General features: G+C 64.1%; 54 protein-coding genes (2 of these 54 cut by a window edge). 29 read left to right on the top strand and 25 right to left on the bottom strand.

Translation table 11 applies throughout. The features are described from left to right. The 9 genes from hpxZ to ugpB all read right to left on the bottom strand — a co-directional run. Window positions 1–315, bottom strand: partial view of an oxalurate catabolism protein HpxZ gene (gene hpxZ, locus AAFG13_RS23035; RefSeq protein WP_342708301.1) — the 5' portion only. Its footprint begins 78 nt before the window's first position; only the first 315 of its 393 coding nucleotides appear in the window; its start codon is at window positions 313–315; its stop codon lies beyond the left edge, outside the window. Between the two features lies 1 nt (window position 316). Then, window positions 317–1,714: an AtzE family amidohydrolase gene (locus AAFG13_RS23040; RefSeq protein ID WP_342708302.1), complete on the bottom strand. Its 1,398-nt coding sequence runs from the start codon at window positions 1,712–1,714 to the stop codon at window positions 317–319. Between the two features lie 7 nt (window positions 1,715–1,721). Next, a complete protein-coding gene (locus tag AAFG13_RS23045) occupies window positions 1,722–1,901 on the bottom strand; it encodes a DUF4089 domain-containing protein (RefSeq protein ID WP_342708303.1) in 180 nt (59 codons plus the stop codon). A 20-nt stretch (window positions 1,902–1,921) separates the two neighbouring features. After that, a complete protein-coding gene (locus AAFG13_RS23050) occupies window positions 1,922–3,706 on the bottom strand; it encodes an ABC transporter ATP-binding protein (RefSeq protein ID WP_342708304.1) in 1,785 nt (594 codons plus the stop codon). A gap of 97 nt (window positions 3,707–3,803) precedes the next feature. Continuing rightward, the gene (locus tag AAFG13_RS23055) at window positions 3,804–4,703 is read right to left on the bottom strand and encodes an ABC transporter permease (protein WP_342708305.1); all 900 of its coding nucleotides are present in this window, start codon (window positions 4,701–4,703) and stop codon (window positions 3,804–3,806) included. A gap of 136 nt (window positions 4,704–4,839) precedes the next feature. Then, on the bottom strand, window positions 4,840–5,853 hold the full coding sequence (locus tag AAFG13_RS23060) for an ABC transporter permease (protein WP_342708306.1): 1,014 nt from the start codon (window positions 5,851–5,853) through the stop codon (window positions 4,840–4,842). A gap of 7 nt (window positions 5,854–5,860) precedes the next feature. Then, window positions 5,861–7,483, bottom strand: a complete 1,623-nt coding sequence (locus AAFG13_RS23065; RefSeq protein WP_342708307.1) for an ABC transporter substrate-binding protein — start codon at window positions 7,481–7,483, stop codon at window positions 5,861–5,863. A 245-nt stretch (window positions 7,484–7,728) separates the two neighbouring features. Beyond that, window positions 7,729–8,676, bottom strand: coding sequence for an aminoglycoside 3'-phosphotransferase/choline kinase family protein (locus tag AAFG13_RS23070; RefSeq protein ID WP_342708308.1), 948 nt, complete (start codon window positions 8,674–8,676; stop codon window positions 7,729–7,731). Between the two features lie 227 nt (window positions 8,677–8,903). Beyond that, window positions 8,904–10,211 carry a sn-glycerol-3-phosphate ABC transporter substrate-binding protein UgpB gene (gene ugpB / locus AAFG13_RS23075; RefSeq protein WP_342713379.1) on the bottom strand — a complete coding sequence of 436 codons (1,308 nt, stop codon included), beginning with the start codon at window positions 10,209–10,211 and terminating at the stop codon, window positions 8,904–8,906. 206 nt (window positions 10,212–10,417) lie between these two features. Here ugpB and AAFG13_RS23080 point away from each other — a divergent pair, with 206 nt between their 5' ends. The 6 genes from AAFG13_RS23080 to AAFG13_RS23105 all read left to right on the top strand — a co-directional run bounded on the left by AAFG13_RS23080 (window position 10,418) and on the right by AAFG13_RS23105 (window position 20,097). Next, complete coding sequence (locus AAFG13_RS23080; RefSeq protein ID WP_342708309.1) at window positions 10,418–11,407, top strand: TRAP transporter substrate-binding protein; 990 nt, start codon at window positions 10,418–10,420, stop codon at window positions 11,405–11,407. A 34-nt stretch (window positions 11,408–11,441) separates the two neighbouring features. Then, window positions 11,442–13,496 (top strand): HAMP domain-containing sensor histidine kinase, encoded by a 2,055-nt coding sequence (locus AAFG13_RS23085; RefSeq protein ID WP_212317281.1) that lies wholly within the window; start codon window positions 11,442–11,444, stop codon window positions 13,494–13,496. After that, on the top strand, window positions 13,466–15,214 hold the full coding sequence (locus tag AAFG13_RS23090; RefSeq protein ID WP_212317076.1) for a DUF3369 domain-containing protein: 1,749 nt from the start codon (window positions 13,466–13,468) through the stop codon (window positions 15,212–15,214). The genes AAFG13_RS23085 and AAFG13_RS23090 overlap by 31 nt, the downstream gene beginning before the upstream one ends. Beyond that, window positions 15,211–15,948 carry a response regulator gene (locus AAFG13_RS23095; protein ID WP_212317075.1) on the top strand — a complete coding sequence of 246 codons (738 nt, stop codon included), beginning with the start codon at window positions 15,211–15,213 and terminating at the stop codon, window positions 15,946–15,948. Before AAFG13_RS23090 ends, AAFG13_RS23095 begins: the two co-directional genes overlap by 4 nt. Before the next feature lie 205 nt (window positions 15,949–16,153). After that, the gene (gene polA / locus AAFG13_RS23100; protein ID WP_342708311.1) at window positions 16,154–19,204 is read left to right on the top strand and encodes a DNA polymerase I; all 3,051 of its coding nucleotides are present in this window, start codon (window positions 16,154–16,156) and stop codon (window positions 19,202–19,204) included. A gap of 257 nt (window positions 19,205–19,461) precedes the next feature. Further along, window positions 19,462–20,097 carry a LysE family translocator gene (locus AAFG13_RS23105; protein ID WP_342708312.1) on the top strand — a complete coding sequence of 212 codons (636 nt, stop codon included), beginning with the start codon at window positions 19,462–19,464 and terminating at the stop codon, window positions 20,095–20,097. Window positions 20,098–20,255: 158 nt separating this feature from the next. On the opposite strand, the gene AAFG13_RS23110 is transcribed toward AAFG13_RS23105, so the two are convergent. Further along, complete coding sequence (locus AAFG13_RS23110) at window positions 20,256–20,882, bottom strand: glutathione binding-like protein (protein WP_342708313.1); 627 nt, start codon at window positions 20,880–20,882, stop codon at window positions 20,256–20,258. A 202-nt stretch (window positions 20,883–21,084) separates the two neighbouring features. Here AAFG13_RS23110 and pyrE point away from each other — a divergent pair, with 202 nt between their 5' ends. Both pyrE and AAFG13_RS23120 read left to right on the top strand, forming a co-directional pair. After that, on the top strand, window positions 21,085–21,648 hold the full coding sequence (gene pyrE / locus AAFG13_RS23115; RefSeq protein ID WP_092122894.1) for an orotate phosphoribosyltransferase: 564 nt from the start codon (window positions 21,085–21,087) through the stop codon (window positions 21,646–21,648). A gap of 197 nt (window positions 21,649–21,845) precedes the next feature. Then, window positions 21,846–22,643 carry a DUF2865 domain-containing protein gene (locus AAFG13_RS23120; protein WP_212317067.1) on the top strand — a complete coding sequence of 266 codons (798 nt, stop codon included), beginning with the start codon at window positions 21,846–21,848 and terminating at the stop codon, window positions 22,641–22,643. 18 nt (window positions 22,644–22,661) lie between these two features. Here AAFG13_RS23120 and AAFG13_RS23125 read toward each other — a convergent pair whose 3' ends face one another. Beyond that, entirely contained in the window at window positions 22,662–23,093 is a 432-nt protein-coding gene (locus AAFG13_RS23125; protein WP_212317066.1) for a hypothetical protein, read from the bottom strand. 196 nt (window positions 23,094–23,289) lie between these two features. On the opposite strand from AAFG13_RS23125, the gene AAFG13_RS23130 reads away from it, so the two are divergent. Continuing rightward, complete coding sequence (locus tag AAFG13_RS23130; RefSeq protein ID WP_212317064.1) at window positions 23,290–23,583, top strand: GIY-YIG nuclease family protein; 294 nt, start codon at window positions 23,290–23,292, stop codon at window positions 23,581–23,583. Window positions 23,584–23,861: 278 nt separating this feature from the next. Here AAFG13_RS23130 and AAFG13_RS23135 read toward each other — a convergent pair whose 3' ends face one another. After that, the gene (locus AAFG13_RS23135) at window positions 23,862–24,095 is read right to left on the bottom strand and encodes a hypothetical protein (RefSeq protein WP_342708314.1); all 234 of its coding nucleotides are present in this window, start codon (window positions 24,093–24,095) and stop codon (window positions 23,862–23,864) included. Window positions 24,096–24,340: 245 nt separating this feature from the next. On the opposite strand from AAFG13_RS23135, the gene AAFG13_RS23140 reads away from it, so the two are divergent. From AAFG13_RS23140 to rocF, 3 genes are all read left to right on the top strand, one after another. Next, the gene (locus AAFG13_RS23140; protein WP_212317060.1) at window positions 24,341–26,851 is read left to right on the top strand and encodes a glycogen/starch/alpha-glucan phosphorylase; all 2,511 of its coding nucleotides are present in this window, start codon (window positions 24,341–24,343) and stop codon (window positions 26,849–26,851) included. Window positions 26,852–27,038: 187 nt separating this feature from the next. Beyond that, window positions 27,039–27,857 carry a thioesterase family protein gene (locus AAFG13_RS23145; RefSeq protein WP_342708315.1) on the top strand — a complete coding sequence of 273 codons (819 nt, stop codon included), beginning with the start codon at window positions 27,039–27,041 and terminating at the stop codon, window positions 27,855–27,857. A gap of 108 nt (window positions 27,858–27,965) precedes the next feature. Continuing rightward, complete coding sequence (gene rocF / locus AAFG13_RS23150) at window positions 27,966–28,943, top strand: arginase (protein WP_342708316.1); 978 nt, start codon at window positions 27,966–27,968, stop codon at window positions 28,941–28,943. Window positions 28,944–29,170: 227 nt separating this feature from the next. Here the strand turns inward: rocF and AAFG13_RS23155 are convergent, their stop codons facing one another. The 3 genes from AAFG13_RS23155 to AAFG13_RS23165 form a co-directional block, all read right to left on the bottom strand. After that, complete coding sequence (locus AAFG13_RS23155) at window positions 29,171–30,787, bottom strand: phosphoenolpyruvate carboxykinase (RefSeq protein ID WP_212317056.1); 1,617 nt, start codon at window positions 30,785–30,787, stop codon at window positions 29,171–29,173. 180 nt (window positions 30,788–30,967) lie between these two features. Continuing rightward, window positions 30,968–31,387 carry a hypothetical protein gene (locus AAFG13_RS23160; protein ID WP_342708317.1) on the bottom strand — a complete coding sequence of 140 codons (420 nt, stop codon included), beginning with the start codon at window positions 31,385–31,387 and terminating at the stop codon, window positions 30,968–30,970. Window positions 31,388–31,667: 280 nt separating this feature from the next. After that, window positions 31,668–32,402, bottom strand: coding sequence for a DUF2470 domain-containing protein (locus tag AAFG13_RS23165; protein ID WP_342708318.1), 735 nt, complete (start codon window positions 32,400–32,402; stop codon window positions 31,668–31,670). Window positions 32,403–32,640: 238 nt separating this feature from the next. Between AAFG13_RS23165 and AAFG13_RS23170 the strand changes: the two genes are divergently transcribed. The 5 genes from AAFG13_RS23170 to AAFG13_RS23190 all read left to right on the top strand — a co-directional run bounded on the left by AAFG13_RS23170 (window position 32,641) and on the right by AAFG13_RS23190 (window position 36,637). Next, window positions 32,641–33,342 (top strand): response regulator transcription factor, encoded by a 702-nt coding sequence (locus AAFG13_RS23170; RefSeq protein ID WP_016843287.1) that lies wholly within the window; start codon window positions 32,641–32,643, stop codon window positions 33,340–33,342. A 110-nt stretch (window positions 33,343–33,452) separates the two neighbouring features. Continuing rightward, window positions 33,453–35,261 carry a sensor histidine kinase gene (locus AAFG13_RS23175; protein ID WP_342708319.1) on the top strand — a complete coding sequence of 603 codons (1,809 nt, stop codon included), beginning with the start codon at window positions 33,453–33,455 and terminating at the stop codon, window positions 35,259–35,261. Continuing rightward, window positions 35,258–35,698, top strand: a complete 441-nt coding sequence (locus AAFG13_RS23180; protein ID WP_176534018.1) for an HPr kinase/phosphatase C-terminal domain-containing protein — start codon at window positions 35,258–35,260, stop codon at window positions 35,696–35,698. The genes AAFG13_RS23175 and AAFG13_RS23180 overlap by 4 nt, the downstream gene beginning before the upstream one ends. A gap of 214 nt (window positions 35,699–35,912) precedes the next feature. Then, window positions 35,913–36,314, top strand: coding sequence for a PTS sugar transporter subunit IIA (locus AAFG13_RS23185; protein ID WP_021076632.1), 402 nt, complete (start codon window positions 35,913–35,915; stop codon window positions 36,312–36,314). Then, window positions 36,311–36,637: an HPr family phosphocarrier protein gene (locus tag AAFG13_RS23190; protein WP_342708320.1), complete on the top strand. Its 327-nt coding sequence runs from the start codon at window positions 36,311–36,313 to the stop codon at window positions 36,635–36,637. Before AAFG13_RS23185 ends, AAFG13_RS23190 begins: the two co-directional genes overlap by 4 nt. A 217-nt stretch (window positions 36,638–36,854) precedes the next feature. Here AAFG13_RS23190 and AAFG13_RS23195 read toward each other — a convergent pair whose 3' ends face one another. The 3 genes from AAFG13_RS23195 to AAFG13_RS23205 all read right to left on the bottom strand — a co-directional run bounded on the left by AAFG13_RS23195 (window position 36,855) and on the right by AAFG13_RS23205 (window position 40,769). After that, complete coding sequence (locus tag AAFG13_RS23195) at window positions 36,855–38,468, bottom strand: glycosyltransferase family 39 protein (protein ID WP_342708321.1); 1,614 nt, start codon at window positions 38,466–38,468, stop codon at window positions 36,855–36,857. A gap of 174 nt (window positions 38,469–38,642) precedes the next feature. Then, window positions 38,643–39,410: a M15 family metallopeptidase gene (locus tag AAFG13_RS23200; RefSeq protein ID WP_342708322.1), complete on the bottom strand. Its 768-nt coding sequence runs from the start codon at window positions 39,408–39,410 to the stop codon at window positions 38,643–38,645. Then, the gene (locus tag AAFG13_RS23205) at window positions 39,411–40,769 is read right to left on the bottom strand and encodes a YARHG domain-containing protein (protein ID WP_342708323.1); all 1,359 of its coding nucleotides are present in this window, start codon (window positions 40,767–40,769) and stop codon (window positions 39,411–39,413) included. It abuts the gene before it with no gap. A gap of 161 nt (window positions 40,770–40,930) precedes the next feature. Between AAFG13_RS23205 and lepA the strand changes: the two genes are divergently transcribed. The 4 genes from lepA (at window position 40,931) to AAFG13_RS23225 (ending at window position 45,976) form a co-directional block, all read left to right on the top strand. Then, on the top strand, window positions 40,931–42,742 hold the full coding sequence (gene lepA, locus AAFG13_RS23210; protein ID WP_176534022.1) for a translation elongation factor 4: 1,812 nt from the start codon (window positions 40,931–40,933) through the stop codon (window positions 42,740–42,742). Window positions 42,743–42,949: 207 nt separating this feature from the next. Further along, window positions 42,950–43,282: a hypothetical protein gene (locus AAFG13_RS23215; RefSeq protein ID WP_212317040.1), complete on the top strand. Its 333-nt coding sequence runs from the start codon at window positions 42,950–42,952 to the stop codon at window positions 43,280–43,282. A gap of 151 nt (window positions 43,283–43,433) precedes the next feature. Beyond that, window positions 43,434–44,660 carry an MFS transporter gene (locus tag AAFG13_RS23220; protein ID WP_212317038.1) on the top strand — a complete coding sequence of 409 codons (1,227 nt, stop codon included), beginning with the start codon at window positions 43,434–43,436 and terminating at the stop codon, window positions 44,658–44,660. A gap of 143 nt (window positions 44,661–44,803) precedes the next feature. Next, window positions 44,804–45,976, top strand: coding sequence for an acyl-CoA dehydrogenase family protein (locus AAFG13_RS23225; protein WP_342708324.1), 1,173 nt, complete (start codon window positions 44,804–44,806; stop codon window positions 45,974–45,976). Window positions 45,977–46,313: 337 nt separating this feature from the next. On the opposite strand, the gene AAFG13_RS23230 is transcribed toward AAFG13_RS23225, so the two are convergent. After that, entirely contained in the window at window positions 46,314–46,676 is a 363-nt protein-coding gene (locus AAFG13_RS23230) for a cytochrome c (protein ID WP_212317034.1), read from the bottom strand. Between the two features lie 585 nt (window positions 46,677–47,261). Here AAFG13_RS23230 and AAFG13_RS23235 point away from each other — a divergent pair. Continuing rightward, the gene (locus AAFG13_RS23235; RefSeq protein WP_342708325.1) at window positions 47,262–47,495 is read left to right on the top strand and encodes a hypothetical protein; all 234 of its coding nucleotides are present in this window, start codon (window positions 47,262–47,264) and stop codon (window positions 47,493–47,495) included. An 8-nt stretch (window positions 47,496–47,503) separates the two neighbouring features. On the opposite strand, the gene AAFG13_RS23240 is transcribed toward AAFG13_RS23235, so the two are convergent. Continuing rightward, window positions 47,504–47,668, bottom strand: a complete 165-nt coding sequence (locus AAFG13_RS23240) for a hypothetical protein (RefSeq protein ID WP_342708326.1) — start codon at window positions 47,666–47,668, stop codon at window positions 47,504–47,506. 751 nt (window positions 47,669–48,419) lie between these two features. Between AAFG13_RS23240 and AAFG13_RS23245 the strand changes: the two genes are divergently transcribed. Then, complete coding sequence (locus AAFG13_RS23245; protein ID WP_212317022.1) at window positions 48,420–48,722, top strand: hypothetical protein; 303 nt, start codon at window positions 48,420–48,422, stop codon at window positions 48,720–48,722. Here the strand turns inward: AAFG13_RS23245 and AAFG13_RS23250 are convergent. After that, entirely contained in the window at window positions 48,669–48,914 is a 246-nt protein-coding gene (locus tag AAFG13_RS23250) for a hypothetical protein (RefSeq protein ID WP_342708327.1), read from the bottom strand. The genes AAFG13_RS23245 and AAFG13_RS23250 overlap by 54 nt on opposite strands. A 67-nt stretch (window positions 48,915–48,981) precedes the next feature. Between AAFG13_RS23250 and AAFG13_RS23255 the strand changes: the two genes are divergently transcribed. From AAFG13_RS23255 to AAFG13_RS23265, 3 genes are all read left to right on the top strand, one after another. Then, the gene (locus AAFG13_RS23255; protein WP_342708328.1) at window positions 48,982–49,296 is read left to right on the top strand and encodes a cytochrome c; all 315 of its coding nucleotides are present in this window, start codon (window positions 48,982–48,984) and stop codon (window positions 49,294–49,296) included. Window positions 49,297–49,364: 68 nt separating this feature from the next. Continuing rightward, window positions 49,365–49,523, top strand: a complete 159-nt coding sequence (locus AAFG13_RS23260) for a hypothetical protein (RefSeq protein WP_212317021.1) — start codon at window positions 49,365–49,367, stop codon at window positions 49,521–49,523. Window positions 49,524–49,739: 216 nt separating this feature from the next. Further along, window positions 49,740–49,949 carry a hypothetical protein gene (locus AAFG13_RS23265; protein ID WP_342708329.1) on the top strand — a complete coding sequence of 70 codons (210 nt, stop codon included), beginning with the start codon at window positions 49,740–49,742 and terminating at the stop codon, window positions 49,947–49,949. A gap of 832 nt (window positions 49,950–50,781) precedes the next feature. On the opposite strand, the gene AAFG13_RS23270 is transcribed toward AAFG13_RS23265, so the two are convergent. The 3 genes from AAFG13_RS23270 to AAFG13_RS23280 all read right to left on the bottom strand — a co-directional run bounded on the left by AAFG13_RS23270 (window position 50,782) and on the right by AAFG13_RS23280 (window position 52,434). After that, a complete protein-coding gene (locus tag AAFG13_RS23270; protein ID WP_342708330.1) occupies window positions 50,782–51,285 on the bottom strand; it encodes an isoprenylcysteine carboxylmethyltransferase family protein in 504 nt (167 codons plus the stop codon). A 229-nt stretch (window positions 51,286–51,514) separates the two neighbouring features. Then, window positions 51,515–51,835: a hypothetical protein gene (locus tag AAFG13_RS23275; protein WP_342708331.1), complete on the bottom strand. Its 321-nt coding sequence runs from the start codon at window positions 51,833–51,835 to the stop codon at window positions 51,515–51,517. A gap of 257 nt (window positions 51,836–52,092) precedes the next feature. Further along, the gene (locus tag AAFG13_RS23280; protein ID WP_342708332.1) at window positions 52,093–52,434 is read right to left on the bottom strand and encodes a hypothetical protein; all 342 of its coding nucleotides are present in this window, start codon (window positions 52,432–52,434) and stop codon (window positions 52,093–52,095) included. Window positions 52,435–52,682: 248 nt separating this feature from the next. Here AAFG13_RS23280 and AAFG13_RS23285 point away from each other — a divergent pair, with 248 nt between their 5' ends. After that, complete coding sequence (locus AAFG13_RS23285) at window positions 52,683–52,976, top strand: hypothetical protein (RefSeq protein WP_342708333.1); 294 nt, start codon at window positions 52,683–52,685, stop codon at window positions 52,974–52,976. A 120-nt stretch (window positions 52,977–53,096) separates the two neighbouring features. Here AAFG13_RS23285 and AAFG13_RS23290 read toward each other — a convergent pair whose 3' ends face one another. Then, entirely contained in the window at window positions 53,097–53,621 is a 525-nt protein-coding gene (locus tag AAFG13_RS23290) for a DUF2867 domain-containing protein (protein WP_212317013.1), read from the bottom strand. 479 nt (window positions 53,622–54,100) lie between these two features. On the opposite strand from AAFG13_RS23290, the gene AAFG13_RS23295 reads away from it, so the two are divergent. Further along, window positions 54,101–56,068, top strand: coding sequence for a methyl-accepting chemotaxis protein (locus tag AAFG13_RS23295; RefSeq protein WP_342708334.1), 1,968 nt, complete (start codon window positions 54,101–54,103; stop codon window positions 56,066–56,068). A 70-nt stretch (window positions 56,069–56,138) separates the two neighbouring features. Continuing rightward, window positions 56,139–56,239, top strand: partial view of a DUF1801 domain-containing protein gene (locus tag AAFG13_RS23300; protein WP_342708335.1) — the 5' portion only. Its footprint extends 346 nt past the window's final position; only the first 101 of its 447 coding nucleotides appear in the window; its start codon is at window positions 56,139–56,141; its stop codon lies off the right edge, out of view.

The raw sequence follows: 56,239 nt of genomic DNA on the forward strand, positions 1-56,239 counted from the left end.
CTGCATCTGCCGCCCCACCCGGCCCGGCGCGCTGTCCCGATAGAACAGCGTCGAGGCGATCGCGGTGTCGCGGCCATAGGTCGTGATCACGGTGCGGCTGGTCTTGCGCATCAGCCCGGCCGCCGGCCGCCCGGCACGAAACGCCGCGATCTCGGCGTAGCCATAGAGGTTCTCGCCGATGCCATAGCGCAGCGTCCGGCTGTCGTTGCGGAACAGCTCGTCGAGCACGGCGACATCGTTCGAGACCAACGCCTTCTCGTAGCGCCCGAACTGCGCGGTCACCTCGGCGAGCACGTCGGGAAGATCGATTTCCATCTTAGATTCCTCTTGGCGCGGGAGCCATGACGACACCCAACTGTTCCAGCGCGTAGGCGACCCGCAGCGCGATGTCCTCGCGCCAGGGCGCTGCAATGATCTGCACGCCGATCGGCATCGGTTCAAGCGGCACCGGCACTGCAGCCACCGGCAGGCCGATGAAGGAGATCGGCTGGGTGTGGATACCGATATTGGGGCGGACCGGAAGCTCGATCCCGTCGAGCGTAAAGGTGGCTTGACCGATCTTCGGCGCCACACATGGCGTTGCCGGCGCCAGGATCACATCGACCGACTGGAACAGCTCCAGCACCCTGGCGCGGTACCAGCGGCGGAATTTCTGCGCCTTGTCGACATAGACCGCCGGGATCATCGCGCCCGCGATCAGGCGGTCGCGCACCGGCGGATCAAAGTCGTTAGGCCGCTTGCGCAGCCGATCGAGATGCAGCGCGGCGCCCTCGGTCGTGGTCATGATGAAGGCGGCAGCGCGGGCGCGCGCCGCTTCCGGCAGCTCCACCGTCCGCGTGGCGCCGAGCGCCTTTGCCACGCGCGCGACCGCTTCGACGGCCTCCGGCAGCAGATTCTGCTGGAAATAGCCGCCGGCAATCGCAACCCGCAGCCGGCTGACATCATTGGCAAGCAGCGGCACGGTCGGCTCGACCGACTGCACACTGCAGGCGGGATCGTCGGCATCAGGCCCCTGCATGGCGTCATAGGCAAGCGCGAGATCCTTCACGCTGCGCGCAAACGGACCGAGATGATCGAGGCTTGCGACGAACGGAAACGATCGCGCGCGCGACAGCCGGCCATAGGTCGGCTTCAGGCCGAACGTACCGCAGAATGACGACGGCACCCGGATCGAGCCGTTGGTATCAGAGCCGAGCGCGATCGGCACCAATGCGCCGCCGACGGCGCTGCCGGAGCCGCCCGACGAGCCGCCGGCCATCCGCGTCGGATCATGCGGATTGCGCGACGGACCGTCATGCGCGTTCTCGCCGGTGAAGTCGTAGGCGTATTCGCCCATGTTGAGTGCGCCGACCAGCACGGCGCCGGCCGCTTCCATCCGCTCGATCAACGTGGCATCGCGCGGCGACGGCGGCAGGTCGCGATTGATCTTCGAGCCGGCGCGGGTCGAGAGGCCCTGCACGTCGAACAGGTTCTTCACCGCGAACGGCACGCCGGCAAGCGGGCCGGCCGGTTGGCCCGCATCGATCGCGGCATCGACCGCCTTGGCGCGGGCCCGCGCGCGATCGGCGGTAACGTCGGTGAAGGCGTTGAGGACCTTGTCGTGCACAGCGATGCGCGCGAGCGCCGCCTCGGTCACGGCGAGCGCCGTGATCTTGCGGGTCGATACGGCCTGCGCGATTTCGGCGGCGGACATAGCAGCGGGAGTTTCGGACATCGCGATCTCAGGTCGAATAGACGGCGGCCGACGCGACGTCGTCAGGCAGCGGGAAGTCGTCGACCAGCCGCGCCAGCCGCAGCGCGACCTCGAGATTTGCGCGCACCGCCGGACGCCAGGCGTCTTCCAGCGGCAACGCCATCGTCCGGGTGACGGCGCTCATGTAATCGTCGAGATGATCGTCCATTTCGCTCCCGATAGGTTTTTTCAGGACACCGGCAACGGCGGATGCGGGATCGCCGTGAGCAGCTCCCTTGTATAGGCATCCTGCGGATTGCCCAAGACGTGTTCGGATGTGCCCTGCTCGACGATGCGACCGCTGCGCATCACGATGACGCGATCACACAGCAGGCGCACCACGTTGAGATCGTGCGACACGAACAGATAGCTCATGCCCATCGACTGCTTGAGGTCCTGCAGCAGATTGAGCACCACCGCCTGCACCGAGACGTCAAGTGCCGCGGTCGGCTCGTCGAGGATGACGAGCTTCGGATGCAGCGCGATCGCGCGCGCGATACCGACACGGGCCTTCTGGCCGCCGGAAAGCTGATGCGGAAAGCGGTCCAGGAGATTGACCGGCAGGCCGACCAGCCGCGCCAGCTCCTCGCAGCGGTCGCGGAGCGCATCGCGCCCCCTGATGTCGCCGAGCTGCATGATCGGGTCCGCGATCGCGCGCGCCGCGGTGAAGCGCGGGTTGAGGCTGTCGGTCGGATCCTGGAACACCATCTGGATCTGGCTGCGCCGCGGCAGCCGCGCGAAGGATTGCGGCATGATGCCGCCGATGTCCTCGCCATCGAACATGATGCGGCCGGAGGTCTGGTCCAAGAGCCGCATCACCATCATCGACGTCGTCGACTTGCCGCAGCCGGATTCGCCGACCAGCCCGACGCTCTCGCCATGGTCGATCGAGAAGCTGATGCCGTCGACGGCGCGGAAGATCTCCTCCTCGACCGGCGGCTTGCGGCCGAACAGTTTTGTGAGCATCGAGCCCGCGCCCTGGCGGGGGTATTCCTTGACGAGTTTCTCGACCAGCAGGAGGGGTTCTCTTCTCTCGTCACCCCCGGGCTTGACCCGGGGGTCCACCGAGGAAGACATCTCTTGCGAAGATTGATGGATGGCCGGGTCAAGCCCGGCCATGACGGAGACTGGCTGCGGAAGCTTCGCCTCCTCTTCCGGCAGCAGATCCCGCAATGACACCCCGATCCGCGGCGTCGCGCGCATCAGCTTCTTCGTATAGTCGTGCCGAGGCGCGGCGAAGATGTCGGCGGACTTTGCCGTCTCGACCACGCGGCCCTTCTCCATCACCACGACGCGGTCGCAATAGGCGGCGGCGAGGCCGAGATCATGCGTGATCAGGATCGTCGACATCGCCCGGCGCCGGGTCAGCTCGACGATCAGGTCCATCACCGCCTTCTGGGTGGTGACGTCGAGGCCGGTGGTCGGCTCGTCCGCGATCAGAAGCTGCGGATTGCAGGCCAGCGCCAGCGCGATGACGACGCGCTGGCACATGCCGCCGGACAGCTCGAACGGATAGGCATGATAGCGCTCGCGCGGCCGCGCGATCTTGACCTGCTCCAGCGCCTCGATCGCCTTCTCGCCGCGATCGGTGACCTGCGCCTGCTGGACATGCTGGCGCAGCACGTCCTCGATCTGGTGCCCGACCTTGCGGATCGGATTGAGCGCCGCGCGCGGGTTCTGGAAGATCATCGAGACTTCGCGGCCGCGCAGATCGCGCATCTGGCTCTCGGTCGCCGCCTTGACGTCGATGCCGGAGAACATCACCGATCCGTCGGCGATCCGGCCGGCGCGGTCGAGAATCCGCATCACAGCATAAGACGTCACCGACTTGCCGGAGCCGGACTCGCCGACGATGCCGACGGTCTCGCCCTTGCCGACGGAGATGTTGACGTGCTGCACCGCCTTGACGATGCCGCGACGCGTCGTGAACTCGACGGTGAGGTCGCTGACGTCGAGCAGGGGCTGGGCGGTCATGCGCGGCTCCCCTCATGCGAGGCGTCATCCAAAAATCTGCAAAACAACCCCATGCAAAGTAGCGCAGCGGTAGCGTGGCACCGTACAGAGACAGCCATCACGTCCTCCGCTGCGGGTCGACGATGTCGCGCAGGCCGTCGCCGAGCAGGTTGAAGCAGAACACCGCGATCATCAGCGCGAGGCCCGGGAATAGCGCGATCCACCATTCGCCCGACACCATGAAGCCGGCGCCCTCGGCAACCATGATGCCCCACTCCGCGGTCGGCGGCCGGACGCCGAGGCCGATGAAAGAGAGGCCCGCGGCGTTGAGGATCGCATAGCCCATGGTCAACGACATCTGCACGATCATGATCGGCATGATGTTGGGCAGGATGTGCCCGAGCAGGATACGGTACTCGCCATTGCCGGAGAGCCGCGCCGCCTGCACGAAGCCGGCATTGCGGCGGACGTTCGCTTCGGCGCGCGCGACGCGCGCATAGAGCGGAAAGTTCACGATTGCGGTCGCGATGATGATGTTCTGCACGGTGTTGCCAAGCGCCGCGACGATGCCCATCGCCAGCACGAACAGCGGGAACGCCATGATGGTGTCGGCGACACGGCCGACGATGCGATCGGTCCAGCCGCCGAAATAGCCGGCGGCGATGCCGGCCAGCCCGCCCATCAGGAACACCAGCACGACGGAGGCGACCGCGATGAAGGTATCGAGCCTGGTTGCAACGATGACGCGGCTGAAGATGTCGCGGCCGAGCTGATCGGTGCCGAACCAGTGCGCGGCCGACGGCGGCTTCAATGCAGCCGCGGTGTTCGAGGCAAGCGGGTCGTAAGGCACCACGTAAGGCCCGAACAGCGCGGCAAACATGATCAGGATCAAGAGTGCGAAGGCAAAGCCGGTGACCTTGTTTTCGCTCAGCACATATCGGGTCTGCTCGAAGACTGCGGCGAGCCCGGAGGTGCGGGCGGGACCTGCGGGTTCGACGGTCGGTGCAACGCTGCTCATATGCCCCTCCCTAAAGCGCGATGAGATTGGGTTGAATCGTCATCGCGCTTTAGCTCCTTGTTTGAGCATGATCTCCGCACAAACGCCTTGCGTTTGTCGCGAGGGAAAACCGCTTCGCACTTTTCCGGATCATGCTTTAGCCCTCCAGCCTGACGCGCGGATCGATCACACCGTAGAGGATGTCGATCAGAAGATTCAGCAGCACGTACATGACCGCCATGGTGAGGACAAAACCCTGCACCGGCGCGAAGTCGGATGCGATCAGCGCCTCGACCGCGTAGGAGCCGATTCCGGGCCAGGCGAACACTTTCTCCACCAGCACATTGGCCCCTAACAGGAACGAGAACACCATGCTGAGCGTGGTGATGACCGGCAGCATCGCGTTGCGGAAGGCGTAGGTCACGATCACCTTGCCGGGCGACAGGCCGCTGGCGCGCGCGGTGCGGACGAAATCGGACGCCAGCACCGCCAGCATCGAGGCGCGCGTCATGCGCGCGATCGGCGCCAGCGAGAAGATCGCGAGCGTCGCCGCCGGCAGGATCAATTGGCTGAACGCCGAGCGGAACGCCTCGAAGTCCCGCGCGATCAAGGCATCGATGAGGTAGAAGCCGGTGACGGGCGGCGGTGCGCTATAGAACACGTCGAGCCGGCCCAGCGGCGCCGGCGACCAGCCGAGCCGGAAATAGAACACGTAGACCAGCACGAGGCCGGTGAAGAACACCGGCAGCGACACGCCGGCCGTCGTGGTGACGCGGCAGAGATGATCGATCCAGGAGCCCGGCCGCGTCGCCGCCAGCACGCCGAGCGGGATCGCGATCACGATCGAGACGACAAGGCCAAGCAGCGTGAGTTCGGCCGATGCCGGCAGGCGGTTGCGCAGCTCGGCGGCCACCGGCTGGCCGGTGGTGAGCGAGGTGCCGAGATCGCCATGGGCAAGATCGTTGGTGTAGCGGACGAACTGCTCGATCAGCGGCTTGTCGAAGCCGAGTTTCTTCCGGATCTGGTCGACCGCTTCTTTCGTCGCCGCGGGCCCTGCAAAATACGCCGCGGGATCGCCCGGCAGCGCGCGCGTCAGCAGGAACGTCACGATTACGACCCCGATCAACGACGGGATCGCAAACAGCAGCCGCTTGCCGATGAGGGTCAGCATCAGCGTCTCACCCCTTCGCCATCGCGCGGTAGTCGAGGCGGCGGTGGAACCAGTATTGGTAGCCCGAGATGTTCTTCTGCATCGCGACGTTGACGAACGGCTGATACAGCGGGATGCGCGGGATGTCGGTGTAGGCCAGATCGACGAAACCCTTGACGTCGGCGTCGTAGGCCGCGGTGTCGCCGTTGGCGGCAGCGATGCGCGCGCCGTCGATGAGCTTGTCCATCTCGGGCGACTTGTAGCTCATCGTGTTGAAGATCGAATTGTTGCCGTGATAGCACCAGTAGAAGAAGTACTCGGGGTAATCGAGCCAGCCCGAGAACACGTTGGTGAACAGCGGCATTTCCTTCTTGGTGAGCTCGGTACGCCAGTTGGCGCCGGGCACCTTGTTGATGGTGGTCTTGATGCCGAGCTGCGCGAGGCTCTCCTGCACCAGCACGCAGAGCGGCTCGTTGACGCCGGCGAAATTCAGGTCGAACGAGATCGTGGTCTCGAAGCCGTTGGCGTAGCCGGCTTCAGTGAGCAGCGCCTTGGCCTTCTCCATGTCGGTGTTGTATTTGGTCGGCTGCGGCCAGGCGACCTCGGTCGGCTTGTCCTTTGGCGCGCCGAACATCGGGTTGGCGAGGCCGAACAACACCGCATCCATGATCTTCTGATACGGCATCGCATAGGCCATCGCCTGCCGCACCTTGGGATTGTCGAACGGCGGCTTGGTGACGTTCATGCCGATGTACTGGATGCCGTTGGAGAACGGCAACGAGACCACGTTGAGCTTGCCGTTCGTCTTCATCTCCTGGAAGTCCTTGAACGGCAGTTCGTAGGAGATATCGGCATCGCCGCGTTCGAGCAGCGCCCGGCGGTTGCCGGCCTGCGGCACCATGCGCCAGATCACGCGCTTGATCTTCGGCATCGGACCGCAGACCCAGTCGTCGTTGCGCTCCATGACCACTTCGGTGCCCGCGGTCCATTTGGTCACCTTGTAGGCGCCGGAGCCCGCGGTCTGCTGCTTGGTGAATTCGAGGCCCCAGGGATCCTTCTCGCTGGCGTTCTTCTTCACCAGCTCGGAGTTGACGACGCAGGGCACGATGACAGCGAGATCGGGGATCGTGAGCTTGTCTTTCTTGAGGAAGTCGACGCGCACCGTGTGGTCGTCGACGACGACGAACTGTTCGGGCTTGGTCAGCGAGCCCGCGCTCATCTGGAAGGTCGGGAAGCCGCCGACGCTGACGGCACGGTCGAGCGACCATTTGACGTCCTTCGCCGTCACCGGCGTGCCGTCGTGGAATTTGGCGTTCTTGCGCAGCTTGAAGGTGACCGACATGTCGCCGATGTTGAAGTCCTCGGCGAGCTCGGGCTTGAACTTGTCGCGGTCGTAATAGGGCACGCCGCCCGGACCGCTCTTCATCTCGTGGCTGATCAGCCGGTCGTAGCAATTCCACGACACTTCATAGCCGGGCACGTTGGTGCCGACGCCGTGGATATCGAGATTGTTGGGACCGCCTTCGGAGACGATCAGCAGCGTCTCGGAGCGCGCGTCGGCCTTGGCCGGCGACCAGATCGCAGGCGCGGTGGGCGCCAGCGCCCCCGCTGCCAGTCCAGACACCGATTTGAGGAAATCGCGACGCTTCATATGATGCTCCAACGCCCTTGAGAACGGCCTTGGAACTCAGATCGCAAGGATTGTGCCAACCCTTAACGAAACCTTATGAGGCGCTAACACGCTCGAGATATGGAAGAAATCGTCGAAGGTACCTTGTTCTGACGTCGATTAGCACGGCATGCATTGCATACAAAGGAGAGCTACCTGCTCAATGAATGAGCATTTCGCAGACACTGCTCGCTTTCTGGCCGGCGATCGATATCGCATCCAACCAGCTAGTCGGGCCAAACCAACTCCTGCAACTGCACGAGATCATCGACCCGGTCCGGCCACTTCTCGATGCAAATGTGCCGAAGCGGATCGCTGGCCGAGTGCAGCATCATGAGCGCCATCAGCCGCCGCTTCAGCGTGAACGTCACCTCGCTGCGCGGGATGCCGTAACCGTCGAACAGGCTGCGCACCCAGCGCGGATGACCGGCGGCCATGAAGGCGCTGGGACCGAGCAGGTCGTACTCGCCCCACCCCGTCCGGACGTCGCCGAAGTCGAACAGGCCGGCGACGTGCCAGCCGTCGGCGCGGCGGCCGAGCAGGAAATTCTCCGGAATGTATTCGCCGGTCAGGATCACCGGCGGCGCGTGCATCGGGATCAACTCAGTGGCGTCACGCAGGAGATCATCGAGCGAGGTGAGGAATTTCGCCGGCAGGCCGAGCCGCTCATGCCGCGCCCGGCACTGCGCGATCTGGCCGCGCATGAAGGCCTCCCAGCGCGGCTCGATCGCAAGCAGGCTGCCGGGCGGCACGCGCTGCACTTCGGCAATGACGGCGCCGATCTCGGCGAGCACGCGCTCGCGCTCGGCTTCCGGCAGCGACGGCCACACCTCCGAGCCGACGGTGCCGACGAGGCGCGTGATGACGAGATAGGGCCAGCCGTCGCGCTCGCCCTCGGCGATGAGATCGGGGATCGGAATGCCGAGCCGTCCGCGCAGCTCGGCGAGCGCGCCGCGCTCGGACACGAATTGCGGCCGCAGAAACGGCGGAAACAGTTTCAGGATCAGCTCACCGTCGAGCCCGACGACGAGGTTGGTGCCGGTCGAGAACACATGCGGCGTGCCAAAGGACAGCCCGTGGCTGTCGGCGATATCGTGCGCGACCGGCAGCCAGCGCGACGCGTCGCTGCGCCAGACGCGGTAGGTGTCGTAGTCGGTAATGGGTGGAAGATGCATTCGCGCGCGGCCTCTCAACGCTGTCGTCCTGGCGAAAGCCAGGACCCATAACCACCGAATTTGATTGTAAGCGGGATCGCGGCCCTAGCCTCGCGCAACGATGAGCGGCCGGGGTAATGGGTCCTGGCTTTCGCCAGGACGACCCTGAGTGTGTGGTGCCGCTTGTGAGCGTTACATTCACATTCTCTCAGAATGACGGGAAGCGCTTGCGCAACATGGCGCGCCCCTCACCGATCCGGATTGGCGCGCTCGAACTGGCGCAGCAGGCGGTTGCCGCGCTCGACGGCGTTGTCCATCGCGGCCTGCGCCGAGCGCTTGCCGGCGAACACCTGCTCGAGCTCCTCCTCGATCACGTCGCGGATGAGGACGAACGAGCCGAGCCGAATGCCCTTGGAATTGTCGGTCGGCGGCTTCAGCGTGACCTCCTCGATCGAGATCGAGGCGCCGGGATTGCGCGCGTAGAATCCCTGCGTGCGACTGAGATCGAACGCGGCGCGGGTGATCGGCAGGTAGCCGGTGTTCTGGTGCCAGGCGGCCTGCACCTCGGGCCGCGACAGATAGGCGAAGAATTTCGCCACCCCGGCATATTCGGCGCGCGGCCGGTCGCGCAGCACCCACAGCGTCGCGCCGCCGATGATCGAGTTCTGCGGCGCGCCCTGCACGTCAGGCTCATACGGCATCATGCCGTAGCCGACCTCGAATTTCGAATTGGCCTTGATGTCGGCGCGGGTGCCCGACGAACCGATGAAGATGCCGCACTCCCCCTTCTGAAAGCGCGGCTCGGCGGTCTGGCCGCGGCCGCTATAGTCGAAGGTCTTGTCGGCTTGCCACTGCGCAAGCTGCGCGATGTGGCGCACCACCAGCGGGTTGTTGAAGATCAGCTGCGCGTCGAGCCCGGAAAAGCCGTTGGCCTTGGTCGCAATCGGCAGATTGTGAAAGGCGGAGAAATTCTCGACATTGATCCAGGACGGCCATGACGTGGTCACGCCGCACATCGCACCGGCGGCACGCAGCCGCTTGGCCACGACGCCGAGCTCCGGCCAGGTCTTCGGAGGCTCGCTCGGATCGAGCCCGGCCGAGCGGAACATATCCTTGTTGTAGTAAAGGATCGGCGTCGAGGCGTTGAACGGGAACGACAGCATGTTGCCGTCGACATCGGCATAGTAGCCCGCCACCGCGGGCAGATAGGCCGACGGCGCGAACGCCTCCGATTGATCGCGCATCAGCTCGAACACCGGATAGATCGCGCCCCGCGCCGCCATCATGGTTGCGGTGGCAATCTCGTTGACCTGAACGATCGCCGGCTGGCTGCGCGAACGGAAGGCGAAGATCGCCGCGGTGACAGTCTCGGTGTAGTTGCCCTTGTAGGCGGGCACGATGCGGTAGTCGGATTGCGAGGCGTTGAAGTCAGCGGCGAGCTTCTCGAGCTGCTTGCCGAGCTCGCCCGACATCGCGTGCCACCACATGATCTCGGTCGCCGCTCGTGCCGGTGCCACAAGCAGAAGGGCCGCGACGACGAGGTGCGGGAGCTTCAAGGCGAGCTTAAAAGCGAACTTCACGACCAGCCGTTCCCGGATGCCAACACGCGGTCATACGGTGCTACAACCGCAAATTCAATCGACACCGCAGGTTGCAGCGCGGTTTTAACGTTTGGCAGATGGGCGAACCACCGCCATTCTGCTAAAAGCGTTGAACCTTTTCCTCCCGCCCCGGACTCAAATCACAAGGGGAATTGTAGCCAGTGTATCGCCGCGCCGGCCTTTCGCGGACAATAACGCTTGCCGTCGCGCTGCTATGGACAGCGGTCTCGGTGAGTGCTTTTGCGCGCGAATTCCGCACCGCCGATACCCAGAATGAAGACTATCCGACGGTCCAGGCGCTGAATTACATGGACCGCCTGATTGCCGAACGCACCGGCGGCCGGCACCGCATCGTGGTCTTCCACTCCCGCCAGCTCGGCGAGGAAAAGGAGACGCTGGAGCAGACCCGGGCCGGCGCCATCGATCTGAACCGGACCAACGTCGCGCTGATCGGAACCATGGTGCCTTCCGTGAACGTGCTGGCGATGCCGTTCCTGTTTCGATCCCTTGAGCACCTGCAGCATGTGCTGGATGGACCGATCGGCAACGAGATCCTGAACAGTCTCGAGGCCCACGGCTTCGTCGGGCTGACCTTCTACGATTCCGGCGCCCGCTCGATCTATAACAGCGTCCACCCGGTACGTTCGCTCGACGACCTCAAGGGGCTGCGGCTGCGCGTGCAGCAATCCGAACAGATGTCGGACATGATCCGCGCGCTGGGCGCCCAGCCGGTCCAGATGGCCTACGGCCAGGTGCTGACCGGGCTCGCCAACCGGCTGATCGATGGCGCAGAGAACAACTGGCCGTCCTTCGTCACCACCGGCCACTACAAATACGCCGGCTACTACACCTTGACCCAGCACACCGTGAGCCCGGAAGTGCTGGTGATGTCGCGCAAGGCCTGGGCCAGCCTGACGCCGGATGAGCAGGCCATCTTCCGCGAAGCCGCGCAGCGCTCCAGCCTGTACATGCGCGAGAAGTGGCGGGAGCTCGAGGAGCGCTCGCGCAAGCAGGCGGAGCAGGCCGGCGTCAAGGTCGTGACCGATTTCGACCGCAAGCCGTTCGAGGCGGCGATGGCCGGCATCTATGCCAAGGCGGAGCGCGATCCGGCGATAGCTGCGCTGATCGAACGCATCCGCAACATGGAGTGACCGGATCTTGGACGCGCCCAAACAGGACGGGACGATGCGACGGCGGGCGGCGTTTGGGCCGCAGGGCCGTTTCCGCATCGTCCAGTTGCTGCGTGCGGTGCCGATCCGCTGGCGCATTCTTTCGATCGCGCTGCTCAACTCCGCCGTCGTGATCGTGCTCGCGGTGCTGATCTGGAACGGCTCGAAGGTGCTCGGCTCGGCCTGGGACGATGTCCGCCAGGTCCGGGAATCCGACAAGATCTTGGCCAAGCTCGAGAGCGAGACCAGCCGTCTGCAGAACCTGATCCATCGCTACATCAACCAGCCGAGCCCGGACCTGTTCGCGGAAATCCTGCTGCTGCGCGAGGCCGTGCTCGGCACGCTGACCAACCGGGCCTCGACCGATCCGATGCTGTCGGGCTCGGTCGAGCAGCTGGAGCGCGTCACCAGCCGCTTCCTCGACGGCTTCGGTGAATTGCGCACCGTGCAGACCACGATCTCCAAGACCTATGACGAAGAGGTGCTGACGCCGACCAGGGACATGGCCGGGCTCTATTCGATCATCGAGGGCGCCACCGGCCATCGCGACGCACTGATCTGGCCCGCGCTCGGCAAGTCACGCGAAGCCTTCACCTCGCTCTTGGTCGCCGCCAACGCCTACTACCTCTCGCTGGCCTCCTCGTCGGCCGAGGAAGCCCGCCGCAACATCGATACGATCGAGAAGACGATCCCCGTCATGACCGATCTGGCCGAGAACGATCTGCAGCGCATGGCGCTGGCGCGGCTCAAGGTCAAGACCGCCGAGCTGCGCGACGGGCTCGGCAAGCTCAGCGAACAGCTCACCAACCGCACCGATCTGTTGCGCAACTCGATCGACGCCAGCCAGGCCGACGCGATCGGCGCGATCGACGATCTCTCGGTGAAGATGCGCCAGCGCGAGCAGAAGGCGCAGGAGACGTTCGACAAGACGCTGACGTCGATCTCGCGCCGGGTGCTGTCGATCGCCGTGATCTTCCTCGGCGTCATCATGTCGGCCGGCGTCATGATCGCATTGTCGATCCGGCTGCCGCTGGCGCAGATCATGGCCGCGATGCGCACCATCACCTCGGGCGACCTCGACCGGCCGGTGCAGGGTACCTCGGCCAAGGACGAGGTCGGCGCGATGGCGCGTGCGGTCGAGGTATTCCGCGAAAACGCGATCGCCAAGCGCAAGACCGAGGACGAGCTGCGCACCGCCAAGGAGAAGGCCGAGAGCGCGCTGCTCGAGCTCAACGCCGCCCAGCAGAACCTGATCGATGCCGAGCGCCTCGCCGCACTCGGCGGCCTCGTCGCGGGCGTCGCCCACGAAGTGAACAACCCGATCGGCATCAGCCTGACGGTCGCCTCGAGCTTTGCCCGCCGCAGCGAGATGTTCGAGAACGACCTGAAGACCGAGCCACTGCGCCGCTCCAAGCTCGACGAATTCGTGCGCGCCTCGCGTGACGCATCGCAGCAACTGGTCTCGAATCTGCAGCGCGCCGGCGAACTGATCCAGTCGTTCAAGCAGGTCGCCGTCGATCGTTCGCATGCCGAACGCCGCCAGTTCGCCTTGAGCGAAGCGACCGACCAGATCGTGGCGAGCCTGCGGCCGGTGCTGAAGAAGGCGGCGATCGCGCTGTCCGTCGACGTGCCCGATGGGCTCCTGATCGACGGCTATCCCGGCGCCTATGGCCAGATCTTAACCAATCTTTTCCTCAATGCCGTCAATCATGCCTTCGCCAACGGCCGCTCCGGCAACATCACGATCTCGGCGCGCGGTCGCGGCACTGATGATGTCGAGATCATCTTCGCGGACGACGGGGCCGGCATGACGCCGGATGTGCAGCGACAGGCGTTCGACCCGTTCTTTACGACGCGACGCAACGAAGGTGGTACGGGCCTCGGCCTTCATATCGTCTATAACCTCGTCACCCAGCAGCTCGGCGGACGCATGATGCTGGAGTCAAGGGTAGGACAAGGCACCACTTTTCGCATTATCATGCCCAGGATCGCCAAGGGCGAGCCCACGATCACTGACGCAGCAGCCGACGGAACCAGTCAATGGCCGAACAGGACGATGTCCTCCAACTGATCGACGACACCGAGAGCCCCCCGGAGGACTCGCCGGTACGGAAATGGAAGATCGCCGTGATCGACGACGATCACGCCGTCCACGAAGGCACCCGCTTTGCGCTCAGCGACTACAACCTGAACGGCGCGACGCTGGAGATCCTGTCGGCCTACTCTGCGGCCGAAGGCCGCACGGTGATGCGGGACAATCCTGACATCGCAGCCGTGCTGCTCGACGTCATCATGGAGACCGACGTCGCCGGGCTCGAGCTCGTCGAATACATCCGCAACGAGATCAAGAACGAGACCGTCCGCATCATCCTGCGTACCGGCCAGCCCGGCCAGGCGCCGGAGCGGCGCGTCATCGTGCAATACGACATCAACGACTACAAGGCGAAGACCGAGCTCACCGCCGACAAGCTGTTCACCTCGCTGACCGCCGCGCTGCGCAGCTACCAGCAGCTCGAGCGCATGGTGCAGACAAGGCGCGGGCTCGAGATCATCATCGACGCGGCCTCGACGCTGTACGACTTCAAGTCGATGCAGCGGCTGGCCGAGGGCGTGCTAACGCAGCTCGCCTCGCTGCTCAATGTCGATTGCGCCGGCATTCTGGTGCTGCGCGACGACGGTAACGCGGCCGCCGCCGATTTCTCGGTGCTGGCCTGCTCGGGCTGCTACAGCCGCTTCATCGGCACGACGTCCTCGAAGGCGCTCGATCCCGACCTGCGGCATATGGTGGAGGAAGCATTCCAGCGCCGCAAGAACGAGTTCGCCGACCACCGCAGCGTGCTCTATTCGCGCACCGGCAGCGGCCGCGAGGTCGTGGTGCTGCTGCAGGCCGAGCGCCAGCTCTCCGACACCGACCGTGCGCTGGTCGAGATCTTCTCGAGCCGGCTGTCGATCGCGTTCGACAACGTGATCCTCTACCAGCAGCTTCAAGAGGCCAACACCCAGCTCGAGGACCGCGTCGCGCAGCGCACCCGCGCGCTGATGCAGGCCAACCGGCGGCTGTCGGCGCAATGGCTGCGGCTGCAGCGCGCCAACGGCTTCAAGAACGAGATCCTCGGCACCGTCGCCCACGATCTGAAGAATCCGCTCGGCGTGATCCTCGGCCGCACCGAGATGCTGACCGAATTGATCGGCGCCAGCTCGCCGAAGGAAAACGTCACCGCCCAGGTCGAGCACATCAGGGACGCCACCAAGCGGCTGACCTCGATGGTCGACCATTTGATCTCGGATGCGATGGCCGACGCCTTCGACATCACCATCCGCCGCGAGCCGGTCGACGTCGCGGCCCTCGTCAACGAAGTCACCGAGGCCAATTTGCCCTCGGCCGTCAACAAGCAGCAGCGCATCTCGGTCTCGGGGCCGCAGCACTTCGTCACGATGTGCGATGGCGACCGGATCCGCGAGGCGATCGACAACCTCGTCAGCAACGCCATCAAGTACTCGCCGATCGGCGGCAAGATCACGGTCACGGTCAGCCATGAAGGCGACGACACGGTGATCCGGATCGCCGACCAGGGCCCCGGCCTCAGCCCCGAGGATCTCGGCCGGCTGTTCGGCCGGTTCCAGCGGCTGTCGGCCAAGCCGACCGCGGGCGAAAGCTCGACCGGCCTCGGCCTTTCCATCGTCAAGCGCATTATCGACATGCATGGCGGCCATGTGACCGCACAGAGCCCGGGCCCCGGACAGGGGTCGACCTTTACGGTTACACTGCCGGCGACAGAGACATCATGAACCAGAACCCGCATATCTTCATCGTCGACGATGAGGCGCCGGCCCGCGAGATGGTCGGCGATTACCTCAAGATGCACGGCTTCGGCGTGACGCTGTGCGATGGCGGCAAGAGCCTGCGCAAGGAGATCGAGAGCAGCACGCCCGATCTCGTGGTGCTGGACCTCAACATGCCCGAGGAGGATGGTCTGTCGATCATTCGCGACCTCAAGAGCAAGATCAACGTCCCCGTCATCATGCTGACAGCTACTGCCAGCCCGATCGACCGCGTGGTCGGGCTCGAGCTCGGCGCCGACGATTACGTGGCAAAGCCCTGCGAATTGCGCGAGCTGATGGCGCGCATCCGCTCGGTGCTGCGGCGGAGCGGGCCCGCCAAGACTGCCGCGCCGGAATCGGCGACCGCCAAGGCCGAAAAGGAGCAGCTGGTGCGGTTCGGCACCAAATGGCTCGATCTCGAGGCCCAGGCGCTGCGCGACGACGAGGGCAATGAGCACCCGCTGACGGCGTCCGAATTCGGCCTGCTGAAGGTGTTCGCGGCCAATCCGAAGCGCGTGCTGTCGCGCGAACGGCTGCTGGAACTGGCCAATGCGCGCGATGCGGAAGCCTTCGACCGCGCCGTCGACCTGCGCATCATGCGCATCCGCCGCAAGATCGAATTCGACCCGACCAAGCCGTCGGTGATCCGGACCATCCGCGGCGGCGGCTATCTGTTCTCGCCGACCGGGGATAAGGCTTAGTTTTCTCGACGTCGTCCTGGCGAAAGCCAGGACCCATAACCACGAATGCCCCAGTTGGGCGAAGCTGGGCCCCAGCGAATCCCAGCAACACATATTTGGGGTAATGGGTCCTGGCTTTCGCCAGGACGACAAATCGTTGTGTGGCACGGGCGGATTCAGCGACACTAAGGCTGTCAATCCGCGCAAAAATCCCTAAGTTTCGGCCATGCCGAAAACAGCCTCCCAAGACCCCGCCAAGCCCGCCCCGAAGACCGCAGCCAAGCCCGTCGCCGCCAAGCCTGCGGCGAAGGGCGACCACGTCTTCCTGGTCGACGGTTCGGGCTACATCTTCCGCGCCTATCACGCGCTGCCGCCGCTGAACCGCAAGTCCGACGGGCTGCAGGTCAATGCCGTGCTCGGCTTCTGCAACATGCTGTGGAAGCTCTTGCGCGACATGCCGGAGGACAACCGGCCGACCCATCTGGCGATCGTGTTCGACAAGTCGGAGATCACGTTTCGCAACAAGCTCTATCCCGACTACAAGGCGCACCGGCCGCCGGCGCCTGACGATCTGATCCCGCAATTCGCGCTGATCCGCGAGGCGGTGCGCGCCTTCGAGCTGCCCTGCCTCGAGCAGGCCGGCTTCGAGGCCGACGATCTGATCGCGACGTATGCGCGGCTCGCCACCGAGCGCGGCGCGACCACGACGATCGTGTCATCGGACAAGGATCTGATGCAGCTCGTCAACGACAAGGTCGTGATGTACGACACGATGAAGGATCGCCGCATCGGCCGCGACGAGGTGATCGAGAAATTCGGCGTGCCGCCCGAAAAGGTGGTCGAGGTGCAGGCGCTGGCCGGCGATTCCACCGACAACGTGCCCGGCGTACCCGGCATCGGCATCAAGACCGCCGCGCAGCTGATCATCGAGTATGGCGATCTCGATCAGCTGCTGTTCCGCGCCGGCGAGATCAAGCAGCCGAAGCGCCGCGAGGCGCTGCTCGAGAACGCCGAGAAGGCCCGCATCTCGCGCCAGCTCGTGCTGCTCGACGACAAGGTCGAGCTCGAGGTGCCGCTCGACGACCTCGCGGTGCACGAGCCCGACTCGCGCCGGCTGGTCGCCTTCCTCAAGGCGATGGAGTTCTCCACCCTCACCCGCCGCGTCGCCGACTATGCGCAGATCGACCCCGCCGATGTCGATGCCGATCCCGGCAACAAGAGCGGTGCCAGCGTGTTCTCGCCGCTGCCGCCGTCGGACGTGACGCCCGCGCCGGGAGACGCACCGTCAGCCGCCGCGCCGGCAGGTTCGCCAACGAGGGAGCGCGCCAAGCCGACCGGCGCACGCGACGACAAGAACTCCAGCCTGAAGGGCACGCCGGCAACGCTGGCCGAGGCCCGCGGCGAAGCGATCCGCAAGACCGGCTTCGATCGCAAGGGCTACCAGGCGATCGGCAGTCTCGATCAGCTCAACGCCTTTGTCGCGCGCGCCCACGACACCGGCTACATCGCGATCGAGGCGATGTCGGAATCGATCGACCCGATGCAGGCCGAGTTGTCGGGACTGGCGCTCGCCGTTGCGCCTAACGATGCCTGCTACATCCCGCTCAGCCATCGGCAGGCCGGTGGCGGCGCCGGGCTGTTCGATGCGGGCCTTGCGCCCGGCCAGATCAAGACCGCCGATGCACTGAAGGCCTTGAGGCCGCTGCTGGAGTCCGCAGGCGTCCAGAAGGTCGGCTTCAACGTCAAGTTCACCTCGGTGACGCTGGCGCAACACGGCGTCACGCTGCGCAACATCGATGACGCCCAGCTGATGTCCTACGCGCTCGATGCCGGCCGCGGCTCGCACGCGCTGGAGGCGCTCGCCGAGCGCTGGTTCGGCCATGCCGTCGTCAGCTACGGCGGCCTCGTCGGCAGCGGCAAGGGCAAGCTGACCTTCGATCAGGTCACGATCGACAAGGCCACCGAATATGCGGCCGAAAGCGCCGACCTGATCCTGCGGCTGTGGCGGGTGCTGAAGCCCCGCCTCGTCGCCGAGCGGATGACGACGGTCTACGAGACGCTGGAGCGGCCGCTGGTCTCGGTGCTGGCGCGGATGGAGCGCCGCGGCATCTCGATCGACCGCCAGGTGCTGTCGCGGCTGTCGGGCGATTTCGCCCAGACCGCGGCACGCGTCGAGGCCGAGATCCAGCAGATCGCCGGCGAGCCGGTCAATGTCGGCAGCCCGAAGCAGATCGGCGACATCCTCTTCGGCAAGATGGGATTGCCCGGTGGCACCAAGACCAAGACCGGCGCCTGGTCGACCACCGCGCAGGTGCTCGACGACCTCGCCGAGCAGGGCCACGAATTCCCCAGGAAGATCCTGGAGTGGCGCCAGGTCTCGAAGCTGAAATCGACCTACACCGACGCGCTGCCGACCTACGTCAACCCGCAGACCCATCGCGTGCACACCACCTACGCGCTGGCTGCGACCACCACGGGCCGGCTGTCGTCGAACGAGCCGAACTTGCAGAACATCCCGGTTCGTACCGAGGACGGCCGCAAGATTCGCCGCGCCTTCATCGCGACACCCGGCCACAAGCTGGTGTCGGCCGACTACTCCCAGATCGAACTGCGGCTGCTCGCCGAGATCGCCGACGTGCCCGTGCTGCGCCAGGCGTTCCGCGACGGGCTCGACATTCACGCCATGACCGCGTCCGAAATGTTCGGCGTGCCGATCAAGGACATGCCGAGCGAGGTGCGCCGCCGCGCCAAGGCGATCAATTTCGGCATCATCTACGGCATCTCGGCGTTCGGCCTCGCCAACCAGCTCGGCATCGCGCGCGAGGAAGCTTCCGCTTACATCAAGAAGTACTTCGAGCGCTTCCCGGGCATCCGCGCCTATATGGACGAGACCAAGGACTTCTGCCGCCGCAACGGCTATGTGACGACGCTGTTCGGCCGCAAGTGCTACTACCCCGACATCAAGGCGTCCAACGCCTCGGTGCGCGCCTTCAACGAACGCGCCTCGATCAACGCGCGCTTGCAGGGCACCGCGGCCGACATCATCCGCCGCGCCATGATCCGGGTCGAGGACGCACTCGCCGAGAAGAAGCTCTCGGCGCAGATGCTGCTGCAGGTGCATGACGAGCTGATCTTCGAGGTGCCCGACAACGAGGTCGCGGCAACGCTGCCGGTGGTCCAGAAGGTGATGCAGGACGCGCCGTTCCCGGCCGTGATCCTGTCGCTGCCGCTGCAGGTCGACGCCCGCGCCGCGAACAACTGGGACGAAGCGCATTAGAATCCACCTCGCCCCGCTTGCGGGGAGAGGTCGGATCGCATGGAGCGACGCGGAATGCGATCCGGGTGAGGGGGGTACAGGTCTAACCACGGCCCTCATACGTGGATAGGCCCCTCACCCCAACCATCTCCCCGCAAGAGCGGGGCGAGGGAGCGCACCATCACCGCTGCCGGCCACATTGCTCCGAGAGCAATTCCAACATGGCCGCGCGGCGGATGACACGCTAGAAGTGCGTGCATCCCCTCGCGAGACCCGTCATGCCCCACACATCCGCGTTGCTCGGCTTTGCGCTCGTCTGCTTCGGCATGGTGCTGACACCAGGGCCGAACATGATGTATCTGATCTCGCGCTCGATCACGCAGGGTCCGGCGGCCGGCATTGTCTCGCTCGGCGGCGTCGCGCTCGGCTTCGTGTTCTACATGCTGTGCGCGGCGTTCGGCATCACCGCGCTGCTGTTTGCGATTCCCTACGCCTATGACGCGCTGCGTTTCGCCGGCGCCGCCTATCTGCTCTGGCTGGCGTGGCAGGCCGTGAGGCCCGGCGGCCGCTCGCCGTTCCAGGTCAAGGCGCTGAAGGTCGACGGCCCGCACAAACTGTTCGCGATGGGCTTCATCACCAACCTGCTCAACCCGAAGATCGCGATGCTTTATCTGGCGCTGCTGCCGCAGTTCATCGATCCCGCCGGCGGCAGCGTGCTGACGCAGTCGCTCGCGCTCGGCTCGATCCAGATCGTGATCAGCGTCAGCGTCAATGCGATGATCGCGCTCGCCGCCGGCTCGATCGCGGTGTTCCTCGGCACCCGCCCGACCTGGCTCCTGGTGCAGCGCTGGCTGATGGGCACGGTGCTCGCGGGGCTCGCGATGAAGATGGCGCTCGAGGCGCGGCGGGCGTGATCTTCTTACCTCGCCCGCCTGCGGGGAGAGGTCGGATCGCATCGTCAGATGCGATCCGGGTGAGGGGGACTCACCGCGAATTCAATTCTCACCGTCCTTGCGGCACCACCCCTCACCCCAACCCTCTCCCCGCAAGAGCGGGGCGAGGGAGAAGAGGCTCAATCCAGCTTCGCCTCCATGCCCCGCTTCGTCGCCGGGCGGGCCATCAGCGTCTCGTACCAGCGCTTGACGTTGGGGAAATCGGCCAGATCGACCTTGTGGCGCGGATGGCGCCAGGCCCAGCCGAGGATGGCGAAATCGGCCACCGACAGATCGCCGGCGACGAAATCGCGGCCATCGAGCCGGCGGTCCAGCACGCCGTAGAGCCGCCGCGTCTCGGCCATGTAGCGCTTCAGGCCGTAGGCGCGGTCCTGCTCGTTCTCCAGCGCGATGAAATGGTGCACCTGGCCCGGCATCGGGCCGAAACCGCCCATCTGCCACATCAGCCACTCATAGACCGGGATCCGCTCGATGAGCGTTTGCGGCAGGAACTTGCCGGTCTTCTCGCCGAGGTAGAGCAGGATCGCGCCGGACTCGAAGATGCTGACCGGCTTGCCGCCGGGACCATCCGGGTCGACGATCGCCGGGATCTTGTTGTTCGGGCTGATTGCGAGGAAGGCGGGCGCCATCTGCTCGCCCTTGCCGATATTCACCGGGATCACCTTGTAGGGCAGCCCCATTTCCTCCAGCGCCACCGAGATCTTGCGGCCGTTAGGCGTGTTCCAGGTGTGCAGCTCGATGGTCATTTCCGCTTCCCTCGCAAGTGTTTGGCACCTGCTTTAGGGGGATTGGAACGACCGTACAACCCGCGCTTTCCGCACGCGGCTGCGCTGAAATGGCGGCGCGGGCACTGTTGACGGCGGGATTTCCCCGCTGGAATGTGCGCCAGACCGCCGATAGATTGCCGGCCGCCTGAAAGCCCCAAAGAACCCCCAAGGGAAAAAGCCTTTGTCCAAATCAGCCTCCCGCGCCCGCCTCGCCGAGATCATCCGCAAGCGCTCGTTCGGCCGCGGCGAGATCACCTTGGCGTCGGGCCGCAAGAGCGATTTCTATTTCAACCTGAAGCCGACGATGCTCGATCCCGAGGGCGCGGCGCTGCTCGCCGAGCTCACCTATGAGGCGCTGAAGGACGACCGGCTCGATTTCGTCGGCGGGCTCGAGATGGGCGCGGTGCCGCTCGCCGGCGCCATCGCGCAGCTGTCATGGCTGAAGGGTCATCCGATCGCCGCCTTCTTCGTGCGCAAGAAGCCGAAGGAGCACGGCGCGCGGCTCGCCGTCGAAGGGCTCGCCAAGGGTGAGAGCCTGGCGGGCAAGCGCATCGTGATCGTCGAGGACGTCACGACGACAGGCGGCTCTGCGCTGAAGGCTGTGGAAGCCGTGCGTGAGGCCGGCGGCGAGATCGCGCTGGTCTTCACCATGGTCGACCGCGAGGAAGGCGCGACCGAGACGTTTGCCGAGGCCGGCTTGCCGTTCCGCGCGCTGTACAAGGCCGGCGAGTTCCTGAAGGACTGACGTTCTTTCGCGGCCGGCTCCCGTCGTCGCGGCTCGCTGGATCGGCCGCGCAGCGTGCGTTTCCTGTGACGCCGTCACTCCCGATCAATCGCTCGTTTACCATCCCGCCTTAAGGTGAATCCGCCGGGGCACCTTGTCGCCGCGGCGAGGCGCGTCGGGTGGAGTTGGCGTTGCGTACAGAGTTGAGTGATCGGCGCATGCGGCGCCGCGTGATGCTTGCCGCCGCTGCCTTTGCGGGTTCCGTCCTGGTCGTGCCCGCTCCCGTCTCGGCCGAAGGGCTGTTCGACTTCTTCTTCGGCGGTTCCCAGAAGCAGCAGAGCCGGCAGGCCCCGCCGCAAGCCAATTTCTTCGCCGATCCGTTCGGCCTCAACCAGCAGCCGGAACGGCAGACGTCCGCACCGGTCTCGGGGACGCGCGTGGCCGGTTCCGGACCGGCATATTGCGTGCGCAGCTGCGACGGCAAGTATTTCCCGCTGACGATGCGCGGCAACGCCACGCCGGCGCAGCTCTGCCAGGCGTTCTGCCCGGCGAGCGCGACCAAGGTCTATTACGGCGGCCATATCGACAGCTCCGCCTCGGCCACCGGTGAGCGCTACGCCGACAGCGAGAACGCGTTCGCCTATCGCAAGGCGCTGCGCGCCGACTGCACCTGCAACGGCCGCGACCCGGCCGGGCTCGCGCCGGTCGACCTCGCGCTCGATGCCTCGCTAAAGGCCGGTGATGTGATCGCAACCACCGACGGCCTCGTCGCTTACACCGGCGTCCGCGTCGGCAACGAGCAGTCCTTCGACTTCACGCCGATCGCCTCCTATCCCGGGTTGACCGCGGCGGTCCGCGCCCGGCTCGGCGAAATGAAGGTCGCTCCCGTCAGCGCCGAGATCGCCAGCGACGCGCCGCTGCCGGAAACCAGCCGCGATGTCGCGCCCTCGACACCATCGTCCGTGGTGCCGAAGGGCCATGCCGCAAAACCTGCCAAGCGGGCCGAGGCGAACTGACGGCTTCGAGCTCGCCACTCAGCGCGCCACGATCACGCCGATCACGTTCGGCGCGGCCATGTATTTCTCCTCGATTGCGGCCCGCGCGGCGGCGCGGTTCTCCGGATTGAGGAGGCCGCGCTTCTCGGCGAGGATCATCCAGCAATAGCCCCACCAGTCGGTCAGCATGCCGTGATCGTCGACGAGGTCGTAACCCTGCTCCCCGGCGAAGATGCGCGCATGCGCCTCATCGAGCGAGTCGAGCCAGGCGTGATCCTCGTTCGAGAACAGCTCGTCGCTGAAATCATCCGTGGTGTAGCCCCAGATCGACATGCAGACCGCATTGAACTCGCGGTCGAGCTGGTCGTCGTCGATCGGCTGGCGCCGCGAGGCCTGGTGCAGCCGCGACAGCGACCGCGCGAAATCGGCAATCCGGGTCAGAGCGAATTGATCAAAGGCGATGGTGGACATGTAGTCCTCGCGGAGACTGAGAGACCATAGATATTGTGTCGGCGCAGGCGCCGAATCACAATGATATATCAAAGACTTGCTAAAGTGTTCTTAATTCGTTCTAGTTGGTTTATGGTCGTCCCTCAGGGCGTCGTCCTGGCGAAGGCCAGGACCCATTACCCCGGATGGTCGCCGTCTTGCGAGCTTGGGCCAAACCATGAGCGCTGCAGGCAGCTACTACGTCTACGTCCTCGCAAGCCGCCATCACGGAACGCTTTACATCGGCGTCACCAACGATGTCAGCGCGCGGCTTGAATTGCATCGTTCGGGCCGAGGCTCCAAGTTCGTCTACAAATACCAGATCTTCCGGCTCGTTCACCTCGAGGAATTCGCCACACCGCAGGAAGCGATCGCCCGCGAAAAGCAGCTGAAGTTCTGGAAGCGCGATTGGAAGATCAAGCTGATTGAAGCGGACAATCCGGATTGGAACGACCTGTCGGGCCTCATCTGACTATTGGGGTAATGGGTCCTGGCTTTCGCCAGGACGACGACGGTGGCAGCAGCGAGCATTATAGCCCCGTCACCTGCGTATGCCGCCCAACAAAGCAATTGGGCCGCTGACTAAGTCAGCGGCCCGTTGAAAATTGCTTCGGAATGAAATGCGTCGGAGCTGGAAAAATGTGCCCGCCCCACGAGCGACAGGTGTGTTTGTAAAGAACTTGTTAAGGCTTGGAAATCCGTATCACTCCGGTGTTCGCGATCGCGCGTGCAGGCCCGCTGCACGGCCACCTAATTCGCGGCGGACAGCAATTTGTCACCGCAGGCATTCGCGTAGAACTTGCCGCCGCATTGCCGCTTGATGGCGGCACAGCGCGCGGCCGGCGAGGCGTTCTGCGCCACGCTGAAGCTGCAGCTCAGGCCGTCGGCGCTGCGGCCCGGCTTGCCCGCTGCATAGGCTGCGCTGGTCGCCGTGATGCACACCATGAGCAACGCCGCGGCCGCGATCTCGATCAGGAGTCTCATCACGCATCCTCCGCCAGATTGTCGCAAAATCCCGGCTTTCACGGCCGATCGTAACACCGGCGACGACGGTTCCGAAGGCCCCTGAATCGGCCCGGTCCTTGCATAAAATATCGGCAGCGCTAGGCACGGCAACGCTTCGGGCGGTTTCGGTTGCCATGCAACGCGCGTATCATCGACTTGGGGCATGATCCGGACAATATGATCGCATCATGATCCGGAAGTCTGAACGGCAGGGATTGAGCGCTTTGCACGAACAAACACACTACCCGGCATTGAACCAGCCGATCGACGAGCTGGCGCTCACCGAGATCAAGGGCGCGATCCTCGCCAAGCTCCGGCTGGCGATCGGCAAGGACGCCACCGTTGCGACCAGGCGCGACTGGTACAAGGCGGCGGCGCTGGCGCTGCGCGACCGCATCGTGCACCACTGGCTGACGGCCGAGAAGCAGACCTACGACGCCGGCTCCAAGCGCGTCTATTATCTCTCGCTCGAATTCCTGATCGGCCGCCTGTTCACCGACGCGCTGAACAATATGGGATTGCTGCCGCTGTTCGAGGCCGCGCTCGGCGACCTCGGCGTCGATCTCTCGGACCTGCGCAAATGCGAACCGGACGCGGCGCTCGGCAATGGCGGCCTCGGACGGCTCGCGGCCTGCTTCATGGAGAGCATGGCGACGCTGGCGATCCCCGCGACCGGCTACGGCATCCGCTACGATTTCGGCCTGTTCCGCCAGATCATGAACCAGGGCTGGCAGCAGGAATATCCCGACGAGTGGCTCGCCTTCGGCAACCCCTGGGAATTCCAGCGGCCGGAGGTGGTCTACAACGTCCACTTCGGCGGCCATGTCGAGCATGTCGACGACCGCGGCCGCGATCGCGCCACCTGGCATCCGGCGGAAACCGTCGAGGCGATGGCCTACGACACGCCGATCGTCGGCTGGCGCGGCCAGCACGTCAATGCGCTTCGCCTCTGGTCGGCGCACGCCCCCGACCCGCTCCAGCTCGACGTCTTCAACACCGGCGACTACGTCTCGGCGAGCGCCGAGCAGGCGCGCGCGGAAGCGATCTGCAAATTCCTCTATCCGAACGACGAGAGCGCGGCGGGCCGCGAGCTCCGGCTGCGCCAGGAATATTTCTTCGTCTCGGCCTCGCTGCAGGATCTCGTGAAGCGGCATCTCGCCTCCGACGGCGGCCTGCGCAACCTCGCGCAGAAGGCGGCCGTGCAGCTCAACGACACCCATCCGAGCCTTGCGGTCACCGAGCTGATGCGCATCCTGGTCGACCTGCACAATTTCCGCTGGGACGAGGCCTGGAAGATCACCGTCGCCACCCTGTCCTACACCAATCACACCCTGCTGCCGGAAGCGCTCGAGACCTGGCCGGTCGAATTGTTCGAGCGGCTCTTGCCGCGGCATCTCGAGATCATCTACCGCATCAACGTGGCCCATCTCGCGCTCGCCGAGGAGCGCTTCCCCGGCGACATCGAATACCGCGCCTCGGTCTCGCTGATCGACGAGCGCAGCGGCCGCCGCGTGCGGATGGGCCAGCTCGCCTTCGTCGGCTCGCACCGCATCAACGGCGTCTCCGCGATGCATTCCGACCTGATGAAGGAGACCGTGTTCCACGACCTCCATCATCTCTATCCGTCGCGCATCACCAACAAGACCAACGGCATCACCTTCCGCCGCTGGCTGATGCTGGCCAACCCGCGGCTGACCGCGCTGCTGCGCGAGACCTGCGGCGAGGCCGTGCTCGACGACTTCTCGCTGCTCGAGCGGCTCGAGCCCCACTCGAGCGACCTGGAATTCCAGAAGCGCTTCCGCGACGTCAAGCATCACAACAAGCTGGCGCTGGCGCGGCTGATCGGCGAGCGCAACCACATCAAGGTCGACCCGTCGGCGCTGTTCGACGTGCAGATCAAGCGCATCCACGAATACAAGCGGCAGCTGCTCAACATCCTGGAAACGATCGCGCTGTATCACGCGATGAAGGATGATCCGGCGGCGAACTGGGTGCCGCGCGTAAAAATCTTCGCGGGCAAGGCGGCGGCGAGCTACCGCTACGCCAAGCTGATCATCAAGCTGATCAGCGACGTCGCCGAAATCGTCAACAACGACGCCTCGCTCGGCGGCAGGCTCAAGGTCGCCTTCCTCGCCGACTACAATGTCAGCCTCGCCGAGGTGATCATCCCCGCCGCCGATCTCTCCGAGCAGATCTCGACCGCCGGCATGGAGGCCTCGGGCACCGGCAACATGAAGCTCGCGCTGAACGGCGCGCTGACCATCGGCACGCTCGACGGCGCCAATATCGAAATCCGCGACAATGTCGGCGAGGAGAACATCGCGATCTTCGGCCTCGAGGCCGGCGACGTCATGGTCCGCCGCAAGCAGGGGCTCGATGCCAGCGACGTGATCGGCAAATCGCCGCGGCTCGAGCGCGCAATCCGCGCCATCGAGAGCGGCGAGTTCTCGCCGGGCGATGCCGCGCGCTTCGCCTCGATCGGGCACGCGCTGCGCTACCTCGATCACTACATGGTCTCGGCCGATTTCGATTCCTACTACGACGCGCAGCGCGGCATCGACGCGCGCTGGCAGGTGCCCCCGGCCTGGACCCGCGCCTCGATCCTCAACGTGGCGCGCATGGCATGGTTCTCCTCCGACCGCACCATCCGCGAATATGCCGAGGACATCTGGCACGTGCCGGTGCATCCGAGCGCCTCGCCGCAGCTCGACAACCAGCGCGAGGCGAAGGGGTAATCCCGGGATGCGGAAATCGATTACGTCCGACATCATTGAATCCGGCACGATAGCCCGCGATATAGTCAGTGAACTTCACGCAGTCATTGCGAGCGAAGCGAAGCAATCCATCGCGCGGCTATGCGGATCGATGGATTGCTTCGTCGCTTCGCTCCTCGCAATGACGAGCAAGTATTCAAGGTAATTCATGCTCACCAAGGCTCCGCACCTTTTCGATGAAGCCACCGCTGTGACTGCCGGCGACAGCCGCTGGCAGGGACGAACCAGCCCGGATTACTGGGCGTTCGTCGGCCCGTTCGGCGGCTGCACCGCCGCGACGATCCTGCGCGCCCTGATGCAGCATCCGCAGCGCGCGGGCGATCCGCTGGCGCTGACGGTCAATTACTGCGCGCCGGTCGCCGAGGGCGTGTTCGATCTCGATGTCCGCCTAGTCCGGGCCAACCGCTCGAGCCAGCACTGGTCGATCGAGATGACGCAAGGCGGCGGCGAGGTCACGACCTTGGCGACTGCGGTGTTTGCCGAGCGCCGCCCGTCCTGGTCGCACCAGCCCGCCGAGTTTCCCGGCGCGGTGCCGTTCGAAGAGCTGCGGCCCTATCCGAAGCTCGCGATGACCTGGGCCAACCAGTATGATTTCCGCTTCGCCGAGGGCGAACCGAAGCTCGGCGGCGGTGCCGCCAAGCAGCCGTCGAGCCCCTATTCAAAACTCTGGATCGCCGACCGCGTGCCGCGCAAGCTCGATGCGCTGTCGCTGATGTCGATGTCGGACGCGTTCTTCGGCCGCGTGTTCCACGCGCGGCACGAGCTGGTGCCGTTCGGCACGGTGTCACTGACGACCTATTTCCACGTCGATGCCGCCGACATGGATGCCGAGGATAGCACCCGCGTGCTCGCCACCGCCGACGCCAAGATCTTCCACAAGAGCTACGGCGACCAGCACGGCGAATTGTGGTCGCCGTCCGGCCGCCTGCTCGCCACCACGACGCAGATCGCCTATTTCAAGGCGTAAGCACCACCCGACTATCCACATGGCCGGATTGGACCGGGTTGCCTATTTCAAGGGTTGAGGGAACATTGGCGCGTCGCTTCTGTTCCACGCCTTTGGGAGCCTTGCCGCATGTCCGAAGCCGACAATTCCAGACCCTCGCGCATCGCCTTGCTTGGCGTTCCCATCGAGATCGGCGCGTCGCAGCCCGGTCCGCTGATGGGCCCGGACGCGCTGCGCACCGCGGGCATCGCGCGCCTGCTCGAGCAGCTCGACTTCCGGGTTGACGACCACGGCAACCTTGCGATCCCGGCCGTGGTCGCCGACGGCCCCGCGCCGGCGAATACCAAATTCTACGACGAGGTGAAGACCTGGACCCGCGCGCTCGCCGAGCGCGCCTACTGGCTGGCGCATTCCGGCGCGATCCCGATCTTCATGGGCGGCGATCACTCACTGTCGATGGGGTCGATCAACGGCGTCGCGCGCTACTGGCAGGAAAAGGGCCGGCCGCTGTTTGCGCTGTGGGTCGACGCGCATGCCGACTACAACACGCCGGCCACCACCATCACCGGCAACATGCACGGCATGTCGGCGGCCTTCCTGTGCGGCGAGCCCGGCCTCGACGACCTGCTCGGCGGACTGCCGCGCGCCTCGATCCCGCCGGATCAGCTCGATCTGATCGGCACCCGCTCGGTCGATCCGCTGGAGCGCAAGCTGCTGCGGCAGCGCAACGTCTCGATATCAGACATGCGCCAGATCGACGAGTTCGGCGTCGCCGTGCTGACCCGCCGCGTCGTCGAGCGCGTCAGGGCGAAGAACGGCGTGCTGCATGTCTCGTTCGACGTCGACTTCCTCGATCCGGAAGTCGCGCCCGGGGTCGGCACCACCGTGCCGGGCGGCGCGACTTATCGGGAAGCCCATCTCATCATGGAGCTGCTGCACGATTCCGGACTGGTGCGCTCGCTCGATATCGTCGAGCTCAATCCGTTCCTCGACGAACGTGGCCGCACCGCGCGCGTCGCGGTCGAATTGATCGGCAGCCTGTTCGGCCTGCAGATCACCGATCGGCAGACGCCGAGCAACGCCGTGCTGCCGGAGCTGGGGGAATAGCGAATAGCGAAGCGTACTCCCCCGCCCCGTCATCCTGAGGTGCGAGCGGAGCGAGCCTCGAAGGATGCACGGCCCGGCTGGTGGCCGTCGACCCTTCGAGACGGCCGCTTCGCGGCCTCCTCAGGGTGACGGATTGAGGGAGTGTCGCGCGGATAGAGGAAGCGAGACCGCAACAAAAAAGGCGGCCACGAGGGCCGCCTTATCAAATCGCGTATCGCTTGCGCGAACTACTCCGCCGCGAGCTTCACTTCCGGGGCGGCGGCGCGGACTTCGGCGTCGACCTGTGCTTCGAACTTGGCGAAGTTCTTCTGGAACATGCCGACCAGCGCACGCGCGGTCTTGTCGAACTCGACCTTGTCGGCCCAAGTCTTGATCGGATCGAGGATGTGCGGCTCGACGCCCGGCAGCGAGGTCGGCACCGCGAAGCCGAAATACTTGTCGGTGCGGAAATCGGCGTTGCGGAGCGAGCCGTTCAGCGCGGCGGTCAGCAGCGCGCGGGTCACCTTGATCGGCATACGGCGGCCGGTGCCGTACTTGCCGCCGGTCCAGCCGGTGTTGACCAGCCAGCAATCGACATTGTGCTTGGCGATCAATTCGCGCAGCAGATTGCCGTAGACCGACGGATCGCGCGGCAGGAACGGCGAACCGAAGCAGGTCGAGAACTCCGGCTGCGGCTCGTTGCCGAGACCGCGCTCGGTGCCGGCGACCTTCGCGGTGTAGCCGGACAGGAAGTGATACATCGCCTGTGCCGGCGTCAGCTTGGCGATCGGCGGCATCACGCCGAAGGCGTCGGCGGCGAGCATCACCACGTTCTTCGGGTGCGGCGCGCAGCCAGTGCGCGAAGCGTTCGGAATGAAATCGAGCGGATAGGCCGAGCGGGTGTTCTCGGTCTTCGAGCCGTCGTCGAAATCGGGCACGCGATCATTGGCGCCGAGCACGACGTTTTCCAGCACCGCGCCGAAGCGCTTGCTGGCGGCATAGATTTCCGGCTCGGCTTCGCCGGACAGCTTGATGCACTTGGCGTAGCAGCCGCCTTCGAAATTGAAGACGCCGTCCTCGCTCCAGCCATGCTCGTCATCGCCGATCAGCGTGCGCTTGGGATCGGCCGAGAGCGTGGTCTTGCCGGTGCCGGACAGGCCGAAGAAGATCGCGGTGTCGCCGTCGGGGCCGACATTGGCCGAGCAGTGCATCGGCATCACGCCCTTCTCGGGCAGGTAATAGTTCAGCGTGGTGAACACGCTCTTCTTCATCTCGCCGGCATATTGCGAGCCGCCGATTAGGACGATCTTGCGGGCGAAATCGATCGCGACGACGTTCTCAGACTTGCAGCCGTGACGTTTCGGATCGGCGCGGAAGCTCGGCAGATCGATAATCGTGAGTTCGGGCACGAAGCTCGCGAGCTCCGACGCCTCGGGGCGAATGAGCAGCGTGCGGATGAACAGCGAGTGCCATGCGAGCTCGGTGAAGACGCGCGTCGTGATGCGATGCTTCGGATCGGCGCCGCCATAGAGATCCTGCGCAAACAGCGTCATGCCTTCGGCATGCTTGAGGAAGTCGGCATGGAGCGTGGCGAACTGCTCCGAGGTGATCGACTGGTTGCCGGCCCACCACATGTTCTTGTCGGTGAGATCATCGCGGACCGTGAACTTGTCCTTCGGGCTGCGGCCGGTGAACACGCCGGTATCCGCGCAAAGCGCGCCATCGGCCGAGAGCACCGCTTCGCCTGATCGCAACGAGTGCTCGTAAAGCTGCGGCGCGCCATAGTTCCAATGCACGCCCTTGAGATTTTTTAAGCCGAATTTGTCGGCGCCGAAGGCACCGTTATGCACGCCCGTCTCTTGCACGAAGAACCTCCTCGAACCCGCGTATCCTTGTTCGCGCGAACATCGCTAGTCGCGCTCCGCCGCGGTGACCGTCATCAGAACAATATAGCCTCTCGGCCCCGGTCCGGCGACCTAATAGTGGGGATCGCCGGGCTTGCCAAGCCAGTCGAATGGCTTTTGGTTTATTCCAAGGCGGGCACATCATTGGGCGCAAATACCGCAGCGCGAAACGCTTTCGCTTTGCTTTCGCTTTCTCGTTGTTTTCGCGGCGATCGGGCGACGTTTCGTCGCCATTCCCGCTGCGAGCAAGGCGTTGCGATGCACAAAGAGTGCCAGCGATTGGCGTGTGTCCGCGCCGGGCAACGCAGCAGGCATGGAGAATGCCGGGTATGCGTTTCGCGCTGAGGGTGTGTCGTTGCGATGGACCGCCGCGAGTTGACGCTGCGCCGCAGTGCCAAGCCTGTCGTCCACGATCGTGTTGCACGCGGATAGCACCACTGGGCCGGCGTTGAGCTGCATTCGATCGAGCTCAATACGCCATCGTCGAAGCTGGATGATGACAATGCCCGGCAGCAGCGAATGTTCCGCAACGCGCGCTGCGTTCGGCGGCAACAGGATCACTGATCGAAGCGAGCGATGGTAACGCAATCACCGCGTTGCACGTGCGCGTCAGCGGTTGAAGCTCGCGATCCGAGCGATTCTCCGGAGCAGCAACGCCGGAAATTCTCGCAACCGGCATCGCGCCCATCGGCGATGATATCACCGCCGGCACGAAATGATCGCGCTGTCAGAGACGCAGCACCCGGCCTCGGCAAGCGCGCGCGGAGCCGCACCGTGCGACACCATGCCTCGTTGGGTGCAGCGCCGCCGTTCGGCGCCGGCAGGGCGTGCTCCCTCCCACTTATCCCTTGGCGCGCGCCTCGCCGGCGAGCCGCACCAGCATCTTGCGCAGCTCGGTGCCGTTGCTGACACGCTCCGGGAAATCGAGCCGCAGGGTGTCGCGGCCGGCCTGCATGTCCATGCCCTCGGGGTCGCAGCCGGTGCACAGCCAGTCGGCACTTGGCGCGCCGAGCAGCCGCGTGGCGTAGAGGTTCATGGCCTCGCGGTGATCCTCGTTCATATGCGCCACCGCGCCCGGCTCGGCCTCCAGCAGCGCTCCGGCACCACCGAGGTCGGTCAGAAACTGCGCAGGCTTGAGGTCGACAATCCGGCCGAACCCGGCGACCAGATGGGCGTCGCTCGGCCGGATCACGAAAAACGAGAAATCATTAAATTCTACAAAGGCTTCCGCCGATGGATGAGCGCCAAGGTAGCGCCGGCGGACGAGCTCCTGCTCGGCTTCCGCGACCTCCTCGGCTCGGCCGGCCAGCATGATCCGGGCGCCCTCCAGCGGATCGCCCTCGGCGCGCTCGTCCAGCATCAGCGACACCCGGTCGTCGGCCAGGATATTCCTGGTGTGCAGCGCCAGCCGGGAAATCAGCAGGATCGGCGAGCCGTCGGGGTGGCTGGCCAGATTGACCAGCGAGCAATAGGGATCGCCGGAGCCGGCCATCAGCGTGGCGAGCGCGCCCTGGCGGCTGCGGCGGAGCAGGGAGCGGGCAAGGTGGGCGGGGTCGAAGTCGGCGGTCGGTTGCATGGGCCTATCAGGTCATTTTGGAGGCGAATCGGGCCGGTTCCCGTTGAAAAAAGGATCTTTTCTCACGGTCTCAGGGTGCTATATGGGGGTCCAACGCGTGGGTCGCAGAGCGTTTTGCGGAACTCGGTCACACTTCAGCCCAGCTTGCATTGCTCGTTGACCGCGTTCGAAGCCCATATTCTACGGCGAGTCGCCAGAGTGCCCGCCGTCTAAACCACTCTCATTGTGAAAGCAGCTCATGCCCACAATCGCCTTGGTCGACGACGACCGCAACATTCTCACGTCGGTCTCGATCGCGCTCGAAGCCGAAGGCTATCGCATCATGACCTACACGGACGGTGCGTCGGCGCTGGATGGATTTCGCACGTCGCCGCCCGATCTTGCGATCCTCGATATCAAGATGCCGCGCATGGACGGCATGGAAACGCTGCGCCGGCTGCGCCAGAAGTCCGACCTGCCGGTGATCTTCCTCACCTCGAAGGATGAAGAGATCGACGAATTGTTCGGCCTGAAGATGGGCGCCGACGATTTTATCCGCAAGCCGTTCTCCCAGCGCCTGCTGGTCGAACGCGTCAAGGCCGTGCTCCGCCGCGGCCAGCCGAAGGATCCGACCGCCGCACCGAAGGAGCCGGATGCCCGGGCGCTCGACCGCGGCCTGCTGCGGATGGATCCGGAGCGCCACACCTGCACCTGGAAGAACGAGCCGGTGACGCTCACCGTGACCGAATTCCTGATCCTGCAGGCGCTCGCCACCCGCCCCGGCGTCGTGAAGAGCCGCAACGCGCTGATGGACGCGGCCTATGACGACCAGGTCTATGTCGACGACCGCACCATCGACAGCCACATCAAGCGGCTGCGCAAGAAGTTCAAGGTGGTCGACGACGATTTCGAGATGATCGAGACGCTATACGGCGTCGGCTATCGCTTCAAGGAAGCCTGATCTGCGCTTCCCGGGCGGCTTGTTAACTGACAGGCCCCGCACGGCTGGGGTAAGCTCGGGCGAGGACCTGCTTCGCGGGACGACATCCATACCAACCGGCAGCTTTGCCAGTGCTTGATCGAACGCAGCTCGAGCAGGGACTGAACACCGAGGACGCGTCACAGCTCCTCGATCAAGAGGCCGTGGCCGACGATTTGGCGCGCGACAAGGGCTGGCGCCGTCCGCTCGGCTGGGTGCGCCGCGCCGGTCAGTTCTTCTTCGCGCTGTCGTTCTCGAGCCTGACGCGCCGCATCGTCTCGCTCAACCTGGCCGGCCTCGTCGCGTTGGTCGCCAGCATCCTCTATCTCTCGCAATTCCGCGCCGGCCTGATCGAGGCGCGCACGCAGAGCCTTCTGGTCTATGCCGAGATCATTTCGGAGGCGATCGCGGCGTCTGCGACCGTCGAAGGCAATACCGTCACCATCGATCCCGACCGGCTGCTCGACCTCAAGCCCGGCGAGAGCTTCGGTCAGCCGGATGAATCGGCGGATTTCCCCATCAATCCCGAGCGCGTCGCGCCGACCCTGCGCCGCCTGATCGCGCCGACCAAGACGCGGGCCCGCATCTTCGACCGCGATGGCGGCCTGATCCTCGACAGCCGCAACCTGTTCGCGCGCGGCGACGTGCTGCGCATGGAGCTGCCGCCGCCGTCTGAGAAGCCGTCGCTGTATGAGAAGACCAAGGCCACGATCAAGACCTGGCTCAACCGCGGCGACCTGCCGACCTACCGCGAGCTCGGCCCCGAAGGCGGCAAGGGCTATTCCGAAGTCGCGCAATCGCTCGAGGGCATGAAGGGCAGCGCGGTGCGCGTCACCGATCGTGGCGCGATCATCGTGTCGGTTGCCGTTCCGGTGCAGCATTTCCGCGCCGTGCGCGGCGCATTGATGCTGACCACACAGGGCGACGACATCGACCAGCTGGTGATGTCGGAGCGACTCGCCATCCTCAAGATCGGCGGGGTCGCATCCACCGTCATGATCATGCTGTCGCTGCTGCTGGCGAGCACGATCGCGGGCCCGGTGCGACGGCTCGCCGAAAGCGCCGAGCGCGTCCGCAACCGCATCCAGACCCGCGTCGAGATTCCCGACTTCACCGGACGCCGCGACGAGATCGGGCATCTCTCGGGCGCGCTGCGCGACATGACCAACGCGCTCTACAGCCGCATCGAGGCGATCGAGATGTTCGCCGCCGATGTCGCCCATGAGCTGAAGAACCCGCTGACCTCGCTGCGCTCGGCGGTCGAGACGCTGCCTTTGGCGCGCAACGAGAACAGCCGCGCGCGGCTGCTCGCCGTGATCGAGCATGACGTCAAGCGGCTCGATCGCCTGATCTCCGACATCTCCGACGCGAGCCGGCTCGACGCCGAATTGCAGCGCCAGGATATGGCACCGGTCGATCTGCGCCGGTTGCTGACCACGTTGACCAGCGTCGCCAACGAGACCCGGCTCGGCCACGACGTCACCGTCGAAGCCCGCTTCGAGGGCCGCGGACCGACCGACACGCTCTCGGTGCCCGGCCATGATTCCCGGCTCGGCCAGGTGATCTCGAACCTGCTGTCGAACGCGCAATCGTTCTCCAAGCCGGGCGACAAGGTGCGCATCATCTGCCGCCGCACCCGCGGCGAGGTCGAGATCGTGGTCGACGATGACGGGCCCGGCATCGGCGAGGACGCGCTGGAGCGGATCTTCGAGCGCTTCTACACCGACCGCCCGCACCAGGGCTTTGGCCAGAACTCCGGCCTCGGGCTTTCGATCTCCAAGCAGATCATCGAGGCGCATGGCGGACGCATCTGGGCCGAGAACCGCGCGGGCCCCGCGGACGAAGACGGCAAGCCCACCGTCGCCGGCGCGCGTTTCGTGGTCAGGCTGCCGACACTATGAGCGACAATTCAAGCGTGCACGCATCCGCCGTTCTTGTCGGCGAGCGTGCGGTGCTGATCCGCGGCCCTTCGGGCGCGGGCAAGTCGCGCCTGGCCTTCGATCTGATTCTCGCCGGGCGCACCGGAGCGCTTCCGCCGGCCATTTTGGTGGGGGATGACCGTGTCCATCTCGACACAGCCGGCGAACAATTGTGGGTTCGCCCAGCACAGCAATTGGCCGGTCTGATCGAGATCCGAGGCCTCGGAATCCGCCATTGTCCATTCGCAGGCGAGGCCGTGGTCGGCTTGATCGTCGACCTTGCTGCCGACGATGCCGAGCGGCTGCCGCCGCCCGAGGCGCTCAAGATCCGCCTAAATGGTGTTTCAATACCGCGAATTCCCGTGCCGGCTGGCTTCCAACCCCTGCCGCTGGTTGTCGCTGCGCTGACGACAACCTGAAAGTTCATGTTCCCGTAATCTTGCGGCCAATTGTGAGAAGGGAATTGGTAACCATATCACATCCACTATCGCGTCGGATTTTGCCGGCGCAGCCTCCCCTCTCTACCGCCAGGAACCGGGAGACTAGCCAAGATGCCCTCTTGCGCAGGGCCTCTGGATGGTCAAAGTGGCGCGTTCGTGCGGTGCACCAAAGGGCGCCCGCGAGGAGTTTCCGATGATTGGTCTAGTGCTGGTGACCCATGGGCGCCTTGCTGACGAGTTTAGAGCCGCGCTCGAACACGTCATGGGTCCGCAGAAACAAATTGAAGCAATTACGATCGGGGCCGAGGACGATTCCGATCTCTGTCGAAGCGACATCATCGAGGCGGTGAATCGCGTCGATAGTGGCGACGGCGTTGCGATCCTCACCGACATGTTTGGCGGCACGCCGTCGAACCTTGCGATCTCCTGCATGAGCCGCCCGAAGGTGGAAGTGCTCGCGGGCATCAATCTTCCCATGCTGGTCAAGCTTGCCAAGGTTCGCGAGGAGCGTTCGCTGCCCGACGCGATCGCGATGGCGCAGGAAGCCGGCCGCAAATACGTCACCATTGCCAGCCGCGTTCTCGCAGGCAAATGAGCGGCGAGGCCCGGGGCGAAAACCATGTCGGCCCGGGCGTGCCGGCGGGCGCCATCTCGCGCGAACTCCTGATCGTCAACAAGCGCGGCCTGCACGCGCGGGCATCAGCCAAGTTCGTCCAGCTGGTCGAGCGCTTCAACGCCGAGATCTGGGTGACGCGCGGCAGCGAAACTGTCGGCGGCACCTCGATCATGGGCTTGATGATGCTGGCCGCAGGGCCCGGCACCACGGTCGTGGTCTCCGCGAGAGGCGACGAGGCGCAGCAGGCGCTCGAGGCCATCGCCGAGCTCGTCGCCAGCAAGTTCAACGAAGAAGGCACGTAAGCGCCGCCTCGCGCGCTACGCCAGGCGAAAGCCTCTCCCCGTCATCCCCGCGCAAAGGCTTCGCCTTTGTCGCTGGAGGTGCGAGCGGAGCGAGCCTCGAAGGATGCACGGCCCTGCCGGTGGCCGTCGATCCTTCGAGGGCCGCTGAAGAAGCGGCTACCTCAGGATGACGGAAGCGGCACTGATGACGGAAACGGCGCGGCACTAATGCCCAGCGTTACTTCGCCGGCGGCACCAGATAGACCTTCCACACCGTCGACGGGCCGGGATGACCGTTGAAGAAGCGCATGGTGTTCATCACCAGCGGCTCGGCATCCCTGGCATGCTCGGCCATCCATGCCTCGCATGGCTGCAGGAACACCGGATCGGTGGTGTCGCAGACGCCGATGAAGCCGAGACGCTTGGCTTCGTCGAGCGACGTCAGCCCCGACGACCACGCTTCGCCCGGCACCAGCGAGGCCGGATGATCCGGACTGTAGAACGTCATCGGCTCGCCGATGTCGGAGCGTGCGACGACCACCGCCCAGCGTGAATGGAATCTGTCCTGCCAGGTCTGGGTGAGCTCGCGCGCCAATTCAGAGCGCGCGGCGTAGGTCGAGCCGCCGACACGGTTGGAGGCGATCTCCTGCGTGGCGATGCTGGGCGCGGCGATCAGCGTGACGATCGTGGCCACGAACCACACCGCCGTGATCGAGAACAGCGCCATTCGCGGGAAGCGCAGCGAGGGAATCGCAACCAGCGCCAGCGGCACCAGGAAGAACAGCGGGATGCCCCAATCGGTCTTGATGTAGACGGTGAACGCCAGCGCTCCGAGCGGCGGCCCGATCGCGACGATCAGTTGGATGATCCAGATGTTGAGCGCCTGCGGAAGATTGACGGCCGGATTGGGTCCGCGCGACCAGATCCGCGCCAGCACGTCCGACGGCCGCCACGGCACCGACCCCAGCAGCAGCGCCACAAGGCCCAGCACGGTCGGAATCGCGAGCAGACCGAGATTGTGCACGATGTAACCGATCACGAGCTGGACGTTGAGCTCGCGGCTCGACAGCGCGTAGACGTCGCCGGCATAGGTGAACGGCACGAAGTTCACCTCCTCCAGCCACACCAGATGCGGGATCATCGTCACGATCATCGTGCCGATCGCAACCCATGGCGCCGGCGAGCGCAGGAATTGCATCCGCTGCGGATGGATCAGCGCGGCAAGCCCGACGGCGCCGATCATCGTCACCACCCAGTATTTGGTCATCAGCGCCAGCATGCCGGCAAAGCCGAGCCAGAGCCCCGATTTGAAGCTGCGCTTCTCGAACGCGTTCAGATAGGCCAGCACCAACAGCGGCAACGGCACCAGCTGCGCGAGGTCGGCGTTGTATTTGAAGCCCTTGAAATTGAAGATCGGGTAGAGCGCGAGCATCACCACCATGAAGAACGCGCGGCGGCGATCGACGACGCGCAGCGCGATCAGCCAGCACACCACCAGCGCGAAGCTGACGGTTGCCATCGCGAGCGCATAGGTCGACCAGTTGGTGACCGGGAAGATCCTGAACCAGACCCCCGCGATCCAGCCCGACAGCGGCGGATGCTTGCCGTAGCCGAGCAGGAAGCGCTGGCCCCAGGCATAGGCCTCCGCGACATCCATATGGACGTCCTGCGCAGCCTTCAGCTTGACCAGGATCAGCGTCCACAGCACCGCGTGAACCAATGCGAAGCCGATCACCAGCCACAGGCTGGTCTTGGGATCGGTGGCGCGCGAGGCAATCCAGGCGGCGATCCGCCGGATCGTCAGTCTGCGGGTCGTGCGCCTTGCGGCAGGGAGGGTGGTGGCGGTCGACATGGCCTGTGCCTGAGGCATGACCCGGAAACGTGGAAAGCGGTTTCCCGGAAGGATCATGCCGAATGGAAGCGGAAGGAGCGATGAGTGAGTGCTCACCAGCATTTCATCGCGCTTTAGCGCGTTTTTGTGGCCAGTGTAATCAGCTTGGCGTGAGAATGCCTCAAGCCGGCCTGCTCACTTTTCGAGAAGCTCCGGCCGATACTCGAAATGCATGGTATCGTAGTGATACCACTTGCCGCCCCAGATGAAGCCGTGGCGCTCGAAAATGTCGACGATCTCGCGCGGCATCCGGTTCTTGTAGGGGATGGTTTTGCCCTTGCCCGCCCACAGCCAGTAGTCCGAGACCTTCAGGTTGAGGTCGATCGCGGCCGCGTAGCCATGCATGCTCATCCGCCCGGTATCGGCGACGCCGCGACAAGATAGCACACCCGCGATCGGAAAGGCCGCGGCGCGCAGCGCCGGATCGAGCGCGTCGATCTCGGCGGAGACCTGCTTCAGACGCTCGGCGACGCCGTTGACCCGCGTAACCTGAACCGGCTTGCCCCAGGATCGCGGTAGCCAGGTGATCGTCACCAGGTTCCGCCTGACCTCCGCCGTGTTGCAGTCACCATACATCTTCTTGAAGAAGGCCTCGTTGCGGAAGCGGCCGGGATCGACGTCCGGGGCCGGCGGCGCCGATGGTCCGGACGGATAGGGCTGCCGCATCTGGTCGAGGATCGACGCATTGCGCAGCATCTGATCGAATGGCTTGTCGGAGACGCCGTCGTCGACCGGCATCACCGTGCCGTCGCGCCAGGTGATCGTGGTGTCGTCATGGCCGGACAGCGCATCGGGATAGGCGCGCACCAGGCGGTCGAGCAGTTCGCTATTGCTCTGAGCGTGCGCAAACGGCGGCAGCAGCGCCAGCAAGGCAACGATGCAGGCCGTGCCGCGCGCGGCCATTCAGCGCTTCCAGGCCTGATCGATCAGCGCGACATTGGCCTCCTCGATCGCGTTCAGCTTCGGATTCCAGCTGTTCGGCGCATACCAGGGGAAGCGCGCGAAATACGCCTTGAGATCGGCGGAATCGAAATAGCGTCCCCTGCGGGCGAAGATCTCGTTGCGCGCGATCCGCAGCTCGTCCCGTGACAGCCGCCGCAGATCGGCAGGCGTCAGCAGACGCCGGTCGGAATCCGGGAAGATGAATCCGCTCGGCGCAGCGCCGCCACCGGATTCGAAGCGGTCGATCAGCGCGACATTCGCGCTCTCGATCGCATTGAGCGGCGGATCCCATGAGCGGGGCACGTACCATGCGAACTTGCTGAACCGCGCGGTCAGGTCGGGCGCGTTGAAGTAGCGTCCGCGCCGCGCGAAGATTTCGTTGCGCGCGATCCGCAGATCGTCCTTGCTGAGCACCCTGAGATCACTCTCCGACAGCAGGCGGCTGTCGGAATCCGCAATGATGAAGTCCGATTGCGTGCGCACCACCGGCGGCGCCGACGGCGGCACGTTTTGCTGCGGCGGTATCACCGTCGCCGGCGGATCAGCGGTCGCAACCTGCGCCGCTGTGTTGCCGGCGAAATAGAACGAGCCGTCGATCGGCGAGGTCGAGACCCAGGGCTGCTGCGCGCTGCCGGTCGCGCGCTTGACGATGAGGCCGACCTGATTGAACGCCTGCAGCACGTCGAGCCCGGGCTTCTGCATGGTGTCGACCAGAGCGCGCGTGTAAGGGCTGTGGCCGTCATCGCCGTCGAGCGCGACGTTGCCCGGCTGGGTCGCGTAGGACAACAGCGTGCCCTCCGGCGCGCGGATCTGGGCGAGGCCGCCGTCGGCGGCGCGCAAGCCGCGCCCGCCGAACGGATTGTTCCGGCAGGCATCCAGGATGACGATATTGAGACGCGTGCCCGCGCCTTCCATCTGCCGTAGCACTAGGCCGACATCGACCATCTGGAAATCGACATCGGCCTCGCGCACAGGGTTCGCAGAGACCGGCACCAGATAATTCGTTCCACGCACCTGGATGCCGTGGCCGGCGTAATAGAACAGCGCGACGTCGGCGCCCATCAGCTGGCTGCCGAAGCGCTGGATCGCGGCATCGAAACCGGCCTTGTCCAGATCGACCTGGGCCTGCCCGCCGACCAGCGCAAAGCCCAGCCGCTGCAGCGTGCCGGCCACGAGCTCTGCATCGTCCTTCGGATTCTGCAGCCGCGACACATTCTGATAGGTCGAATTGCCGACCACCAGCGCGACACGCTTGTCGGCGGCCGCCGGCGCTGCGAACAACATTGCGAGCAATCCGGCGGCGAGAAGGGTCCAGCGCATCGTCAGATCCACGGTTTTGGGCCGAAAGACCTAGCAGAAACGTGCCCGAAAATCGATCACGGCAGATCTGACTGAAACACAGCCGTGATTCGCCGTCACATCCCTGCAAAATACCGCAATATGGTTGCCCGTGCGGGGGTGCGGATGCTATCCCGCGCCCCATGACAACTGCCCCGATTTCGAACATCCGCAACTTCTCCATCGTCGCCCATATCGACCATGGCAAATCGACCCTTGCCGACCGCCTGATCCAGATGACGGGCGGCCTGTCGGATCGCGAAATGGCGGGCAAGGAGCAGGTGCTCGATTCGATGGATATCGAGCGCGAGCGCGGCATCACCATCAAGGCGCAGACCGTCCGGCTGAACTACCGCGCCAAGGACGGCAAGGATTACATCTTCAATTTGATGGACACGCCCGGCCATGTCGACTTCGCCTACGAGGTCTCGCGGTCGCTGGCGGCCTGCGAGGGTTCCCTGCTGGTGGTCGACGCCAGCCAGGGCGTCGAGGCGCAGACGCTCGCCAACGTCTACCATGCGCTCGACGCCGGTCACGAGATCGTGCCGGTCCTGAATAAGGTCGACCTGCCCGCGGCCGAGCCCGAGAAGGTCAAGCAGCAGATCGAGGACGTGATCGGCATCGACGCCTCCGACGCCGTGATGATCTCGGCCAAGACCGGCCTCGGCGTACCCGATGTGCTGGAGGCCGTCGTCACCCGCCTGCCGCCGCCGAAGGGCGACCGCGACGCGACCTTGAAGGCGCTGCTGGTCGACAGCTGGTACGACGTCTATCTCGGCGTGGTCGTCCTGATCCGCGTCGTCGACGGCGTGATGAAGAAGGGCAGCCGCATCCGCATGATGGGCACCGGCGCGGCCTATGACATCGAGCGCGTCGGCTTCTTCACGCCGAAGATGCAGCAGGTCGAGGAACTCGGCCCCGGCGAGATCGGCTTCATCACCGCGGCGATCAAGGAAGTGGCCGATACGAGAGTGGGCGACACCATCACCGACGACAGGAAGCCGGTCACGGAAATGCTGCCGGGCTTCAAGCCGGCGATCCCGGTGGTGTTCTGCGGCCTGTTCCCGGTCGACGCCGACGATTTCGAGACGCTGCGCGCGGCGATGGGCAAGCTCAGGCTGAACGACGCCAGCTTCTCCTTCGAGATGGAAACCTCCGCCGCGCTCGGCTTCGGCTTCCGCTGCGGCTTCCTCGGGCTGTTGCATCTGGAGATCATCCAGGAGCGGCTGTCGCGCGAGTTCGACCTCAATCTGATCGCGACCGCGCCGAGCGTCATCTACAAGATGAAGCTGACCGACGGCACCGAGCTCGAGATCCACAACCCGGTCGACATGCCCGACGTGGTCAAGATCGCCGAGATCGAGGAGCCGTGGATCGAGGCCACCATCCTGACTCCCGACGAATATCTCGGCAGCGTGCTGAAGCTGTGCCAGGACCGCCGCGGTGCGCAGAAGGAGCTGACCTATGTCGGCTCCCGCGCGATGGTGAAATACGACCTGCCGCTCAACGAGGTGGTGTTCGATTTCTACGATCGCCTGAAGTCGGTCTCCAAGGGCTACGCCTCGTTCGACTATCATCTGACCGACTACAAGCCGGCCGACCTGGTCAAGATGCAGATCCTGGTCAACGCCGAGCCGGTCGACGCGCTGTCGATGCTGGTGCATCGGACCCGCGCCGAGGGCCGCGGCCGCGCCATGGTCGAGAAGATGAAGGAGCTGATCCCGCCGCACATGTTCCAGATCCCGATCCAGGCGGCGATCGGCGGCAAGGTGATCGCGCGCGAAACCGTGCGCGCGCTGCGCAAGGACGTCACCGCGAAGTGCTACGGCGGCGACATCACGCGCAAGCGCAAGCTTCTGGAGAAGCAGAAGGAAGGCAAGAAGAAGATGCGGCAGTTCGGCAAGGTCGACATCCCGCAGGAAGCCTTCATCGCCGCGCTCAAGGTGGATAGCTGAGGCGCCGTCTCGAACTGCCGCCGGCTTGACGACAGGCACGCCAGTCCCGCCCTAACCGAAAATATCGAAAACAACCCCATGCAAAGTAGCCGGAGGTGGATAGCTGACGCGCTGCCGCCCGCGCGCCTGTTGCTCATTCTTGTCCCGGCAACAAAACGCACCATGATTTGAATCGCCACGACGCGGCCGCCCGACTAAGCTTCGATCATGTTGCGCATCCTGTCTCTCTCGATCGTCATCCTCGCACTGCTGCAGCCGGACCTGAGCGCGGCCGCTTCCTCGAAGAAGCGGCAGACCGCCCGCTGGCATGGCTATGGCTTCCTGCCCGGCTACCGGCAGCCGCCCAACGAGACCATTCCGGTGCTCGGTCCGCGCGGCGCCGCCCGCGGCTATCCAGACTTTTCGCCGGAATATTACTATGGCGGGGATTGGCACTATTTCGGCCGGCCCGGCTTCCATGGCGGCGGGCGCTACAATGGCGGCAGCTACGGCCCGTGCTGGAGCTGGACGCCGATCGGACGGGCCTGGAATTGCGGCTAGCGGTGCGTCGCTGCGACATCCTGCGCATGCAACGCACGATCCGCTGATCCCGGAATGAGAGGCATGTTGCCCGTCATATTGCCCCTGGACCCCGGATAGGCCACCATCCTCCCTGCGCGCACCACAACGAACAACAGCGCCGGGGAAACGCATGAGCAAGGCCGCTCGCTTTGATTATGGCTGGGTCGTCGTCGGCGCGGGCGCGCTGATGACCTGCGTCGGCTTCGGCACCATGCTGTCGCTCGCGGTGTTCCTGCAGCCGATCTCGGATGCGATGGGTTGGTCGCGTGCTGGCGTATCGGCGGCTGCGACGCTGGATTTCCTCTGCATGGGTTTTGCGGCGTTCGCCTGGGGCGCGCTGTCCGACCGCTTCGGCACCCGCATCGTGGTGCTGGCGGGCAGCCTGCTGCTCGGGCTTGGCCTCGTGACGGCAAGCCAGGCACAGACCCTGTGGCAATTCCAGCTCTGCTTCGGCGTGCTGATCGGGATCGCCGCCGGCAGCTTCTATGCGCCGATGATGGCGCTTGCCAGCGCCTGGATCGACAAGCATCGCAGCCTCGCCGTCGCGCTGGTGTCGGCAGGCATGGGCGTCTCACCGGTGACGGTCGCGCCATCAGCAAGCTGGCTGATCACGGCCTATGACTGGCGCTTTGCGATGCTCGTGATCGGCATCGCCGCTTGGGCGCTGCTGATTCCGGCATCGTTCCTGGTGCGCCCGGCACCGCAGGGAACGACCGTCGCGATCCCGACGGCTGGCAATACGCCGCAAGCGGAATGGACCGTGGCGCAGGCGCTGCGCACGCCGCAATTCATCACGCTCGCACTGGCCCATTTCGCCTGCTGCGCGGCGCATTCGGGCCCGATCTTTCACATGGTGTCCTACGCCATGGTGTGCGGCATCGCGCCGCTCACCGCGGTCACGGTCTACAGCCTCGCCGGCTTCTCCGGGCTCGGCGGACGCCTGCTGCTCGGCGTGCTGGCCGACCGGCTCGGCGCCAAGCCGGTTTTGGTCGGCGGCCTGCTGGTGCAGGCGCTGTCGATCGCGACTTATCTTGCGGTGGCGCAGCTCGGCGAGTTCTACGCGCTGTCTGTCGTGTTCGGCCTCGCCTATGGCGGTGTGATGCCGCTCTATGCCGTGCTGGTGCGCGAGTTCTTCGGCGCGCGCATCATGGGCACGGTGTTCGGCGCGGTGTCGGCTTTCGCGAGTCTGGGCATGGCGCTCGGGCCGTGGGCCGGCGGCTACGTGTTCGACACGTTCCATGGCTACACGTGGCTGCACGCCGGTTCCTTCGCGATCGGCCTTGCCGCGGTCGCCGTGGCGCTGAGTTTCTCGACCAAGCGCCAGCCGTCGCTCGATCTCGGCCGCGCCGCCGCCTGAGCGCGGATGCATGCGTCGGTCGCGCGCGGCCGCGATGGATAGCTGATCTGCGCCGGCGCCGCCCCGCCTTGCCCTCCTTTGCCGAATGGGCCACCATCACTCGACCCGCCCAACAAGAATGTCAGAAGGGGCCGAGGAAACGCATGAACAAGCCGCAGGGATTCGACCTTGTCGAGCGGGCGCGCGCGCTGGCGCCGCTGATCATGAGCGAAGCCGACGAGATCGAACGGACGCGGCGGCTGACGCCTTCCGTCACCGCGGCCCTGGTCGAGAACGGGCTCTATCGCGCGCTGCTGCCGAAGCGTTTCGGCGGCGCCGAGGCGACGCTGGACGCCTTCATGCAGATGCAGGAGGAGATCGCCAAGGCCGATGCATCGACCGCCTGGTGCCTCGGCCAGTGCGGCGTCTGCGCCATGACCGCGGCCTATCTCGAGCCCGACGCCGCCAACGCGATCTTCAACACCCCGCCCGGCATTCTGGCCTGGGGCGCGATCGCCCATGAGGTGCGTGCCGAGCCCGGCGGCTACCGTGCCAGTGCGCGCTGGGATTTCGCCTCGGGCTCGCGACAGGCAAGCTGGCTCGGCGCCCATGTCCGCATCGTCGAGGCCGACGGCTCACCGCGCAAGAAGGCCGACGGCTCGCCGGAGATCCGCACCATCCTGTTCCCGATGTCGCAAGCTGTGATGTACGACGTCTGGGACGTGATCGGCCTGAAGGGCACCGGCACCGATTCCTATTCGGTCGACAACCTCTTCATCCCGGAGAATTTCGCCGCGCTGCGCGACGATCCCGCCACGTGCCGCGAGGGCGGCCCGCTCTACAAGCTCTCCACCAACATGGTGTTCAGCATGGGCTTTGCCGCCACCTCGCTCGGCGTCGCGCGCGCCATGCTGGATGCGGCGACCGAGCTTGCGCGCGGCAAGACCCCGCAGGGCCTCAAGGCGATGCGCGACAACAACGCCGTGCAGGGCCAGATCGGCCGCACCGAAGCGAGCCTGCGCGCCGCGCGCGCCTATCTGTATGCGACGGCGCGCGAGGTCTGGAGCGATCTCGCCCGCGGCGATCCGATCAGCGAGGCGCATCGCATCGCGATCCGCATCGCATCGACCTGGACCATCCACCAGTCGGCCTCGGTGGTCGACATCGCCTATCACATGTCGGGGGCCACGGCGGTGTTTGCGAAGAATCCGTTCGAGCGACGGTTTCGCGACATGCATGCGATCGCGCAGCAGATCCAGGCGCGCGATACGCAGTATGAGGACGCCGGCAAGGCGATCCTGGCGGGCAATCTCTCCGCGCCCCCGACGGCGCGATGAAACGTGATGAAGTCAGATTGAACCAGGCCGCGCACTCATCAATCCGCCATGCCGACTCTACCCCCTAAAACCGGGCATCGCCGGGTGACCACGGCATGTCGGTTTTGGGCCCAATAGCTGAAGTAGCCGCGACGAGTTTAAGAGTCGGTTTCGCCCTCAGAAGGCGGAAGCACGGATCATGCAATTCTTGCCCGGGCCGCGGCCTGGAGAAACGAAGAGCCGAAACTTTGCGGATGGCATATCTGCTTCGGCGCTATGCGTCCTTCGGGACCCAGGGGCACGGCGCGCTATGCGGCTGGCGGAACAGTTGTGAGCACATCCCTGCGGCGAGTTGAGGTTATTTCGACTTGGAAGGTTCCTGAATTGATTTCATGTAGCTGACGACCTCCTCCGCATCCTCCCTGCTGAAGCGGAAGGTCGGCATGGAAGGATGGATGCTGCTATAGCCGTCCTGCAGTCGTTGCAAGAAGTCGCTGTCGTAGAGTTTGGTTTCACTGAAGGTGCGAAAGGGCGGCGCCAGCCTGTTCGGGCTGTTCCCGGTCCTGCCAATGGAGTGACATCCGGCGCATAGCCTTTGCAACATCTCTTTGCCATGCCGCTGCTCCTCAGCCCGCGCCTGGGCCATGGTGCTCGAAAAGAGACATATGGTCAGTACCAGCAAGGATCGCGTCATCGCAGTCGTTCCGCTGTTCTGTCGCATGGCGCAACCATCCTTGCTACTTGTCCCAATCGGCCAGTGGGTCAGATGAACCTGAACGGGACGGCCGGTTGATGTCTTGATCCAGCCTTCGAGGGCGCGACGCCAGGGGAAGACGAGAGCATGCGTGGCCCCCGTCAGCCTCGATGACGGCCAATTCCAAGTGTCCCGATCAAACGGCGCGGGCTCAATCGCCATCCACATCATGAGAGAAGGCTAGAGAGCAACCCGCTACCAGCTATTGATCGGTATCAATGTCCAGTGGTGATCCCGGGAGATAGCCTTTCTAGCTTGCCTTCTTCCTCGACCAACAGCTTGTGAACGTCTCGATCTTCCGAGCCCCGTGCGCTCGGTCGCATTAGAGACTGAGAACTCAAGGTTGCATGGAGCACCGGGCGGCAGTGTGCCAATGACCTTTGATCGATCTGGTCGCTGTTCGCGTCGTGCCATCGCCAGCAGCGATCCTACCGATCGAGCCCGCGCGGCCATTTCCCCGATGTTCACACGGCGGTCACCAGAGCGCCAATTGCATTCCGGCGAGCCACGCGTTGCTCTGAACGAATACTTTTCAAGCGCTTTGGAGACTACATGGTCGAAGTGTATTTCAACATCAGGCGTGATCTGCTCGTTGTGAGGGAAGGATTTCCGGTGCCCGGCGTTGGCGGCCAAGGGAAATGGCGCAAGAGCAAGAAGAGGGTCATCAAGGTTAGCGAGGAGATCAGGCAGGCGGTTCAGAGCCAAGGCTACTACATGCGGAAGCTGGGCGATCTCAAGAAGACCTGCAACGGCAAGGGCAAGGGCAAGATCACGGAAGGCAGTTGAGGCGGCCCTTACTCTTTGGCCTTCGGTGGTCGATTTTTTGCACGCCACTCGGCCAACTTCGCCTCTTCCTCGGCTAGCAGTCTGTGCAGCATCGCGATTTTCGTTGCGTCCGTTTCGGTCGCCAGAAGGTCTTTGTAATGGGCGATGTTCGCCGTGAAGATAAAATCGGCCACCGCTCATTCCCCTCACTGTTGGACAAGGCAACATCTTGTCACAGCGTGTGCGCCCATCAAACCCCAACCTACGGAGAACTACGTAGGGAACGACTTTGCACCCACATAAGTATCTCTATGGGGCATAGCAGTTGATAGTCCTACTGAGAACGTCCCCGGGGATGCCGCTCAACCAATTCAGGTCACTGCGTAATTCGAACTAGGCCACTGCGGTCGGAAACAGGCCAGCACCCTCATTCCAATGAAGTACAGATGGTGAAATTGGAATGGATGAGGAACGCAATCAGCGCACCGCGAGCGGCCCCAGCAACCTTTGGGGGCCGTGAGGCTGGCTGCTGGGGCCTTCTGCCGGCCCGGTTGGTGCGTGTTCGGGCGGCCCGGTGGCGCTCTACCCTGAAACGAGCAGAACGGCGGTTGCTATTACGATAGGTCCCAATCCCAAAACGACAGCGAACACCTTGAAGAAAAGGTCGTCACTCATGACACAACCCCAGCGCGTTAAGGCGGGGGCAGAACGCTACGCCCGGGAACCGGCTGCGCTAGTGCAATTTGTGCCATGCCGTAGAACTACGGGGGCTAAGCTCCATCGTGAAGAGGACGATCACCGAGCTCTACACGATCCGGGAAACCCCTTACGCAGACCACCCGAATTTCAAATACGACTCCTTCGGGCTAAATGATGTTCAATGAGGTCCAAGGATGCTCGGGCCATAATGAGCAAAGAGTGTCGGTTAGCGATGTTCGACAAACAATGACCAAGCTTGAATTGATGAAGGTCAAAGACGCTGCCAAGGAACTGCCAGACCATTTTGTTATGGACTGGCAGACGATAGCGAGCGCACCGTTCGACCGTGATCTCGAAGTCGCGGTTCTCGACGCTGGAGAAACCCACGCGGTTGTCTTTCCGTGCCGCCGTGTGCTTCGGGGTTGGGTAAGCGCAGAGACGGCCGCCCCCGTGGCCATTCATCCGACCCATTGGCGCGAATGGAAGGCCTCCAACTCAGCGCTTTTTGTTGCGCTCGGTTCGGGCATTGCGCAGGGCGGCGACCTTTAACTCCTCCTCCTCCGCCAGTAGACGTTCGATGGCGGCGCGCCTCTCCGCGTCCGTTTCGGTCTCAAGAAGCTTCTTGAAGTGCGCAATGTTGGCGTTCGCGATCTCTTCAGGCATCAGGATGGGCGTCCAATCACTCGACCAGATCCCACAAGGAATACGGCCGTGCTGCAATGCGGCAACAAAGTATCGCAATCATCTGTCCCCTTCAAGCCGTGGCCGATCAGCGGTACAAGCGATCCGTCGAGTTGGAATCCTGCTCATGCAAATCTGTCATGCAGCGATTTTCGCTGTCGCGTTTGAACTTGTCGCCGGATCGGCGGCCCTTGCTGCGGATGCAAACCACGGGGCGGAGCTGGCAAAACGATGGTGCGCCGCCTGTCACGTGGTGAGCGACGATCAGAAGCAGGCAGTCGCCGACGTGCCGCCGTTTGCTGCAGTTGCGCGTAAGCCAGATTTTAGCCCCGAGAAGCTGGCGTTTTTCCTGCTCGACCCGCATCCCAAGATGCCGAACTTTCCGCTGAGCCGAGCCGAAGCAGCGGATATCGCCGCTTACATCGCGTCGCTGCGCAAATAGCGCGAAGCTGGCTGAGTGGCGCCGCAAGAACCCAAGACCTGAGTTCGGCGAAGTAATGGCCACCTCAGTTGGCGGCTTCTTTCATTCAGCCGAACGACATGTTCGAGCGGCGGTTCCGCGACGTGCATGCGATCGCGCAGCAGATCCAGGCGCGCGATACGCAGTATGAGGACGCCGGCAAGGCGATCCTGGCGGGAAATCTCGGCGCTCCGCCGACAGCGCGCTGAAGCGCGATGAAGTCAGATTGAACCAGGGCGTGCACTCATAAGTCCGCCATGTCGGCTCTTACCCTAAAACCGGACATCGCCGAGTGACCACCGCATTTCAGTTTTGGGCCAAGAGCGGATGCTCTCGCAGATTAGATCGAAATTTCGGAAACAGCTTTGTTGGTGCTTAATCTGGCTGTAGTAGATCGCCCCGCATGAAAAAATCGAGAAACCTTCATGGACGCGAAATCCGCCGCACAACTTAAGAGGCACACAGATATAGTGGTTAGGGAGCTATCTTTGGCACTGATCCTTGCTGAAGGCGCATGTGCAGCGGATGAGTTTATGAGACTAAAGACATCATTCGGCGACATTATCGCTCGTGTCGACAACATGCTTTACGAGACCATCTACAAAGATCATCCCAATCTGGACGACACAAAATAGTTTTGCTGCGCAGTTCCGGGCGCACACCTTCCGAGGTGGATGCCTCGGCAATGTCCGCTAAGGGTCCAAAAGCCGTCGATCTCGAGCGAACCTAGGGACTTCCGGTTCACTTCGGAGAGCCGACGTTCTCGATGGTCATCCAGACCGTCAGCTATGTGCGGACTAACGACCGCTTCCACAATTAAAAGAGGCCCCGCCTAGCATTATCGGAGTTGCATTGAGTCCGGCCCCCGCACCTCGGACCATTCTGTAACGCCCAACGTGTCCGATAGTACGGTAAGGACAACGGACTTATCAATTTTTGCGTCGCTGGGCAGAATGGCATTGAGACCCGTCACACCACTCCTCCACGTGAGGTTCTGCTTTACTCCCACTGCCTCTGTTCCGTTGTATCGTCGAAACATGAAGACCTGCCAAACGCCGCCGGCCAAACGATAGCAGCCTTCAACGAAGGCCATGTCTTCCGTCATGACAAGATCAAATGTTATTTCTGCCTTCATCGAACCTCTCGCCGCAAACTTAGCAATCAAAGTTACGAGTGAAGTGCCCGCGCCTCGCACAATGCATGTCGCCTGCGGGTCAATCGCGCCGTCTTGATCGTCCGCCGAGAACTTCCGGTCTAGCCCGGAGAACGGACCTACTGAGGCCTCCTCCTCATGTCTCAAACGGGCCAGCCGCTGACTTGTGGCAAACAAGCTCTGGTCGACGGCAACCTCGTTGTCTTGCCTTTCGATAGCCGTGCATGGCGTCGCCGCAGCTGCTGCACCTGATCAGGGAGGAGAGGCGCGCTTGGACCTTAGCGAAGGCAGTGCCCATCGTCATGATGCTCGCGTTACGGGACTCGCCATGGGGTCAGCCGTGGAACCCAGCGCGGGACATTGGCCCGAAAGTCCTCGTACTGCGCGCCAAATGTCTGCTTGAGCGTTGGTTCTTCGTACACTAAGACGAAGACGTGGAAAAACAGCCAGAGCAGCGCAGCATACCAGAGGAGGCGCCAATCGCCGAATAAAAGTGCTTGACCAAAAATGACGGCAGCGACCCCGACGTAAATCGGATTTCGTACGTGGCGATAGAGACCCGTGATCACCAGCTTCTGTGTCGGCGCGATCGGGGCTGGCGTTCCCAGCCCCTGCAGTGCAAACCGCGCGAACGAATCTACAACTCCAGGCACTCCGGCAATGATCAACATGAGTCCGATGGCGCGGGTCAGTTCAAAGCCAAAAAAAGCCGGCCGGAATTCCCAATGTGTGATCCACCATGGGACGAACCCCGCCAGCACCAAGGGCGCGACGACGAAGAATAGAGCAGAGCCCAAGATGGCAATCGCCTTCGACACGCGTAGCCCTGGTATCAATGTTGCAATCCACACTACTCCAACCAAGCGCGAACCGGAAGACGGGCCAAAAGGCTCCTTCCATCTAAGGCCCCATGTCGGAAGCGCCATGTCGGCTTGGGATCAATCGCGTGTCTTTGCAGTCGGCCAGCTACGTCCGGTCTTCCCTCAGCTTCGGCGATGTCGCTGCACTGCGCCAACTGACGCGATGGGCCAAATTCAGACATCGCGCCTAGTCCGGAATTTTCTTGAAGTAGTAGCTGTAGAGCATTCCACCGAAGAACGGTACAGCGACGACCGAAATTGACACGATGAGAATGTAAACCGCAGGATGGTCTTGATACGAGATCGTCATCGCATGGGTCAGCCAACTTGGGTCGTGATACGAAATTGCCATGACGTAGAGAGGCCAAGCCGCGTACACTGTGCTTGCTCCAATCGCGGTAAGAACGTTGACTGAAAAGAAGAACAGTCCAACAGCGGCAAGCCATGGTACGCTTCGCCTGCGTTTGAGTTGCCGCAAGGCGCTTCTGCGGGCTTCGAGTTTCGGCATTTCAGAGGCCTCCCGATAGTCAAACAACCAATATGCAAGCTCCCTTTCGCCCTGATAAGGGACTGGGTTCAATCGTATCGATTGTTCGGCGATGTCCGCCTCGGGTCAAACGGAGACATCATATCGCCGCCACCGCGTCCGCCGAGAACTTCCCGTCTAGCCGGAGAACGGACCTTCTGAGGCCTCCTCCGCATGTCTCAAACGGGCCAACAGTGGAAGTCGCCTAGATAACAGTGGAAGTCGCCTAGATGGTGATCTCACGCATTTCTCATGGTGGCTCTGCGCCGGTCAAGGAAGTAACAAACGGCGGTCGAGAGAAAAAAGCCGACACCGGCAGCCATCAGACCGCAAAGCAAATAGTGTTCGCCGGTCGTAAGATAGACGATGGAGCCATGCGTATTGAGTGGAAAAATCCTTCCTGCTTCCGGCAGGTAGGTCGCTGACCTGTGAGCGTCGTAATAGTGCCAGACCAAGAAAGACGAGAGCCAGAAAATCACACCTAAAATGCCGGATACTACCTTCACGATCTTCAACATCGCCGATGTGACCGCTGAACGTTTCCCTAATGTGCAAATGACGATCTTAATGTCCAGTTGCATCTTCGACTTCGATTTTATCGATGTCCGATTTGGGTCCATCGCGTCGCTTCTGCAGTCGGCCAGCTACGTCCGGTCTTCCCTCAACTTCGGCGATGTCGCTGCACTGCGCCGACTAACGCGGTGGGACGCGCTGCATCCTCGGTATGCGCAGGATAGAACCTCGACACTTGAACAGCGCCGTCAATTCAGATGGTGTCGACAACCGAGCTACGTCAATATGCTTGAAGCCTTTTCAGTTGGAAGGCCGGATGACCCACGAGGCAGGTCTAGTGCCGATAGATAAGGAAGCTTCTCGCATCTGGCGCGGTCGGATCAGAGAGATTCTGAACCAGCAGTGGGATCCGATTGGCGGGTGCCCCGCCGACGAATACGATGGTTATGTTGGTACCATCGCCGCCATGGTCCGCGATAATATGACGGACGACGCCCTGATGAAATATTTGGAATGGGCTGAAGCCGTGCATATGGGCTTTGGTCGGTTTGATTCCGAGCGCGCTCGGATGGTCATCGCGTCGATAAGGGCACTAGGTGCGGCGCCATAGATGGGCTTGGTATGAAAGAGGCAGCCAAGTGAGACAGGCTCAGCCCATCGGCCTGTGAACCAAACCGGAAGTCTCGCCTGTACTGGCCAGGGCGTGCACTCATCAATCCGCCATGCAGCTCTACTGCAGTTGTGTTTGTGCACAGCGCGCCAGGTTGGCCCTGACCACGAGGTGATGAAAAGGCCTGATCGCGTTGAGATAGGTGAAGCCCAGGGCATTGTGGGTATGCACAACGGTTGTCGCGATGAGCAACGTGCCTGTTGGAGAATGGCGTCGGAGCAGAGATAGCCGGAAGTCCAGGTGTCGGTCATCCGTACCGAGCACAATTTCGTCCTTGCCCTCCCAGTGCACCGGGAAGAAGTCCACCCGTTCATGGCTGTCCGGGAACGTCCTGACCGTATCGGAGGTCTTGATGCCAAAGGGCGTAACCATGGCGTCGCGCAGCGCGATCAACGCCTTTTGCCACGCGGGTGGATTGACGAGTGTCCGCGTCGCCAGCTCGCGCATGCTCGACTGTTCCGATGCACTCAAGTCGATGCTGTAGCTATCGAGTAAACTGGCGTTCTCGTACCAGCTCGCCACGACACTTTCCGACGGCGGCGTCGTCCGGCGTACCTGCGGTTTGCGGTCTAAACCCATGCTCATGACGATGTCACCTATTCAAGGGGCCAATAGGAAGAGCCATTCTCAGTTTTAGACGCGAGTAATTTACCTACGCTGAGCTCGCAACTCGTCGCTGGTTTGCAGGTCTTCAATCTACGGTGATCGGCGCGGGGTCTCAAGGCCGATTGCGGCTAGCTGCATTGAGAAGGAAGTCCGGTTGAGTCATTCTCGACCGATTTCAACGTGGCTTCGCGATGTCCGCTTATTCTCCGGAAGCGGACATCGGACCGCTGGCGGTTATGAGTACGCGCCCTAACGACCGCGAGGGACGCTGCGCTCCCTCTCCCGCTTGCGGGGAGGGCTGGGGTGGGGGTATCGCCGCGAATCCCATCGTGCATGGTACGAAAGTAGGCACCGGCGACAACGGTCGAGGTACGAATACCGGCGGCAACAACACCCGGTTGTTAAGCTTTTTCTGAGACTTTCCGGCCAGCGCTAATGCCTGGAGTTCCACTGGCCCCATGTTCAAGCTTCGATCGATTGCCGCCCGCCTGATCCTGGCGATTTCACTGACCGTTGCCGTCGCCTGCGCCATCCTCGGCAGCTTCTGCATCAGCCAGCAGCGCACGCTGACGCGGCTCGCGCTCGATCAGCAGCTCAAGCTGCAGTATGACAGTGTGATTGCGGCGATCGAATACGAAGGCCGCGCGGCATTGGCCGTCAGTTCCGCCATTGCGGCGCTGCCGCCGGTCGGCGACGCGATCGTCAGGAACGATCGCGAGGCCCTTGCGGCGCTGCTCGGCGATGCCAACAAGGCGCTGATCGCGCAGGGCATCCCGCTGATTACGTTCCAGACACCCCCGGCGCTATCGTTCTACCGCGTGCACGCGCCCAAGGTCTTCGGCGACGACGTATCCGGGCGCCGCACGACCGTGGTCGAGGCAATCAGGAGCGGCCGGTCAATCGTCGGCGTCGAGCCCGGCCGCGAGGCACTCGGCATCTTCGGCATGACCCCGATCATCCGCGACGGCAAAAGCATCGCCAATGTCGACATCGGCGCCGCCTTCGGTAAGGAATTCGTCGACCGCGCCAAGAAGCGCTTCGGCATCGACCTCGCCGTGCATTCCTTCGACGGCCAGACCTTCAAGCGGCTGTCCTCGACCTTCGGCGACACCGTGGTCGCGACCCAGGACGAGCTCAAGGGCGTGATGAACGGCGCAGCCCTGCTGCGCGACGCGAAGCTCGATGGCCACGCGGTAGAGCTCTATCTCGGGCAGATCAAGAACTATGCCGGCGAGCCGGTCGCCGTGCTCGAGATCATCAAGGACACCAGCGACTATGAAGCGGCCGCGGCGAGCGCGCAGCGCAATCTGATCCTCGGTACCGTCGCGATCCTGGCCGCGGCCGTGTTGCTCGCGTTCCTGCTCGGCCGCGGCCTGTCACGGCCGCTCATCGCGATCACCGCGGTCATGAACCGGCTGTCCAGCGGCGACACCAGCGTCACGATATCAGGCAGCGAGCGGCGCGACGAGCTCGGCACGATGGCGAAGGCGGTCGACGTGTTCCGCCGCGGCATGCTCGAAACCTCTTCTCTGCGCGATGCACAGGAGGCCGACAAGCTGAAGGCTGCGGCCGACAAGCAGGCGCTGCAGCGGCAGATGGCCGACCGCTTCGAAGCCGACGTCAAGGGCATGGTCGCCGCCGTCGCGCAGTCGTCGAGCGCCATGCAGCGCGTCGCCAGCGAGATCACCACCAGCGTCAACGGCACCTCCGAACGGACTGCGGCGGCAGCCGCCGCGTCCGAGGAGGCGTCGGCCAGCGTCAATGCGGTCGCAGCCGCCACCGAAGAGCTGGCCTCCTCGATCACCGAGATCGGCCGCCAGGTCACCCATTCCAGCCGCGTCGCCGACAATGCCGTGGCCAAGGCGATGGAGACCACCGAGATGGTGACGAGCCTTGCCGCATCCGCGGAGAAGATCGGCGACGTGCTGCGCCTGATCAGCGCGATCGCGAGCCAGACCAACCTGCTGGCGCTCAACGCCACCATCGAGGCCGCCCGCGCCGGCGAGGCCGGCCGCGGCTTTGCCGTGGTCGCCGCCGAAGTGAAGGGACTGGCGAGCCAGACCGCGAAGGCGACCGAGGAGATCGCCGGCCAGGTCGGCGCGATCCAGTCCGCCACCGGCAATTGCGTCAGCGCGATCGGCGACATCAGCGGCACCATCCGCGAGATCTCGGGCATCGCCACCGCGATCGCGGCCGCCGTCGAGCAGCAGGACTCGGCGACGCGGGAGATCGCCCGCAGCGTCCAGCAGGCGTCCTCCGGCACGGTCGAGGTCTCCGCCAACATCGCAGGCGCCAGCGAAGCCGCCGGCCAGTCCCGCGCCCTCACCGGCAATGTGCTGGATACCTCGAGCCAGCTCGGCGATCACGCCTCCGCGCTGTCGCACAGCGTCGACACGTTCCTCGCCGGCCTGCGCAACGCGGCCTGACCGGCGGGCTATGTGTCGTTGAAGGCGCTGTGGTAGATTGACGCGATACGTCGTCCTCGCGGAGCCCTCCATGCGCAAGCCGGCAACGTCGACCAGCAAGGCGGCACGACGCCCGCAGGCGAAAGCGGCGAACGCGCTGTTCGACGCCTACCCCGCCCCCGTCAAAGCCAA

It is taken from the genome of Bradyrhizobium sp. B124, from assembly GCF_038967635.1.
GTDB lineage: Bacteria > Pseudomonadota > Alphaproteobacteria > Rhizobiales > Xanthobacteraceae > Bradyrhizobium.

What these genes read in the sequence shown, in the direction of transcription:
- AAFG13_RS23040 (WP_342708302.1), bottom strand. Translation starts at nt 1,714, where the DNA reads ATGTCCGAAACTCCCGCTGCTATGTCCGCCGCCGAAATCGCGCAGGCC.
- AAFG13_RS23045 (WP_342708303.1), bottom strand. Translation starts at nt 1,901, where the DNA reads ATGGACGATCATCTCGACGATTACATGAGCGCCGTCACCCGGACGATG.
- AAFG13_RS23050 (WP_342708304.1), bottom strand. Translation starts at nt 3,706, where the DNA reads ATGACCGCCCAGCCCCTGCTCGACGTCAGCGACCTCACCGTCGAGTTC.
- AAFG13_RS23055 (WP_342708305.1), bottom strand. Translation starts at nt 4,703, where the DNA reads ATGAGCAGCGTTGCACCGACCGTCGAACCCGCAGGTCCCGCCCGCACC.
- AAFG13_RS23060 (WP_342708306.1), bottom strand. Translation starts at nt 5,853, where the DNA reads ATGCTGACCCTCATCGGCAAGCGGCTGCTGTTTGCGATCCCGTCGTTG.
- AAFG13_RS23065 (WP_342708307.1), bottom strand. Translation starts at nt 7,483, where the DNA reads ATGAAGCGTCGCGATTTCCTCAAATCGGTGTCTGGACTGGCAGCGGGG.
- AAFG13_RS23070 (WP_342708308.1), bottom strand. Translation starts at nt 8,676, where the DNA reads ATGCATCTTCCACCCATTACCGACTACGACACCTACCGCGTCTGGCGC.
- AAFG13_RS23085 (WP_212317281.1), top strand. Translation starts at nt 11,442, where the DNA reads ATGCGACGGCGGGCGGCGTTTGGGCCGCAGGGCCGTTTCCGCATCGTC.
- AAFG13_RS23090 (WP_212317076.1), top strand. Translation starts at nt 13,466, where the DNA reads ATGGCCGAACAGGACGATGTCCTCCAACTGATCGACGACACCGAGAGC.
- AAFG13_RS23095 (WP_212317075.1), top strand. Translation starts at nt 15,211, where the DNA reads ATGAACCAGAACCCGCATATCTTCATCGTCGACGATGAGGCGCCGGCC.
- polA (WP_342708311.1), top strand. Translation starts at nt 16,154, where the DNA reads ATGCCGAAAACAGCCTCCCAAGACCCCGCCAAGCCCGCCCCGAAGACC.
- AAFG13_RS23105 (WP_342708312.1), top strand. Translation starts at nt 19,462, where the DNA reads ATGCCCCACACATCCGCGTTGCTCGGCTTTGCGCTCGTCTGCTTCGGC.
- AAFG13_RS23110 (WP_342708313.1), bottom strand. Translation starts at nt 20,882, where the DNA reads ATGACCATCGAGCTGCACACCTGGAACACGCCTAACGGCCGCAAGATC.
- AAFG13_RS23120 (WP_212317067.1), top strand. Translation starts at nt 21,846, where the DNA reads ATGCGGCGCCGCGTGATGCTTGCCGCCGCTGCCTTTGCGGGTTCCGTC.
- AAFG13_RS23125 (WP_212317066.1), bottom strand. Translation starts at nt 23,093, where the DNA reads ATGTCCACCATCGCCTTTGATCAATTCGCTCTGACCCGGATTGCCGAT.
- AAFG13_RS23130 (WP_212317064.1), top strand. Translation starts at nt 23,290, where the DNA reads ATGAGCGCTGCAGGCAGCTACTACGTCTACGTCCTCGCAAGCCGCCAT.
- AAFG13_RS23135 (WP_342708314.1), bottom strand. Translation starts at nt 24,095, where the DNA reads ATGAGACTCCTGATCGAGATCGCGGCCGCGGCGTTGCTCATGGTGTGC.
- AAFG13_RS23145 (WP_342708315.1), top strand. Translation starts at nt 27,039, where the DNA reads ATGCTCACCAAGGCTCCGCACCTTTTCGATGAAGCCACCGCTGTGACT.
- rocF (WP_342708316.1), top strand. Translation starts at nt 27,966, where the DNA reads ATGTCCGAAGCCGACAATTCCAGACCCTCGCGCATCGCCTTGCTTGGC.
- AAFG13_RS23165 (WP_342708318.1), bottom strand. Translation starts at nt 32,402, where the DNA reads ATGCAACCGACCGCCGACTTCGACCCCGCCCACCTTGCCCGCTCCCTG.
- AAFG13_RS23170 (WP_016843287.1), top strand. Translation starts at nt 32,641, where the DNA reads ATGCCCACAATCGCCTTGGTCGACGACGACCGCAACATTCTCACGTCG.
- AAFG13_RS23180 (WP_176534018.1), top strand. Translation starts at nt 35,258, where the DNA reads ATGAGCGACAATTCAAGCGTGCACGCATCCGCCGTTCTTGTCGGCGAG.
- AAFG13_RS23185 (WP_021076632.1), top strand. Translation starts at nt 35,913, where the DNA reads ATGATTGGTCTAGTGCTGGTGACCCATGGGCGCCTTGCTGACGAGTTT.
- AAFG13_RS23190 (WP_342708320.1), top strand. Translation starts at nt 36,311, where the DNA reads ATGAGCGGCGAGGCCCGGGGCGAAAACCATGTCGGCCCGGGCGTGCCG.
- AAFG13_RS23195 (WP_342708321.1), bottom strand. Translation starts at nt 38,468, where the DNA reads ATGTCGACCGCCACCACCCTCCCTGCCGCAAGGCGCACGACCCGCAGA.
- AAFG13_RS23200 (WP_342708322.1), bottom strand. Translation starts at nt 39,410, where the DNA reads ATGGCCGCGCGCGGCACGGCCTGCATCGTTGCCTTGCTGGCGCTGCTG.
- AAFG13_RS23205 (WP_342708323.1), bottom strand. Translation starts at nt 40,769, where the DNA reads ATGCGCTGGACCCTTCTCGCCGCCGGATTGCTCGCAATGTTGTTCGCA.
- lepA (WP_176534022.1), top strand. Translation starts at nt 40,931, where the DNA reads ATGACAACTGCCCCGATTTCGAACATCCGCAACTTCTCCATCGTCGCC.
- AAFG13_RS23215 (WP_212317040.1), top strand. Translation starts at nt 42,950, where the DNA reads ATGTTGCGCATCCTGTCTCTCTCGATCGTCATCCTCGCACTGCTGCAG.
- AAFG13_RS23220 (WP_212317038.1), top strand. Translation starts at nt 43,434, where the DNA reads ATGAGCAAGGCCGCTCGCTTTGATTATGGCTGGGTCGTCGTCGGCGCG.
- AAFG13_RS23225 (WP_342708324.1), top strand. Translation starts at nt 44,804, where the DNA reads ATGAACAAGCCGCAGGGATTCGACCTTGTCGAGCGGGCGCGCGCGCTG.
- AAFG13_RS23230 (WP_212317034.1), bottom strand. Translation starts at nt 46,676, where the DNA reads ATGCGACAGAACAGCGGAACGACTGCGATGACGCGATCCTTGCTGGTA.
- AAFG13_RS23235 (WP_342708325.1), top strand. Translation starts at nt 47,262, where the DNA reads ATGGTCGAAGTGTATTTCAACATCAGGCGTGATCTGCTCGTTGTGAGG.
- AAFG13_RS23245 (WP_212317022.1), top strand. Translation starts at nt 48,420, where the DNA reads ATGACCAAGCTTGAATTGATGAAGGTCAAAGACGCTGCCAAGGAACTG.
- AAFG13_RS23255 (WP_342708328.1), top strand. Translation starts at nt 48,982, where the DNA reads ATGCAAATCTGTCATGCAGCGATTTTCGCTGTCGCGTTTGAACTTGTC.
- AAFG13_RS23265 (WP_342708329.1), top strand. Translation starts at nt 49,740, where the DNA reads ATGGACGCGAAATCCGCCGCACAACTTAAGAGGCACACAGATATAGTG.
- AAFG13_RS23275 (WP_342708331.1), bottom strand. Translation starts at nt 51,835, where the DNA reads ATGCCGAAACTCGAAGCCCGCAGAAGCGCCTTGCGGCAACTCAAACGC.
- AAFG13_RS23280 (WP_342708332.1), bottom strand. Translation starts at nt 52,434, where the DNA reads ATGCAACTGGACATTAAGATCGTCATTTGCACATTAGGGAAACGTTCA.
- AAFG13_RS23285 (WP_342708333.1), top strand. Translation starts at nt 52,683, where the DNA reads ATGACCCACGAGGCAGGTCTAGTGCCGATAGATAAGGAAGCTTCTCGC.
- AAFG13_RS23290 (WP_212317013.1), bottom strand. Translation starts at nt 53,621, where the DNA reads ATGAGCATGGGTTTAGACCGCAAACCGCAGGTACGCCGGACGACGCCG.
- AAFG13_RS23295 (WP_342708334.1), top strand. Translation starts at nt 54,101, where the DNA reads ATGTTCAAGCTTCGATCGATTGCCGCCCGCCTGATCCTGGCGATTTCA.